The sequence below is a fragment of the Tolypothrix tenuis PCC 7101 genome (assembly GCF_963874875.1).
Lineage (GTDB): Bacteria > Cyanobacteriota > Cyanobacteriia > Cyanobacteriales > Nostocaceae > Aulosira > Aulosira tenue.
Map to the genome: position 1 here is coordinate 8,033,707 of NZ_CAWNJS010000001.1, position 44,225 is coordinate 8,077,931.

At 41.3% G+C, this 44,225-nt stretch carries 34 protein-coding genes and 3 pseudogenes; 17 read left to right on the forward strand and 20 right to left on the reverse strand.

Going from position 1 to position 44,225, the window contains the following annotated elements; genetic code table 11:
* Positions 1–224: 224 nt before the first annotated feature.
* Both AACU25_RS31675 and trpE read left to right on the forward strand, forming a co-directional pair.
* A complete protein-coding gene (locus AACU25_RS31675) occupies positions 225–644 on the forward strand; it encodes a photosystem I reaction center subunit II PsaD (RefSeq protein WP_096582487.1) in 420 nt (139 codons plus the stop codon).
* Positions 645–808: 164 nt separating this feature from the next.
* Positions 809–2,326 (forward strand): anthranilate synthase component I, encoded by a 1,518-nt coding sequence (gene trpE / locus AACU25_RS31680; protein ID WP_096582489.1) that lies wholly within the window; start codon positions 809–811, stop codon positions 2,324–2,326.
* Positions 2,327–2,389: 63 nt separating this feature from the next.
* On the opposite strand, the gene AACU25_RS31685 is transcribed toward trpE, so the two are convergent.
* From AACU25_RS31685 to AACU25_RS31700, 4 genes are all read right to left on the reverse strand, one after another.
* Positions 2,390–2,683, reverse strand: coding sequence for an antibiotic biosynthesis monooxygenase (locus AACU25_RS31685; RefSeq protein ID WP_096582491.1), 294 nt, complete (start codon positions 2,681–2,683; stop codon positions 2,390–2,392).
* Between the two features lie 67 nt (positions 2,684–2,750).
* Positions 2,751–3,401, reverse strand: coding sequence for a retron system putative HNH endonuclease (locus AACU25_RS31690; protein ID WP_096582493.1), 651 nt, complete (start codon positions 3,399–3,401; stop codon positions 2,751–2,753).
* A complete protein-coding gene (locus AACU25_RS31695; protein ID WP_096582495.1) occupies positions 3,398–4,768 on the reverse strand; it encodes an AAA family ATPase in 1,371 nt (456 codons plus the stop codon). Before AACU25_RS31695 ends, AACU25_RS31690 begins: the two co-directional genes overlap by 4 nt.
* Positions 4,769–4,840: 72 nt before the next feature.
* The gene (locus tag AACU25_RS31700) at positions 4,841–5,755 is read right to left on the reverse strand and encodes a metallophosphoesterase family protein (protein ID WP_096582497.1); all 915 of its coding nucleotides are present in this window, start codon (positions 5,753–5,755) and stop codon (positions 4,841–4,843) included.
* Between the two features lie 135 nt (positions 5,756–5,890).
* On the opposite strand from AACU25_RS31700, the gene AACU25_RS31705 reads away from it, so the two are divergent.
* The 3 genes from AACU25_RS31705 to AACU25_RS31710 are packed head-to-tail and all read left to right on the forward strand — an operon-like array spanning position 5,891 to position 7,219.
* Entirely contained in the window at positions 5,891–6,787 is an 897-nt protein-coding gene (locus tag AACU25_RS31705) for a hypothetical protein (RefSeq protein WP_096582499.1), read from the forward strand.
* 37 nt (positions 6,788–6,824) lie between these two features.
* Complete coding sequence (locus AACU25_RS37015; protein ID WP_096582501.1) at positions 6,825–7,013, forward strand: DUF6888 family protein; 189 nt, start codon at positions 6,825–6,827, stop codon at positions 7,011–7,013.
* Positions 7,010–7,219 carry a DUF6887 family protein gene (locus tag AACU25_RS31710; RefSeq protein ID WP_096582503.1) on the forward strand — a complete coding sequence of 70 codons (210 nt, stop codon included), beginning with the start codon at positions 7,010–7,012 and terminating at the stop codon, positions 7,217–7,219. Before AACU25_RS37015 ends, AACU25_RS31710 begins: the two co-directional genes overlap by 4 nt.
* Before the next feature lie 87 nt (positions 7,220–7,306).
* On the opposite strand, the gene AACU25_RS31715 is transcribed toward AACU25_RS31710, so the two are convergent.
* The 3 genes from AACU25_RS31715 to gap all read right to left on the reverse strand — a co-directional run bounded on the left by AACU25_RS31715 (position 7,307) and on the right by gap (position 11,366).
* The gene (locus tag AACU25_RS31715) at positions 7,307–8,314 is read right to left on the reverse strand and encodes a transaldolase (RefSeq protein WP_096582505.1); all 1,008 of its coding nucleotides are present in this window, start codon (positions 8,312–8,314) and stop codon (positions 7,307–7,309) included.
* Positions 8,315–8,593: 279 nt separating this feature from the next.
* The gene (gene pyk, locus AACU25_RS31720; RefSeq protein WP_096582507.1) at positions 8,594–10,024 is read right to left on the reverse strand and encodes a pyruvate kinase; all 1,431 of its coding nucleotides are present in this window, start codon (positions 10,022–10,024) and stop codon (positions 8,594–8,596) included.
* 310 nt (positions 10,025–10,334) lie between these two features.
* Entirely contained in the window at positions 10,335–11,366 is a 1,032-nt protein-coding gene (gap, locus tag AACU25_RS31725; protein WP_096582511.1) for a type I glyceraldehyde-3-phosphate dehydrogenase, read from the reverse strand.
* A gap of 775 nt (positions 11,367–12,141) precedes the next feature.
* On the opposite strand from gap, the gene AACU25_RS31730 reads away from it, so the two are divergent.
* Positions 12,142–12,402: a hypothetical protein gene (locus AACU25_RS31730; protein ID WP_096582513.1), complete on the forward strand. Its 261-nt coding sequence runs from the start codon at positions 12,142–12,144 to the stop codon at positions 12,400–12,402.
* A 52-nt stretch (positions 12,403–12,454) separates the two neighbouring features.
* Here AACU25_RS31730 and AACU25_RS31735 read toward each other — a convergent pair whose 3' ends face one another.
* The 3 genes from AACU25_RS31735 to AACU25_RS31745 all read right to left on the reverse strand — a co-directional run bounded on the left by AACU25_RS31735 (position 12,455) and on the right by AACU25_RS31745 (position 18,041).
* A complete protein-coding gene (locus AACU25_RS31735; RefSeq protein ID WP_096584335.1) occupies positions 12,455–14,836 on the reverse strand; it encodes a phosphoketolase family protein in 2,382 nt (793 codons plus the stop codon).
* Between the two features lie 1,085 nt (positions 14,837–15,921).
* The gene (rimM, locus tag AACU25_RS31740) at positions 15,922–16,548 is read right to left on the reverse strand and encodes a ribosome maturation factor RimM (protein WP_096582517.1); all 627 of its coding nucleotides are present in this window, start codon (positions 16,546–16,548) and stop codon (positions 15,922–15,924) included.
* Positions 16,549–16,757: 209 nt separating this feature from the next.
* Positions 16,758–18,041 carry a valine--pyruvate transaminase gene (locus tag AACU25_RS31745; protein WP_096582519.1) on the reverse strand — a complete coding sequence of 428 codons (1,284 nt, stop codon included), beginning with the start codon at positions 18,039–18,041 and terminating at the stop codon, positions 16,758–16,760.
* 335 nt (positions 18,042–18,376) lie between these two features.
* On the opposite strand from AACU25_RS31745, the gene AACU25_RS31750 reads away from it, so the two are divergent.
* Together AACU25_RS31750 and AACU25_RS31755 are read left to right on the forward strand one after the other, a co-directional pair.
* A complete protein-coding gene (locus AACU25_RS31750) occupies positions 18,377–19,486 on the forward strand; it encodes an S-(hydroxymethyl)glutathione dehydrogenase/class III alcohol dehydrogenase (protein WP_096582523.1) in 1,110 nt (369 codons plus the stop codon).
* A gap of 322 nt (positions 19,487–19,808) precedes the next feature.
* A complete protein-coding gene (locus AACU25_RS31755) occupies positions 19,809–20,471 on the forward strand; it encodes a Uma2 family endonuclease (protein WP_096582525.1) in 663 nt (220 codons plus the stop codon).
* Positions 20,472–20,477: 6 nt separating this feature from the next.
* On the opposite strand, the gene AACU25_RS31760 is transcribed toward AACU25_RS31755, so the two are convergent.
* The 3 genes from AACU25_RS31760 to AACU25_RS31770 form a co-directional block, all read right to left on the reverse strand.
* Positions 20,478–21,959 carry a DUF5009 domain-containing protein gene (locus AACU25_RS31760; protein ID WP_096582527.1) on the reverse strand — a complete coding sequence of 494 codons (1,482 nt, stop codon included), beginning with the start codon at positions 21,957–21,959 and terminating at the stop codon, positions 20,478–20,480.
* A gap of 305 nt (positions 21,960–22,264) precedes the next feature.
* Entirely contained in the window at positions 22,265–22,957 is a 693-nt protein-coding gene (locus AACU25_RS31765; protein WP_190446114.1) for a polysaccharide deacetylase family protein, read from the reverse strand.
* Positions 22,958–24,785: 1,828 nt separating this feature from the next.
* The gene (locus AACU25_RS31770) at positions 24,786–25,214 is read right to left on the reverse strand and encodes a hypothetical protein (RefSeq protein ID WP_096582531.1); all 429 of its coding nucleotides are present in this window, start codon (positions 25,212–25,214) and stop codon (positions 24,786–24,788) included.
* 499 nt (positions 25,215–25,713) lie between these two features.
* Between AACU25_RS31770 and psbQ the strand changes: the two are divergent.
* From psbQ to ung, 6 genes and pseudogenes are all read left to right on the forward strand, one after another.
* A pseudogene (gene psbQ / locus AACU25_RS31775) lies at positions 25,714–26,202 on the forward strand (photosystem II protein PsbQ); the annotation flags it as partial.
* 179 nt (positions 26,203–26,381) lie between these two features.
* Entirely contained in the window at positions 26,382–27,503 is a 1,122-nt protein-coding gene (locus tag AACU25_RS31780) for an NAD(P)/FAD-dependent oxidoreductase (RefSeq protein WP_096582533.1), read from the forward strand.
* 325 nt (positions 27,504–27,828) lie between these two features.
* Positions 27,829–28,680 carry an alpha/beta fold hydrolase gene (locus AACU25_RS31785; protein ID WP_096582535.1) on the forward strand — a complete coding sequence of 284 codons (852 nt, stop codon included), beginning with the start codon at positions 27,829–27,831 and terminating at the stop codon, positions 28,678–28,680.
* 245 nt (positions 28,681–28,925) lie between these two features.
* A complete protein-coding gene (gene hemJ / locus AACU25_RS31790; protein WP_096582537.1) occupies positions 28,926–29,510 on the forward strand; it encodes a protoporphyrinogen oxidase HemJ in 585 nt (194 codons plus the stop codon).
* A 124-nt stretch (positions 29,511–29,634) separates the two neighbouring features.
* Positions 29,635–30,495, forward strand: coding sequence for a DUF6671 family protein (locus tag AACU25_RS31795; RefSeq protein WP_096582539.1), 861 nt, complete (start codon positions 29,635–29,637; stop codon positions 30,493–30,495).
* 476 nt (positions 30,496–30,971) lie between these two features.
* Complete coding sequence (ung, locus tag AACU25_RS31800; protein WP_096582541.1) at positions 30,972–31,652, forward strand: uracil-DNA glycosylase; 681 nt, start codon at positions 30,972–30,974, stop codon at positions 31,650–31,652.
* 274 nt (positions 31,653–31,926) lie between these two features.
* On the opposite strand, the pseudogene AACU25_RS37020 reads toward ung, so the two are convergent.
* The 3 genes and pseudogenes from AACU25_RS37020 to AACU25_RS31820 form a co-directional block, all read right to left on the reverse strand.
* Positions 31,927–32,987: pseudogene (locus tag AACU25_RS37020) on the reverse strand (ISAs1 family transposase); the annotation flags it as partial.
* A gap of 197 nt (positions 32,988–33,184) precedes the next feature.
* Positions 33,185–33,568, reverse strand: a complete 384-nt coding sequence (locus AACU25_RS31815; RefSeq protein WP_096732363.1) for a hypothetical protein — start codon at positions 33,566–33,568, stop codon at positions 33,185–33,187.
* Positions 33,569–33,928: 360 nt separating this feature from the next.
* Entirely contained in the window at positions 33,929–36,691 is a 2,763-nt protein-coding gene (locus AACU25_RS31820) for a M16 family metallopeptidase (protein ID WP_321206700.1), read from the reverse strand.
* A gap of 252 nt (positions 36,692–36,943) precedes the next feature.
* Here AACU25_RS31820 and AACU25_RS31825 point away from each other — a divergent pair, with 252 nt between their 5' ends.
* A complete protein-coding gene (locus AACU25_RS31825; RefSeq protein ID WP_096582547.1) occupies positions 36,944–37,510 on the forward strand; it encodes a Uma2 family endonuclease in 567 nt (188 codons plus the stop codon).
* A gap of 66 nt (positions 37,511–37,576) precedes the next feature.
* Complete coding sequence (locus AACU25_RS31830; RefSeq protein WP_096582549.1) at positions 37,577–38,047, forward strand: GNAT family N-acetyltransferase; 471 nt, start codon at positions 37,577–37,579, stop codon at positions 38,045–38,047.
* A gap of 87 nt (positions 38,048–38,134) precedes the next feature.
* Here the strand turns inward: AACU25_RS31830 and AACU25_RS31835 are convergent, their stop codons facing one another.
* On the reverse strand, positions 38,135–38,470 hold the full coding sequence (locus AACU25_RS31835; protein ID WP_096582551.1) for a XisI protein: 336 nt from the start codon (positions 38,468–38,470) through the stop codon (positions 38,135–38,137).
* Positions 38,458–38,688, reverse strand: a pseudogene (locus AACU25_RS31840) (element excision factor XisH family protein); the annotation flags it as partial. The pseudogene AACU25_RS31840 and the gene AACU25_RS31835, both read right to left, overlap by 13 nt.
* Before the next feature lie 18 nt (positions 38,689–38,706).
* Here AACU25_RS31840 and AACU25_RS31845 point away from each other — a divergent pair.
* Entirely contained in the window at positions 38,707–39,027 is a 321-nt protein-coding gene (locus AACU25_RS31845; RefSeq protein WP_096582555.1) for a hypothetical protein, read from the forward strand.
* Between the two features lie 122 nt (positions 39,028–39,149).
* Here AACU25_RS31845 and AACU25_RS31850 read toward each other — a convergent pair whose 3' ends face one another.
* Positions 39,150–41,225, reverse strand: a complete 2,076-nt coding sequence (locus AACU25_RS31850; protein ID WP_096584338.1) for a prolyl oligopeptidase family serine peptidase — start codon at positions 41,223–41,225, stop codon at positions 39,150–39,152.
* A 242-nt stretch (positions 41,226–41,467) separates the two neighbouring features.
* Positions 41,468–44,225, reverse strand: a 2,758-nt coding sequence (locus AACU25_RS31855; RefSeq protein ID WP_339382090.1) for a hybrid sensor histidine kinase/response regulator, incomplete at its 5' end; no start/stop codon positions are given.

The following is a 44,225-nucleotide window of genomic DNA, read 5'->3' on the forward strand; positions in this document are numbered from 1 at the left end:
CTGGGGACTGGGGATTGGGGACTGGGGACTGGGGACTGGGGACTGGGGACTGGGAATGAGGGGGAAATAACTAATCTCCATTACCCATTACCCAATGCCCAATGCCCAATGCCCCATTCCCAATGCCCCATTCCCAATTAAAAACTGTTACAGTCTATAACGCGATCGCAATATGATCCGGTCGGCGGTGTTAGGATGCCCTAAAAACGTTGAGAGACTACTTTATGGCAGAAACACTTTCTGGACAAACTCCACTGTTTGCTGGCAGCACTGGCGGCCTCCTCAAAAAAGCAGAAGTGGAAGAAAAGTACGCTATCACCTGGACTAGCCCTAAGGCGCAAGTTTTTGAACTACCAACAGGTGGTGCAGCCACTATGCAACAAGGTCAAAACCTGCTGTACTTGGCTCGGAAAGAATATGGTATAGCTTTGGGTGGTCAACTCCGGAAATTTAAAATCACAGACTACAAAATTTACCGGATTTTACCCGGCGGAGAAACCTCTTTGATTCACCCAGCTGATGGCGTATTCCCTGAAAAGGTGAATGCAGGCCGTGAAAAAGTACGTTTTGTACCACGCAGAATTGGCGAAAATCCCAATCCATCAGCGATCAAGTTCAGTGGTAAATATACCTATGATGCATAGGTACTAGGTACTGGGGACTGGGAATTAGGGACTAGGGATTAGGGACTAGGGACTGGGGAATGGAGAAGAGAAAAACTTTGATCCAATCTCAATACCTGATACCCTATGCCCTATGCTCTATAACCCAATCCCCAATACCCTATACCCAATCCCTTACTGTGTTTATGATTTTTCCCGATTTTTCTGATTTTTCTCAATTAGCTTCACAAGGTAACTTCGTTCCCGTATATCAGGAATGGGTGGCAGATCTGGATACGCCAGTATCAGCTTGGTATAAGGTCTGTGCTGGTCAACCCTACAGCTTTTTGTTGGAATCTGTGGAAGGCGGGGAAAAGCTAGGTCGTTATAGTTTATTGGGTTGCGATCCGCTGTGGATATTAGAAGCTAGGGGTGATAGTACAACCCAAACACACCGTGATGGTTCGCAAGTGGTGTTTGCTGGCGACCCTTTTACAGCTTTAGCCAATTGTTTAGAACCTTATAAACCAGTTAAGTTACCACAACTGCCACCAGGAATAGGTGGGTTGTTTGGCTTTTGGGGTTATGAATTGATTAACTGGATAGAACCCCGGGTGCCAATTTATCCACAGGATGAAAGAAATATTCCCGATGGGTTGTGGATGCAGGTAGACCACCTGTTAATTTTTGACCAAGTCAAGCGGAAAATTTGGGCGATCGCCTATGCTGATTTACGCGATCCAAATGTGGATTTACAGGCAGCTTATCAACAAGCTTGCGATCGCGTCTCCCAAATGGTCAGTAAGTTATCTTTGCCGTTGTCACCAGAGAAAACTATCTTTGAATGGACACCTCCAGCTAGTAGAAGTAAAGTTTCTTCCATAGAGGAATATACGAGTAACTTTACGCGTCAAGACTTCTGCGCCAGTGTTGAAAAAGCCAAACAATACATCAAAGCTGGAGATATTTTTCAAGTCGTTATCTCTCAGCGATTGTCAACAGAATATACAGGCGATCCTTTTGCCCTTTATCGTTCGTTGCGGCAAATTAATCCATCGCCTTACATGGCGTATTTTAACTTTCAGGATTGGCAAATTATTGGCTCCAGCCCCGAAGTGATGGTAAAAGCAGAACGCGATCGCGATGGTGATATTATCGCCACAGTCCGTCCGATTGCGGGAACGCGCCCAAGGGGTAAAACTAGCAAGGAAGATGCAGCCTATGCCGAAGATTTGCTGCAAGACCCCAAAGAAATTGCCGAACACGTGATGCTGGTAGATTTAGGAAGAAACGATTTAGGACGTGTTTGTCAAAGTGGTAGTGTCAGGGTTGATGAATTAATGGTAGTGGAACGTTACTCTCATGTGATGCACATTGTGAGTAATGTTGTGGGTAAGTTAGCAGATGATAAAACCGCATGGGATTTACTCAAAGCTTGCTTCCCGGCTGGTACAGTTAGCGGTGCACCGAAAATTCGTGCTATGGAAATTATTCACGAATTAGAACCCAGCCGTCGCGGTGTTTACTCTGGTGTTTATGGTTATTACGATTTTGAAGGACAATTAAATAGTGCGATCGCAATTCGCACAATGGTATTTAATAACCATCAAGTTACTGTGCAAGCTGGTGCTGGTTTAGTAGCTGATTCTGAACCAGAAAAAGAATATGAAGAGACACTCAATAAAGCCAGAGGTTTGTTAGAAGCAATTCGTTGTTTAAGATAAATTAATTAACACCAAGGCGCAAAATTGAAGTAGGATGCGTTACGCTAACGCTAACGCATCCTACTAAATTTCCACTGCTTCAAAATGTTCAACAGTGGGAAAAGGCTCATAAAAATGATGTAGTAACTTTTTCCACTCTTGATAATCAGCAGAACTTCTAAATTCTACAGTATGAGATTCTAAGGTTTCCCATCTGACGAGTAAGAGATATTTACCATTAACTTCAATGCAGCGATGGAGTTCATGAGATAAATATCCCTTAATGGAAGAGATAATCTTGGAAGCTGTTTTAAAAGAAGATTCAAATTCTGATTCCATCCCGGGTTTGACATGAAGCATAACTGCCTCAAGAATCATAAACTATCCCTTGAAAACTGAAGATGATGCCGTTTAGTATAATGCGATCGCATAGACTATAGGCAAATCAAAAATAATTCTTGAGTAAATAAATAATAGCAGCACAAAACGGAGTATATTGTCCGTTCTCATCGACTTGATTATAACCTTCAGCAAGCTGCTGTATTTCTTCATCAGTTAAATCTTCAATACCCATTAACGCCGCATCAATTGCTACTTTTCGCATATTTTGTAGCTTGTTAATATCGAGTGCTAGCTTCTCTATAGTCGTTTTAGCAGCAGCCTGTTTAGCTGGATCATCTGTTGGTTGGATTTCTCCCGAAGCAGGATATTTAAAGAAATCGGTGCAGTTTATTTCTAGAGGTGAAACCATCAGAAGCTCATCATACCAATACTTTTTATGATGTCCACAATGTACGGGAACAGGAGGAGGTTCTTCACTTTCTCCTTGACATGAAGCGATGAGATTTGTATATTCCAGTGCTAAATGTTGGTAATGACTACGAGGCTTGAGATGTTCTATATGGCTTGTTTCTCTGGTGATTCGCATTCCGCAATAACAGCAGATATATCCCTGTTCTTGTAATAGGGAATCATGCACAATTGCTTTTTCAGGTTTTTGAAAATTATCATCCCAATTAGGTTTCCAATCGTCGTTTTCTAAAGCCTTCCAATTGCTAAATTTTCCTGGTTCAGAATTCTTTTTGATGTACTTCATCGATTGAGAATTTCCTTTCGGCGGATGAGTACATCGGCGCGTACAAACTCAGGTTCATCTGCGCCTATTTCGGCTGCTAACTGTTGACGTAGTTTTCTTGCATCTTCTAGATTACCTGCATCAATCAATCTAAACAATTCTAAAAGACTTGTCTTAATTTCTTGTGGACGTTCTGGAACATCCATTAAGTCTTCTAAAATACGATTGCTATCTCTACCAAAGGAACTTTCTGGACGTTTTGCTATAACACCATTATCAGTCTTTTCTAATATATAAATTCCTTCAGGTTTAACTTGACTAATTACCTGTGGGGAATGTGTAGTAACAATAAATTGACAATTAGGGAATGTTCTTGTTAAAGCTGGGATAATTTCTCTTTGCCATTTTGGGTGTAGATGTAGTTCAATTTCATCAATTAAAACCACGCCAGCGCCTTGGAGTGGTTCTGATAAACCTGGGTTAGCTATTGCTAATCTTCTTGCTAAATCTCCTACCATCGCTAGCAAGCATTTTTCGCCGTCAGATAGTTGATTAACAATGAGTTCTTCACCTTGTTTTCTCACAGTCATTCGCAAGGGAGAACGCTCAACGCGTAAGTCGGAAAAATCTGGTATTAATGAAGAAATAGCTTGTCTTACTGCTTCTAACTGTTTATCTCGATAAGCTGAGTTATCCCGTCTTCTCTCATTTTCTAAATCTTCTCGATTTCTAAACCATTCAAAAAAGCTTTTGAAGTCTATTATTCCTCCCATCAGTGCCCGCTCATAAGCGTCTACTTGTTTACATGAATATGCTTCTGAAATTTCAAGAGGCATATCAATGACAGCACGATTAACAGGATAGTAGACTGCTAAAGGAATATTAGCTTCAGTAAAGGTTTCTAACTTACTATTTAAATAACTAACTGCTATTTTTAAATCTTCAACTAAATGGCTACGTATCTCATTCTCTAATGATGTACGTAGATTTTCTAATTTTACCCTAATATTGTCTATATTTTTAGTAAATTTAAAAGTATCTTTTAGCTTTTTTTCTAATTTAAAAATCTCTTGAATCTGATTTTGTAAATCAAAATCCTCAGCAGCTAATGACCATGTTAATTCTTGTGATTCAAGCAAAATAGTAATTGTATTTTGCGTTTTTATACCTCCATTAGCAATATCTTGTTTATTAAAAAATCGTAAAGAATCAATCGAGCCTTGAATCTGCCCTGTAACTTGTGATAGTAGAATAGCTAAACATTCAAGAATACTTGATTTACCAACGCCGTTGATACCAATTAGGATAGTTGGTTCTTTTTCATTTAAATCTAGCGTGAAATCACCGATTCCACGGAATGATCGCATTATCAAGCGCTTGACTTTCATAGTTTTAATTACGCTGTATGTAATTCATTGGGTGAGAAATTCCCACCCTACATATAATTATAAAGCCAGGTATTAAGCTGATTTTAACTGAATTACTCCCCTATCAAACACTTGGTTATCAGTGCCAATACCGCTGATTTCTATTCTATCGTCATAGACTTCATAGGCGGCAAAACTTAAATTGCTAGTCGAGTATTCTGTCCACTCATTTTTACCTACCGGACGATTACCTGCGCCTGCGCCACATATTAAATAAGTTGTGCCATTAATTGAGCGGGTACGTTCATAATGGTGTTCATGACCATTGATATAAAGTTGTACGCCGTATTTTTGAAATAAAGGCGTGAAAGTTTTAATAAAATCGGGATTACTACCATAGGCTCCCGATGCATAAATAGGATGATGTCCAAATACTACTTTCCATGCAGCTTTGCTGAGGCTTAATTGTTTTTCTAACCAAGTTAGCTGGTTTTTCCAGTCAGCGTTACCGTTAGTATCTAGCGCAAAAAATTGTACATTTCCTTGGCTAAAGGTATAGTAGCGTCCCTTCATATTAAAGCCGGGATATTTAACTTGTGGATCGCCATTTGCAGTGCGAATATCATGATTGCCTAAACAAGCTTGAAATTTCACACCTTGCTTGAGTAAATCTTTATAAGGAAGCTCAAATACATCTGCAATTTTTTCAATTTCACCGTTGTTATAAATATTATCACCAGCTAAAACGACTAAGTTATAAGGATTTTTTTTGTGATAATTAGTCATTGCTCTAGCTACAGCATATTGTCCTTTTGCACCTGTACCTGTATCTGCAACTGAGACAAAACGCAGTAGTAAGTCTTTTTTGGGTGGATTAGCTGCGATCGCTGTTTCTGCTTGAGCTAAATCAGCACTTTGACTATTTTGCCGAGTTAATATCCAGGTTAATCCTGTACCAACAAAACCAAGGCTACTTAAAAATAAAAATTGGCGGCGTTTTAGGTTCATAAATGATTCAATTCCACAACTAGTCAGTTTAGCCAGAGCAATGGACAATGAAGTGATACATTAAGGCAGAAGAAGCTGCATTGCTCAATAATGTATTTGATTTTTATTTGATTCGTTGCTCTTGGTGAAAGTTCCATGTCGCAAGACAATCCGAAATCACAACGTCCCCAAAGACCTTATCAGAGAAACCAGCCAGTTTGGAAGTCTGCTATTATCCAATTTCTCAGGGGGACAATTAGGCTGTTAGAGTCGGCGGTGGTGAAGCTAGAAACAGCACCGCCACCGGGAACTGCGGAAACTCCTGGTTTTTGGGGTGGATTGCTGGCTAAAGTTCGCAATTTTTTACCAGCGAATTTGTCTGCAAAGTTGTCTGATACAGCTTTGACAGGGATTATTGCTAGTATTGCTGTGGTTTTAGTGTGGACAACTACTAGCTTGTTTACGAATAAGCCTGCTGAAGTTGCGATCGCACCTCCTGCTGAAGAAGTGACAACGCCAACGCCAACGATCACTACTCCGCCTTCGCCAGAGTCTACCACCCCAGAAACTCCAGCACCGGAAGAAGTAACACCGTCGCCATCAGCAGAAGTTTCGCCACCGGAACCAGAAATAGAACCAACACCGACACCGGAAGTAATTCCAACACCAGAAGCAACGCCAACACCGGAAGCAACATCAACACCGGAACCGACACCAGAACCAACGCCAACGCCAGCTGTGCAATTAACACCAGAACAAGTTTTAATTGCAGCTATCGAAAATCGAGTAGCGGAGATTAGCGATCGCGTTGCTTCTGGACTTATAAAATCAATTCAAGCCAATTTTCGGACTAGTAATTTAACGGTAAAAATTAGCGATGATTGGTATACCCTCAGCGAAACTCAACAGGATACACTCGCAGCCGATATCTTACAACGCTCTCAAGAACTCGATTTTACTCATTTAGAGGTGGTTGATTTTCAAGATAGATTGATAGCGCGGAATCCTGTTGTTGGAAATGAGATGATTATTTTTAAACGGCGTGTGAGTTAGTAGAGAAATAAAGAAATGAGGCGAGGAGGAGACGTGATTGTCTGAAAAATTCATCCCAACCCAAGAACAAATGCGAACTTGTTTTATTCTTGGCTATTGGGCAACTAAGATGTATCTACCAATATATTTAATTCGGATAGATGAGCGTACAAGGGATGTTGTCATTTTAGCTGGAGAGGAAACCGAAATTTTAATTTACCCAAACGGGAAATGGAGATATTTATGAGCAAACCGGATTTTATATCAATGAACCGTGCTGAATTGCGGAAATATATCCTAGAACACAGGGAAGATGAGGAAGCTTTTCAAGTTTATATAGATAGATTTAAATCGGAAAGTAGTGAAATATTTCCAGCACCACAAACCATAGACGATTTAAGCAACTTTCCAGAACTACAGCGTCTGCGTCAACAACAACGCAATTCCGGTTAACTCCGCAGTTAACGAAAAACCCGGCTTTTTTAAACCGGGTTTGAGAGTCAACTATTAAGTTCCGAAATACCTATTAATTGGGAATCTCTAAGCTACAGGAGTTGCAGATTTAGCTTCTAAAGTAGCCAGTCTGTCAGCTAACAGTTTTTCTAGGTCTTCTAAGGCTTTGGTGAAACCTTGAATACCTTCTGCTAGTTTGTCAGTAGCCATGCGATCGCTAGCGTGCATTTTGTCAAAGGTGGCTTTGTCGATGGAGATTTTTTCAATTTCCAAGCCGGCTGCATTAGCGGGGTCGAGTTTGCGTGGTAGTTCGCCAATGGTTGCTTGCAGTTCAGCTAGCAATGATGGGGAGATGGTGAGCAAATCGCTACCAGCTAATTCAGTGATTTCGCCAATGTTACGGAAGCTAGCTCCCATAACTTCGGTTTTGTAGCCGAATTTCTTGTAGTAGTTGTAAATCTTGGTTACTGATAATACACCTGGGTCTTCTGCTGGTGCATAGCTATCCCGTCCAGAATCTTTCTTGTACCAGTCGAGGATGCGACCGACGAAGGGAGAAATGAGGGTAACGCCAGCTTCAGCACAGGCGATCGCTTGGTGCAATCCAAACAATAGTGTTAAGTTACAATGAATGCCTTCTTTTTCCAGGATTTCCGCAGCCCGGATACCTTCCCAGGTGGTGGCAATTTTAATCAACACGCGATCGCGAGAAACACCCGCAGCTTTGTATTGAGCAATTAATTCTCTGGCTTTGGTAACAGTAGCTTCGGTATCGAAGGATAAGCGCGCATCTACTTCTGTAGACACCCGACCGGGGATAATTTGTAAAATCTTCAGCCCAAAAGCTACCGCCAAACGGTCAAAAGCAATGGTGACAATTTGCGCTTGGCTAGCACCTGCGCCAGCATCTTTCTTAGCTTGGAGTAGAGTTTGATCGACAATTTCCTGATACTCAGGCATTTTCGCCGCAGCAGTAATCAGTGAAGGATTGGTAGTTGCGTCTTGGGGTTTAAACTTTTCAATCGCTTGGATATCACCTGTATCCGCAACCACTACAGTCATAGTGCGTAACTGTTCGAGTAGGTTTTTAGACATAAATTGCTCCGTTTTGTTTGCTTATTTAGGATTTACTGCATAAAGGCATCAAGTGCTGAGTTGGAGAGACGCGATGAATCGCGTCTGTACAAGAGTGCTGAGTGCTGAGTCAAAATATTAGTCCCTAATCCCCAGTCCCTAATCCCCAGTCCCCAATCTTTATCGATTACCCTCTTATTTACACTTATTGCTGTTCCTTCTATTCTGATTCTGGCAACTTTTCTTAATTGTTGCCCAAGTATACTGATCACCTTAAGCTTCAGCCCTATTTTAGAGACCTTATGCCAAGATTGGCTGTCCAATAGAATGCACTTTAATTAAGCTAGTTGTTCCTGATTTACCAATTGGTACGCCGGAGGTAATCACGACTTTATCGCCGTCTTTGGCTAAACCCATGTCTACGACGCTGTTGACTACGTTCAAAAACATTTCTTCGGCGCTGTGGACTGGGGGAATTAATAAAGCTTCTACACCCCAGGAAAGTGCTAGCTGACGGTAGGAGACTTCATCAGAGGTGAGGGCAATAATTGGCGTTGATGGACGATATTTAGAAACTAACTGCGCTGTACTTCCCGAAGAAGTATTACAAAGAATTGCCCTTGCGCCTGTTTCATAAGCAATTCGACAAACTGCTTCAGCTACAGATTCGGTGACACTCAAAGTCCCAGCTTCACGACACCAAGAATGTTTGCTGCCTTCATGCAAAGACTGTTCTGTGCGAATGGCAATATTGTGCATCATTTCCACTGCGGCAATCGGATATTGACCTACAGCCGTTTCCCCAGAAAGCATGACAGCATCTGTACCATCCCAAATCGAGTTAGCAACGTCTGTGGCTTCGGCGCGGGTGGGATCAGGCGCGCTGATCATCGATTCCAGCATTTGAGTGGCAGTAATCACAGGTTTACCCGCCTGATTACAACGGCGAATAATATCTTTTTGAATTAGGGGGACTTCGTGAATCGGCATTTCCACCCCTAAATCACCACGGGCAATCATAATCCCGTCAGCAGCTTCGAGAATGCTGTCAAAATCCTTAACTGCTTCTGGGCGTTCAATTTTGGCAATTACCCGAATTTTGCCCCCAGCAGATTCAATCATCCGTTGAGCTGGTTCTAAATCTCGGGGTGATTGTACAAAAGAAACTGCTACCCAATCCACACCCAACTGGATGCCAAACCGCAAATCCTGCAAGTCCTTTTCGGTGATGGAACTCATGGGTAAACGAGTTTGTGGTAGGTTTACCCCCTTATGAGTGGAAATTAAACCGCCAATTTTCACATAAGCCCGAATGCGATCGGCATCGCGATCGCTCACAACCAATTTTACACGACCGTCATTAATCGAAATCGGTTCACCAGGTCGTACCATTGCAAACAAAGTTGGCAATGGCAAAGGCAGTTCATCAACACTTTCGCCCTTTTCTTGTAAAACAAAGGTGACTTCGCTACCAGCCTCAACCATTAGCCCTTCTGGTGGTAAAGTCCCCAAGCGGATTTTTGGGCCACACAAGTCTTGCATAATTGCTATTGACTTGTGCTGTCTGCTACTAATTTGTCTAATGTAGTGAGCAGTTTGACCGTGGGCTTCATAAGCCCCATGAGAAAAATTCAGCCGTGCCATATTCATCCCCGCATCAATCAAAGCTTCTAGGCGCTCAGGAGAAGATGTAGCAGGCCCTACAGTACAGATAATTTTGGTTCGACGCATAAAAATTGGGTGTTTAGGAATATCCTGGGTTTCATCCCAGAACCTACAACATAGATAGCTAAACTATCCGAAATTGCAAGTGCTTCATATAACTTTTATGCCCGTAAAAATACTTTCTATTTTCTTTTGTTGTCAAGGTAGGGATTGGGGGAATTTGGGGATTGGGGATTGGGGATTGGGGACTGGGGACTGGGGATTGGGTACTGGGGATTGGGGACTGGGGATGAGGGGAAAAATTCCAATTACCAATTACCAATTACCAATTACCCATTACCCATTACCCCATGCCCAATGCCCAATGCCCCATGCCCTATACAAGCGCCAATTGTTCTTTCTGCGCCATTGATAACATGAGGTCAACTACACGATTTGAGTAGCCCCATTCGTTGTCATACCAAGCGACTACTTTAAAGAAGTTGGCGTTGAGTTCAATGCCAGCACCCGCATCAAAGATACTGGAGTGGATATCGCCCTGAAAATCGGTGGAAACGACTTCTTCGTCACTGTAGCCAAGGATTCCTTTGAGTTCTCCTTCAGAAGCAGCTTTCATGGCTGCACAAATTTCTTTGTAACTAGTGGCTTTGGCTGTCTTGAAAGTTAAGTCAACTACAGAAACATCGGGAGTAGGAACCCGGAACGCCATCCCAGTTAACTTACCCTTCAATTCTGGTAAAACTAGTGCTACAGCTTTAGCTGCACCAGTGGAAGAAGGAATGATATTTTGGGCTGCACCTCTACCACCGCGCCAGTCTTTTTTGCTAGGGCCATCTACTGTTGGTTGAGTAGCGGTCATGGCGTGAACTGTGGTCATCAAACCTTCGGTCAAGCCGAAATTATCATTGATTACCTTAGCTACGGGAGCCAAACAGTTGGTGGTACAGCTAGCATTAGAAACAATTGTATGCTTACTGGGATCAAATAGCTGATGATTAACACCCATCAGCAAAGTAGGAACTAGGTCAGGATCTTTAGTAGGAGCAGAGATTACTACACGCTTGGCACCAGCTTTGAGGTGATTTGTGGCTCCCTCTTGTCCGGTAAACAGCCCTGTAGCTTCCACAACGTAATCTACACCTAATTTTCCCCAAGGTAACTCAGCCGGATTACGAACTGATACACAGGGAATAAAATGCCCATCAATAACGATGCCATCTTCCCTTGCTTCTACCTTACCTTTAAATTTACCGTGGGTTGAATCATATTTAAATAGATAAGCCAGGTTATCTGATGGTACTAGATCGTTGATCCCCACAAATTCAATATTGGGGTTATTAATGCCAGCGCGAAGCACAAGCCGCCCGATCCGACCAAATCCATTAATACCTACTTTTAACTTAGCCAAAATGAAACCTCCCGTTTCGACAATTGCAATTTAGGGCTATTACCCTATCTTCAACGCTGCATTCAGCTTGCATGATTTGGGTCTGACTTAGCTGATCGTTACAGTCAAAAGTTGTGAAGAGCCTATTTTCTTGGCATATTTTAAGGTTTTGGGCATGGGGAATGGGGACTGGGGATTGGGGATTGGGTAATGGGGATTGGGGATTGGGGACTGGGGATTGGGGATTGGGGAAGGGGTAATGGGTAATTGGTAATTGGTAATGGGAAGATAAAGGATTATTGAGCTTTGTTAGGGACTTCCAAATAAAAAATATCACAGTATTTATTGTGGGGTGGACATCTTGTCAATGGTGTCAACTTAAGGTGAAACCCGTTTGGTTGCGAGGTTTTACCCTCACCCCCAGCCCCTCTCCCACAGGGCTACGGTGTACACACAAATCGGAGTTATTTTGAGATCCGGGTTTTACCCCCCTTAATCCCCCCTTGACAAGGGGGGAAACAAGAAAATCAAGTTCCCTCACGCCACTTGCTACAACGGGGGGAACCCCCGCAACGCAGTGGCTCCCCTTTGCAAGGGGAGGGTTAGGGTGGGGTAATTCTAGGACTGGTAGTGATTCGATAACTTGTGTGTACACCGTAGCTCCCTGTGGGAGAGGGGAGCAAGAGATTTAGTTCCCCTTCTCCCGGGGGAGAAGGGGTTAGGGGATGAGGGCGCGAGGTATTTGTACAAAGCCTGCCCTATATAGCTTTTGGCATAAGTTGACACGTATGGCATCTTGCCCGCCCCACCAGATGGAATAATTTATTTCTTAGAAATCCCTTATAACCAATGTGATGATGTTGGTCACCAACGTGATGAGGTTGGTCACCAACGCGATGATGTTGGTCACCAACGCGATGATGTTGGTCACCAACGCGATGATGTTGGTCACCAACGCGATGATGTTGGTCACCAATGTAATGAGGTTGGTCACCAATGTGATGATGTTGGTCACCAACGTGATGAGGTTGGTCACCAACGTGATGATTTTTGTTAAGTTATGGAATTTTCATCTCCTCATCTTCCTGCCCCCTGCCTATTAGCAGTCCCTAGTAGGGCCATTGCCAATCGCGAATTTCTGGCATATCTTCGCCATAGCGCCGAATGTAGTGTTTATGCTCAATGAGCTTATCTTGCACCATTTGCTTGACGTAAGCTGCCTTATATCCTAGTTGCGGTACGCGATCGCATACGTCCATGACTAAGTGGAAGCGATCGAGATCGTTGAGGACAACCATATCAAAGGGTGTGGTGGTGGTTCCTTCTTCTTTGTAGCCGCGGACGTGGATGTTGTTATGGTTTGTATGGCGATAGGTTAAGCGATGAATTAGCCAAGGATAGCCATGAAAAGCAAAGATTACTGGTTTGTTGGTAGTAAAAATGGTATCGAAATCTTTGGGGCTTAAACCGTGAGGATGTTCGCTTTTTGGCTGTAGTGTCATTAAATCGACTACGTTGACTACCCGGACTTTTAAGTCGGGGAAATGCTGACGCAATATATCCACCGCCGCTAAGGTTTCTAAGGTGGGAATATCCCCAGCACAAGCCATAACTACATCTGGTTCGCTGTTTTGGTCGTTACTAGCCCATTCCCAAATGCCAATACCTTTGGTGCAGTGTTTGATAGCGGCATCCATATCTAAATATTGTAGGGCTGGTTGCTTACCAGCAACAATCACGTTGACATAGTTGCGGCTTCTCAGACAATGGTCGGTTACCGACAACAAAGTATTGGCATCGGGGGGAAGATAAACGCGAATGATTTCTGATTTTTTGTTAATCACATGGTCGATAAAACCAGGGTCTTGGTGAGAGAAACCGTTATGGTCTTGTCGCCACACATGGGAGGTTAGCAGATAATTCAGTGATGCAATAGGTCTACGCCAGGGGATGTGACGGGTAGTTTTTAGCCACTTGGCGTGTTGGTTAAACATCGAATCAATGATGTGGATGAAGGCTTCATAGCAGGAGAAGAATCCATGACGACCTGTAAGCAAGTAGCCTTCTAACCAACCTTGGCAGGTAGTTTCACTGAGAATTTCCATCACCCGCCCATCAGGAGAAAGGTGTTCATCCTCTGGGAGAGTTTTAGCAATCCATGTCCGGTCTGTAACTTCAAATACCGCATCTAGGCGATTTGATTGGGTTTCATCTGGCCCAACAATGCGGAAGTTGCGGCTTTCCTGGTTCAGTTTAAGGACATCGCGTAGAAACTGACCGGAAACTTTCGTAGCTTCACCAATGACCTTTCCTGGTTGCGGAACATCAACAGCGTAGTTTTCAAAATCGGGTAACTTTAAGTCACGCAGTAGAATACCGCCGTTAGCGTGGGGATTATCGCCCATGCGCCGATGTCCCTGAGGTGCTAGTTCTGCTAGTTCGGGAATTAAGCTACCGTTAGCGTCGAAGAGTTCTTCGGGTTTGTAACTCTTCATCCAGTCTTCGAGTAATCTCAAGTGTTCTGGCTTGTTGGCGATTTCCCCAAAGGGAACTTGATGCGATCGCCAAAAATCTTCAGTCTTTTTCCCATCTACCTCTTTCGGCCCTGTCCAGCCTTTAGGCGTTCTTAAAATAATCATCGGCCACTGCGGACGGTCTTTAAAACCATGTACGCGGGCTTCTCTTTGAATACTTTGAATTTCCGTGACTATTGTATCCAGCGTAGCGGCAAATAACTGATGTACGGTTGCTGGGTCGGAACCTTCGACAAAGTAAGGCTTATAGCCATAGCCTAAAAATAGGTTCTCAATTTCTTCGTGGCTTAACCGTGATAGCAATGTGGGGTTAGCAATTTTATAGCCATTGAGGTGCAAAATCGGCAATACAGCGCCATCATTGACAGGGTTAAGAAACTTATTTGAATGCCAACTCGCTGCTAAGGCTGCGGTTTCAGCTTCTCCATCACCAATTACACAAGCAACCAGCAAATCGGGGTTGTCAAAAGCAGCACCGTAGGCGTGAGATAAAGCATAGCCTAATTCCCCACCTTCATGAATTGAACCGGGGGTTTCTGGTGCAACGTGGCTAGGAATCCCGCCAGGAAAAGAAAATTGCTTAAACAGGCGCTTCATCCCATCTGCATCTTGGGAGATGTTCGGGTAGAACTTGCTATATGTGCCTTCTAGGTAAGTATTAGCCACCAATCCCGGGCCACCATGACCGGGGCCAGCAATGTAGATGGTGTTGAGGTCGTATTTTGCGATCGCGCGATTGAGATGAACGTAAATAAAGTTCAGTCCCGGTGTTGTTCCCCAGTGACCCAACAGTCTGGGTTTGACATGTTCTAGCTTCAGTGGTTCTCTTAGCAGCGGATTGTCCAGAAGATATATTTGTCCTACTGAAAGATAATTAGCGGCGCGCCAGTAGGCGTTTATCTTCCGCAATTCTTCATCCCTTAAAGGCTTGGATTGAATCGGACTTGCTAAAGTCATATCAAACTCCATTTACATGAGGATTTTGACGAATTCATTACAGTCAGTATGCAAGTTTACTAATCTAGAGGCTGTGTGTCATCCTACCCATGACAAAGTTTTCCAGTATTTATCTGGAAATGTAGCAAGTAATCCTTGTCACATACAGTTATTCGGTCAAATCTAAAATAAATCTGAAGAAATACAAAGGAAAAATCCTTTGTCAGCGTAACCAATTTAGCAGGTTACCTAGATATTTTTAAGCTTATTTTAAAATTAAATTAATGTTTTATTTAAAAGCTTAAGACATTATGAATTAGTGTTTTAAGAGACATTTATTGCTTTTTTGATGGCATTAATAGATAAAAAAGCAAAATATTAACGGGGATCAAAAATATGACCTCTGTTCAATTGCTTATACCAAATCAAATAATGTTTGCGACACATCAATATATTCTAGAGGACAAGGCACTGCCCAGTTGTGTCAACTTAAAGGCGTTGTACAAATACCTCGCGCCCTCATCCCCTAACCCCTTCTCCCCCGGGAGAAGGGGAACGAAATCTCTTGCTCCCCTCTCCTGGTGGGAGAGGGGTTGGGGGTGAGGGCAGAACCTTGTCGCCAAGCGGATTTCACGTTAAGTTGACACGAATGGGCAGTGCCTTACCCTTACAATCTGTCGCGTTCTTTTTTCAACTTGGTATTAGGGACTTCCAAATAAAAAAATATCCCAGTATTTATTGTGGGGTGGACATCTTGTCCGCCCAGTTTATGTGGCGGGCAAGATGCCATTGGTGTCAACTTAAGTTAAAAGGCTTGCCCCACAAGCATTTTACCCCTCCCCTAACCCCTCCCCTTGGCAAGGGGAGGGGACGTTTTGGCTTTAGACAAAACTGGGGAGGGGTAACGCGGATCTTGATGGTAGGCGATTTGATGCAAAATTAAGTCTTGATGAGGGTTTCACGTTAAGTTGACACCGATAGCAAGATGCCCGCCCCACAAGATGGAATAATTTATTTCTTGGAAATCCCTTAGATGCAAATTTTGAACAATTACGAATTACAAATTACGAATTACGAATTACGAATTACGAATTACAAATTCATCATTAGATTTCCAATAACCCAGGCGGGGGCGTAATTTCTATTCTGCGCGCTGGTATATCTACAAAAGGTGCGATCGCTTCTACAAAGGGAATTAAAACAGTCTTTTGTTTTTTATCTGGTGCAAATGTGGGATCTAACTCTACTTCTAATAAATCATTACCAGCCGGAATGATATCTACAACTTTACCTACCAGTTCACCCGATGCTTGCAAAAACACTTCTAAGCCAAGCAAATCGGGAACATAAAATTCATCTTCAGCCAATTGCGGGCGATCGCTTTCTGGCACCATAATCTTACAACCACGTAATTCCTCTACTTGGTTGCGATTTTCCACACCAGCTAATTTAATTACATACAAATTTTTGCCTTCGATGTAACGCCCAGCGATTAATTCTATCGGTTGCGGTTCCGTATCACCAGGACGCAATAACCAGCGTTTCCCCGGTACCTCAAACCGTTCGGGAAAGTCGGTATTCGGATACACCCGCATTTCCCCAGCCAAACCTTGAGGTGCAACAATCTTCCCAATCTCTAGCCAATCATCCAATTTTGGATTTGGGATTTGGGATTTGGGATTATTCTCTTTTTTCTTTTCTGGCTTCGTGTTCTTTGCGCCTTCTCGGTTCATTCTCAATATTTAATTTAAAAAACCAAAAATCTTGGATGGTGCGTTAGCCTACGGCATAACACACCCTACCGGACTGACAAGACTAAAATGTGGCAACATAATTTTCTTTTGTGGGGTGGACATCTTGTCCGCCCCGGACGGGCAAGATGCCCATCCCACAAGAGTTTGAATAATGCATATTTTAGTCTAGACATACCCTACCGAATATATTAAGCACTTACAGCCGCGCCTTGATAGGCTTGTTCTGCTACCTTCGCCAGTCGTCGCATTCCGGTAACTAATTCCTCATCGCTACCAGTGAGACTGATGCGGAGACATTGCTGCTTGTGGGGCCATTCTTCTTTTAAGCCAGGGAAGAACGTACTACCGGGAACAACAATTACACCTACTTTCTTCAACTCTTGGTAGAATTCCCAATCGGTAATTGGTAAATCTTTTAACCACAACCAAGCAAAGATAGCACCTTCACCACGATGTAGGAACCAAGGTAAATCCTTGGGCATTGATGCATCTAGTGTATTTTCTAACACGCTGAACTTGTTTTGATAGAATGGGCGGATCACTTGTTCGGCAATTTCAGCTAACGCACCTGAATTGATAGCACGGGCTGCGATCGCTTGTCCATAACGCGAAGAATGCAAGCTAGCATTTGTTTGGAATGACTCTAAAACTTGAATAGTCCTTTCATTCCCAATCGCAATTCCAATTCTTTCCCCAGGTAAACCCGCTTTGGATAAGCTAGTGCAATGAATGATATTTTCCTCAAATATTAAGGACATATCTGTAAAATTCAGCGCTGGGAAGGGAGGCGCATAAGCGGAGTCAATTAATACTGGCACATCGTAAGGCGCAGCGAGGGCGGCAATTTTTCTCACTTCCTCATCGGTCAGCACATTCCCTGTAGGATTACAAGGACGGGAGAAAATCACGCAACCCGTAGTTTCAGAAATTGATAGCTGGCTAAAATCAGGGCGATATTTAAATCTGTGGGCAGACTCATCAATATCTAAAGCTGGTTTATAAGCAATTAAAGCTTCTGGAACCAAGCAAATTCCACCATAACCAGTGTAGTCGGGGCTGAGAGGTAAGACAATTTGCTTCAGTTCGCCAGTAGTAGTGTAACCACCAAAAGCATTAGCAGCGTAAAAATAGAGAGTTTGGCTACCGGGAGTAATTAAAATATTGCGATCGCTTAACTTTAACCCATAGCGGCGATTAAAATCATTGGCGATCGCTTCAATTAATGGTGCATAACCTTGGCTAGAACCATATCGGCAAACCACCTCACCATATTCCGAACTAGCGAGTAAATCTGCCGTACAATCCCGCCATAATCGTTCTACTGCAGGCAAAATCAACGGATTACCCGCACTCAAATTAATTAATTCCTGCCCTGCATTAGCTTTTAACGTTTCCACAATATCTTTCATAATTGCGCGAACGCCAGTCAGGTTGGACATTTGAGCGCCAATTTTCGTAAGGGCAGGATTCATAGGCTGTAAAGAAAATAGATTTATTGAGAAAGTGACAAAATTCTTATGAGGGGATTGCTGCTATCACAAATTTTACGCTGTTGCTCCAACAGCTATTTCCACCTTTAATTAATCTAACTAGAGAATGACATTTTAACAAAGTCACAATATTTTTATAATTTTTTTGTGTTGGGTGTTTGGTAATTGGTAATTGGTAATGGGTAATTGGTAATTGGTAATTGGAATTAACTATTTCCCCCTGCTCCCTGCTCCCTGCCCCCCTGCCTTCCCAATCCCCATTCCCCATTCCCCCAAACTTTCTGTACACTCAGATCAGCATACAGGAGGGCTGAAGTTTGGAAGTTAAAGCCGCAGTCGCTTACGGCGCGGGTAAGCCGTTAACTATTGAAACTGTTCAATTATCCGGGCCTCAAGCTGGGGAAGTATTGGTGGAGATTAAAGCTAGTGGTGTTTGTCATACTGATGCTTACACTCTTTCTGGTAAAGATCCAGAAGGCTTGTTTCCCGCAATTTTGGGACATGAAGGTGCGGGTGTAGTTGTGGAAGTAGGCGCTGGGGTAACTAGCGTCAAGCCTGGGGATCATGTAATTCCCCTTTACACTCCAGAATGTCGCCAGTGTGAATATTGTCTCAGCCAGAAAACAAATCTCTGTCAAGCTATTCGCAGCACCCAAGGACGGGGTTTAATGCCGGATGGCACAAGTCGCTTTAGTATTGGTGGAGAAATGATTCACCATTACATGGGTACATCCACCTTTGCGAACTATACAGTGTTACCAGAAATTGCTGTAGCTAAAATTCGTGAAGATGCCCCATTTGATAAGGTTTGTTATATCGGCTGCGGTGTCACCACAGGAATTGGCGCAGTGATTTATACAGCCAAGGTAGAAGCAGGCGCAAAGGTAATAGTTTTCGGCTTAGGTGGTATTGGTTTAAATGTCATCCAAGGCGCGCGGATGGTAGGAGCCGATATGATTGTTGGGGTGGATTTAAATCCCAAAAAACGCGCTTTAGCTGAAAAATTTGGCATGACGCACTTTGTTAATCCCCAGGAAGTTGAGGGTGATTTAGTTCCTTATTTAGTTGACTTAACCAAAGGCGGCGCTGATTACACTTTTGAATGTATTGGTAATGTTAATGTCATGCGCCAAGCATTAGAATGCTGTCATAAAGGTTGGGGTGTGAGTGTCATTATTGGTGTTGCTGGTGCAGGACAAGAAATTAGCACTCGTCCATTTCAATTAGTAACTGGACGTGTTTGGAAAGGTTCTGCATTTGGTGGTGCTAGAGGACGTACAGACGTACCGAAAATTGTTGATTGGTACATGGATGGCAAGATAAATATTGATGATTTAATTACTCATGTCATGCCAATTGAACAGATAAATCATGCTTTAGAATTAATGCATGAAGGTGAATCAATTCGTAGCGTTGTCACATTTTAATTGTTAGATTTTAATTAAGGTGTCTATTGCTTTTATATAAAGCATATTCGTAGGTAGGGTGTGTTACGCCGTAGGCTAACGCACCTCATACCAATTTCAAACAAGAACGCGACAGATACACATTCCCAAACCCCCGTTATATCTGGATTTTGAATAGTATTAGATTGTTGGTGGTGCGTTGCGCTACGCGACAACACACCCTACACAAATTTATATATAGATTTTCATAATTACCAATTACCAATTACCAATTACCAATTACCAATTACCAATTACCAATTACCAATTACCAATTACCAATTCACCAAATTAGGAGAGTTACATGGTTACTACCAATGAAGCGATAAACATCACTCCTAAAGAAAAACCATTTGCAGAAAAGCGCGTCACCTTAAATAATATCAGTTGGAATGCTTATGAGCAGATTCTTGATGCTTTAGGTGATAATCGAGCCGCTCTAATCACATATTATCAAGGTGTTTTGGAGATTATGACTCCATTAGAAGAACATGAAACTAGTAGTGAAAATATTGGGATGTTGATTCAAATTCTGACAGAGGAACTCAATCTCAATATTAAAAGCATGGCTTCTACAACATTAAAAATACCAAATTCAAAAATTGGTGCAGAACCAGATAAATGTTATTACATTCAAAATGAACCTGCTGTCAGAGGTAAAACAGTAGATTTAGCAGTAGATCCACCTCCTGATTTAATTTTAGAAGTAGATATCACTCATACAGATATTAATAAAAAGCAACTCTATCAGGAAATGAAAGTTCCTGAATTTTGGTGTTATAACGGTAGCAAATTAACTATTTATGTTTTGACGCAAGGTGAATATCAAGAATCAGCAACTAGCGCCATATTCCCGATATTAACCAAGTCAATGGTGTATGATTTCCTAGCACAATGCAAAATTCAGGGTGAAACCCAAACTAAGCGCGCTTTCCGTAAAATGTTGCGTGAACAAATCCAGCAGTAATTGATTTTAAGTTTTCCAGAACAGCTTTAGACGAGTACATAAGCTTGTAAACAAAGCAATTGGTAAAGTGTAGACTATTCCTTTAATTACTCCCATCACAGGTGTAGTAGTATTGGCTATAATCCAATCTTCTATCCCCGTAAGTTGTAAGATTGGCCAGAGAAGATTTGCAAAGGCTACATAAGCAATCATGGGATTCTGCCCATTATCAATTAAAAATTGCAGCCATTTTTTCTTGCCAAAGATGTCAATTACTATAGTAAAAACTATCAATAAAAAAATGGCGATCGCACTTGTGACAAAATAATAGCTATAGGTAGAGGGGTCTTTATGAATTCCTCCCTGGAAAGGCTCGAAAAATAAGCCTAGCAATAACCAGTAAATCCCCCATTGATAAAATTGCTTGAGTAGATAATCTATCTCTGTTTCTGGTTGCTTAAATAATAGCCAGCTTGCGCCACAAATCGCAGCACTTACTAGAGTTGTTTGCCAAATCCAACGTGCTTGCAAGCCTACTAATAATACTAAGCAAATCATCAGCATAGATACAATAATCAAGCATAAACGCTGACTATAGCGAGAGCCTAAACTTTGCTGATTCGCTGATATTTCTTGAGATTGACTACTTTTTTGTATCCATTTTAATATCAAATCACCAACAATAGTTCCAGGAATGATGATGAACAAATACTTCCAATAATAAAACTGAAAAATCCAAGAAAATTTTAAATCATTTCCTAAAATTGGTATAGCTGAAGCTGTCCATAATTCTTTGATCCATCCATTTGTATCGGCAGATAATTGCAAAGCAATCAAATATCCTAGTAATCCCAACCGTAAAAGCAAATTAGAGCTTGTCAATAACCAAATTAGCGAACCAAAAACTGCCATATTTGCTAGTACCATTAATATTGGATCGCTACGTTCCAGTAAAAAGCCTTTACCACCATATTGCAGTTGAGAAATAAGAGCGATCGCAGCGATAAAACCTGCTATATTTAGCCACACACCATATTTACTCCACCTCCCTAAAATCGACCAACTCCCAAACATTAAAAACAGCAACACAAAACCCAGCATTGCTACATACCATGTTTCATCAGTTGGGTTATTATTGATAGTAAAGGGGCGGAGATGTTGCAGAATAATTGCAAAGGCTCCTAGCATGAAGCCGCGCTTTAAAATATATAAAATAATTCTAGAAATACTCCATCCTTGAGCAATACGGCGAGATAGTGCTAAAGGTATAGCAGCACCCATTGCAAATAAAAATAAGGGGAAGACGACATCTACCCAAGTTAAGCCAGCAATCTGAGAATTAAAGGCATGAGTTGGGGGTGGCTCTTGAGCATGATACATCCAAGCAGGCAAAATTTTATAGCGAATTGTGCCAGAAAACACCATCGCTAGGATTGCCAATCCCCGCAGTGCATCTAACGCATCGGCGCGTTTTATATTTGTGGTAGTAATGTTACTTTCCTGAGTCAATGGGATTACCTGAATTCAGGAAACTTAGTATAGCAGTCTTAAATTAATTGTGAAAGTAACTTACCGTAAAAATAAACTATATTTTACTCTCTCCAAAATGAATGCTTAAGAGTAGTAGGATGCGTTAGCGATAGCGTAACGCATCAGTTTCAACTTTTCATGCGTTACATCTTACGCCTAACGCACGCTTAATTTAAGCAAAGAACAAACAACAAATTACAAATGATTATTTAGTAGGATGCGTTAGCGACAGCGTAACGCATCCATGTCAAATCTAATTGAAACAAATGAAAAATAACAAATGACTATTTAGAGATAGTAAAAGACCGAGTAGCCATTTGAATCAATCGTTCAGGTGATTTTGCACGATTTACTGTGAGGCGTGAAATCCGATATTTATCCTGTAACCAACGGAAGCGCAAAATTGCGCTGTTATACAGATAACCTGATTGATAATACTTTGCTGCATAGGTTTCTACTTGTTGATTCATAGAACCATAGGGATATGCAATATGCCTAGCAATCTCTTGCGGTGCTGCTAATCCTGCTAGACATTCTCTAAGTTCAATTTGAGCTTGAGCCAATTCTTGATTTAACTCAGAAACAGTAATTTTAGCTAAATTTTTGTGGTTTTCTCCATGAGATTGAATATCATAAAATCCCTTAGCAAATCCTGTTCTTAAATCCTCACAACTCAGGTATGTTGTTGAGGGATGATGAATTTTAGCTAACGTACCAGGATTGACAAATAAAACTATTTTGATTTTTTGCTTAAATTCTTTTTCTAACCTTTCTAAAACTGGAACAATATTAGTATATACAGTTTTATAACTGTCATCAAAGCTTAACATTATGGGTTTTTTACCTACATATTCTTGCGGAATATCTCGGTTGCGGTCAATAAAATAATCATATAATTCTTGAGTTGATAAAAACCAGTAATTATTACGAGCTAAGTATTCTAAAAACTTTTCTAAATCTTGCATTGTATAAGACATTTTTGCAGCTATTGGATTCTGAATAAGCCCGAAATTAGGATTATTCATATCAACAATGCCGTGAAATCCCAAAAGTGGAATTCTGGGAGCATTTATATAAGCAAGAAGTAGTGTAATTGTCAAAAAGAATACAATAATATATAAAGAAACAAATTGTAAATTAGATTTATTTTTTAGCTTAAATTTATGCCTTCTAGATATCAAAACCATTGTTCTGTAATGTAAATAATAATAGATTCGCTTTACTCAAGTAATGATGTGGAAGCTGAGTAGTGGAAGTGAGGGTATTACCCCTACCACCAGTAAGTGAGTTTTTAGATTACGCAAATAGAATGTCTTGAGGTTTCCTGATCGTCTGATTGCCAATTTCTCTATATCTCATGGCATTCAGAACTCTTGGGGTTCCATCCGAGACAAAACTATTTAGATATTTTTTGCAGGTTATTTAGTCTGCTATCCAACTAAAGACTAAACTGGTGCAAATGGTATTTGGCAAACCTAGCAAGGATTCTGGCTCAAGAAATCCATTTTGTCAAATTCATAGGACTTAAGCAAAAATGCTTTGGTGCATTACTTAGGCTAAGACATACTAAAAATATAATTGAATAAGTTATACCAATTCAAATAATATTTGCGACAGATAAATTCTTTGTAAGGGCACGGCATCCTCAATCTTTTGCCATATCAGATATCTTACTGGTGCCGTGCCCCTACTCATCTGTCGCGTTCTTTTTTCAAATTGCTATAAGAGGTTGTTTGAAAAGTTTTTCCCTGTGATTTTAATTGCACTGTTACCCCCCTTAATCCCCCCTTGTCAAGGGGGGAGACCGGAAAATCCAGTTCCCTCCCCTTTCTAAGGGGAGGGCTAGGGTGGGGTAAAAAATATTTGATACACTACTACAGACTTTTCAAACATCCTCTAAATTGGTATTCAAACATTAAGCCTTAAACCTTGAGCATTAAGCCTTAAACCTTGAGCATTAAGCCTTAAACCTTGAGCATTAAGCCTTAAACCTTGAACATTAAGCCTTAAACCTTGAACATTAAGCCTTAAACCTTGAGCATTAAGCCTTAAACCTTGAACATTAAGCCTTAAACCTTGAACATTAAGCCTTAAACCTTGAACATTAAGCCTTAAACCTTGAGGATTAAGCCTTAAACCTTGAGGATTAAGCCTTAAACCTTGAGCATTAAGCCTTAAACCTTGAACATTAAGGGTTAAAGTTTAAGCGATCGCCTATGCAGGCAATGTTATTGTATACAGCAGATTGCAAGTTGGTGAGTTACAGATAATTGTCAGGGCAAGGCACAGTGGTTTCAACTTAAGCTAAAAGCTATAGAGGGCGGGCGTTGTATAAATACCTCGCGCCCTCATCCCCTAACCCCTTCTCCCTCAAGGAGAAGGGGAATTGAATCTCTTGCTCCCCTCTCCCTGTGGGATACAGCTGGCGAATGGTAGGTGACACCCCTCACCACCACGATTTTATAGGGTTTAAGACGCAATCCTCATAATGCGATCGCCTTTTGAAAGCCTTGTTTTATCGTTTATTTGAGGGGTCTTACCCCCTATTCGCCAGCTGCATCCTCAAGGAGAAGGGGAATTGAATCTCTTGCTCCCCTCTCCCACAGGGAGAGGGGCTGGGGGTGAGGGCGAAACCTTGCAACCAAGAGGGTTTCACGTTAAGTTGACACAACTGGGCAAGGCATTGCCTCTACAATCTGTCGCATTCTTTTTCAAACTGGTATAACTTATTGCGGGGAATGTATCTTTTATTAACTCCAAAAATGCAGACAACAAAGAGAAAGAAGTTCCATTTTAAAATTAGGTTTAATCTGCTGGTTTATTAAATACATCTAGGATTTGACGACAAATTTGTTTTAGCTTGTCTTCGATATGAGGGGAAGGAATAGAAGTACCAACAATACTCCATTTATCTATTGTTGAAAGTCGCCATGCTTCACCTCGATGATCGAATGCAGCGATTTCTATACCGATCGCACGGCGTGAATTATTGACTGGGTCTTGATAAAATCGGATTTGAATTAAGACGCTGCGACTTCGCCAAGATTTGCTGATTCCAGGAAAGTGAAAACCGATGTCTATAGAGTCTGGATCGACTAACTCCCGTGTCTCTGGATCGTTCTTCCAAGGTTTAAGATCCGATTTGGCATCAGGAAACTCAAACTTAAACAAATTAACTACTGTAGCAATCTTGCTGGCGAGTTCAAGGTTAGTTGCTTGTTCAGATGCGTTCACGAAAAAACACTCCTATATTGCATCGGCTTAAGGTAAATCTGAAGTTAAAAACCGCCAGAAGGTCTATGTTATTAGTGTTTCAGCTTATCAATGTCTTTTGGTGTTTCGCAACTCTAAATTATGTTTTCCTAACAATCATTGTGCATAAAAGCTGTCAAAAAGTGCTGATTGAAGTTTAGAGGTAAACAGAAATTACGCAACTGGTACAGCCATCTTCTAATTTAAGAGTCAAGTGTCAAGAGTCAAGGGTCAAAAATTCAGGTTTTTTGGACTTTGGACTCTTGACCCTGGACAGCCTAAACGAAAAAAATGTGACGCTTGCGTAAGTCTTAGTAAATCAAGATATCTTGAGTAATTATACTTAAATTTCCCAAAAATTACCCAGTCAATTGGTAATTTTTAGAAAATCAAAGTTGGTATGAAAAATTTTGGCAAAATCCTTTTATGGTAAGAACTATAACTGACACTTGCGATCTAAAATTACACTGTTAGTCGGCAAACAAACAGCAAATTATTTCAGTATATGTCGCGTCAACGCTCTCTTTTGTCATTGGTTTTCGTATTATTGGCAACCCTACTGATCAGTTGTGGCAGTCCTACTGTCGCCAAAGCACCACCTACTTATACAACAGCACAACTGACGAAAATTCAGACATATGTGCCAGAGATTCAGGCTGTGCGCGATCGCTTAGACGAACTCAAAGACCTCATCCAACGCAAAGATTGGATATTTGTGGGTAATTTTATACATGGGCCTCTGGCAGAAGCTCGGTTAGACATGACTTATGTAATTCCTAACCTCTTACCCCAGGATGAAGCTGTAGCACGTCAAACAGCACGTGATTTGTTTAACCACTTGGTGAAAATCGACCAAGCTGCAACATCTGGCAATAGTATACTTGCTTTAAATAATACTCAAGCAGTAGTTGCAGATCTAGATAAATTCCTCAATCTGCTTCCCAAAACCAGCGCTGAAGCTGAGTCATAAGTACGGAGTTTTAAGGACTTCCAAGTAAAAATATTCCACTATGATTGTTGACGGTTGATGGTTAACTGTGAACCGTCAACAACCTTAAGGGGGATAATTGATTTTTTGGAGTTCCTTTAAGCTATGAGTTAGGAGTTAGGAACCAAAAATTTCTAACTCCTAACTTTTTGGATCAAGTCATGAGTCATGTAGTTATTATCGGTTGCGGTGTAGTTGGGGCAGCGATCGCCTATGAACTAAGTCAAGTTAAAGGTCTGAGTATCACTGTTTTAGATAGCCAGCCACCCGCCCAAGCATCCACTGGCGCTGCACTTGGCGTTTTAATGGGTATCATTAGCCAAAAACTTAAAGGTAAAGCTTGGCAGTTACGACAAACTAGCGTCCAACGCTATGAAACTTTGATTCCCGAATTAGAAGCAATCACAGGGCGAAAAATCCCTTTTAACCGCCAGGGAATCGTCAGCCTTTGCTTAGAAGGGGAAGATTTAGCAGACAAACAAAAATTACTAGAAATTCGCCAATCCCAAGGCTGGGAATTAGAAATTTGGGACAAAGCTAAACTGCAAAATCTCTGTCCGCAGATAGTTAACGAACAAGTTACTGGTGCTGTCTATTCGCCGCAAGACCGCCAACTTGACCCCACAGCTTTAACATTAGCTTTAGTTGCAGCTGCTCAACACAACGGCGTTACCTGTAAATTTGGCGTGACGGTATTAAACGCCCAATCTTCACCGCAGTTAACACCAAGCGAAAACTCTCCCCAAGTTTGTCACCAACTAGAAACCACAGCTGGAACAATTACGGCTGACTGGGTTGTTGTCGCTGCTGGTTTAGGTTCCACACCCTTAACATCGCAACTCCATCAAAAAATTGACATCCGTCCTGTATTGGGACAAGCATTACAAGTTAGTTTAGGGCATCCATTAGGAAATCCTGACTTCCAGCCAGCCATCACGGGGAATGATGTGCATATTGTTCCTATTGGTGGTGGCGATTACTGGATTGGTGCAACCGTAGAATTTCCTGGCGATCGCAATGAAATTCCCCCCAATCAAGAACTACTAGAATCTGTCAAACAACAAGCGATCGCATTTTGCCCAGAATTAGCCAGCGCAACAATTGTCCGGACTTGGTCAGGTTTACGCCCCCGCCCCGAAGGTCGCCCAGCCCCAGTTATCGGTAAATTACCAGGGTTTAGTAATGTCCTCCTAGCCACCGGACATTATCGCAACGGCGTTTTACTCGCACCCGCCACAGCTTATGCAATTCGTGAGATGATTATTCCTAGTAATTCTCAATAAAAACCGACTTTTTTATCATTTTGCTTTGGCATTTCATGCCAAATTTTTTTGCCTGAAAAATTGATACTTGGTCATTAGTCATCAACAAACAAATGATACCAATTCAAATAATGTTTGCGACAGATCAATTCCATGTAGGGGCACGGCATCCACAATCTTTTGGTATATTCAAATATCTTACAGGTGCCGTGCCCCCACCCATCTGTCACGTTCTTTTTTCAAAATGGTATGACTAATGACAAAGCGCAAAGTCTGAGCGGAGGAAACCTCCGATCAGAACTTTGTAAGAATAACAAATGACAAATTGATTTAATAGGAACCTAGCGTGTCAATATCAGAAAATAAAATCACCGTTAATTCATTAGATTGGTTCTATCGCGAAGCTGTTCCAGTGGGTAGAACTGACTTAATACCTGTAGTATTACTACATGGCATCGTTGCACAAAGTTACAGTTGGCGCAACATTTTACCAGCTTTAGCCAGCCAAGGAACAAGAGCGATCGCCCCCGATTGGATCGGTTATGGCTTCTCCTCAACTCCCGAAAAACGAGATTTTGCCTACACTCCAGAAGCTTTTATTACAGCTTTAGCAGGATTTATTAAAGCCTTAGAAATTGAAAAATTTTCTTTAGTTGTCCAGGGTTTTTTAGGTTCTGTGGGATTACAATATGCCTTACGCCACCCAGAACAAATTGCTAACTTAGCTATTTTAAATGCCCCCATTTCCACTGCTGCCAAATTGCCTTGGAAAATTAAACAAATGGGCTTACCTTTAGCAGGTGAGATGATGACCCAAGACCCCCTTTTAGTTGATAGAACCTTAGAAGGTGGGAGTCGTTATCGCATAGGAGATAAAGATTTAGATGTTTATCGTCGTCCATTTTTGAAAAGTTCTGCACCTGGGCGGAGTCTGCTGTCAACCATCCGCAATTTGCAACTAGATTCAGCCATGCAAGAAGTTGAATCTGGTTTTAAACAATGGCAACAACCAATTTTAATTCAATGGGGAGTGATTGATCCTTGGTTATCTGTAGACATAGCACAAAGTTTTGCCGATTCCGTACCCAATGCAGAATTAGTCAAACTAAATAACGTTGGACATTACCCACAAGAACATTATCACGAAACGATTCTCGAAGACCTTTTGCCCTTTATGCGGCGTGCGGAATCTCAATGAGCAGTTTTCAAAAATAACAAGGGTTTGGGGTTTGGCGTTGGGTTTTGGTATTTGTTCCCCTGACTCTCTTCCTCTGTGCTTTCCCCATTACCCCTAATCCCCAATCCGTTACACTTCTTAATTGATTATGCTCGTGAGCAATCAGCCTTCGCATAAGGTTTTACCGTAACCTGATAAAGGGAGTACTTGCGGCCATTCAGGCGATCGCTACTCTACAACAACTTGAGAAAGGCAGGTTACAATTCATGGCTTATTCTTGGTTTAAAGCTTTTCATATTATTGGCTTCGTAGTTTGGTTTGCTGGGTTATTTTACCTAGTGCGTCTTTTTATCTATCACGTTGAAGCGAACCAAGAACCAGAACCAGCACGCACGATACTGAAAAATCAGTATCAAATTATGGAAAAACGCCTCTACAATATCATCACTACCCCAGGAATGTTAGTGACGGTAGCAATGGCAATTGGTTTAGTCTCTACCGAACCAGATGTATTAAAAGAGAGTTGGTTACATATCAAACTATTGTTTGTTACTCTCTTAATTGGCTATCATCATTACTGCTCTCGCCTCATGAAAAAATTAGCAGTAGATGAATGCCGTTGGAATAGTCAACAGTTACGTGCTTTAAATGAAGCGCCTACAGTGATGTTGATGGTGATTGTATTACTGGCTGTGTTCAAAAATAATCTGCCTACTGATATCACCGCTTGGGTTATTTTTGCATCGATTATTTTAATGGCAGTGACTATTCAGCTTTACGCTAAAAAACGCAAACGCGATAAAGAAAAGCTAGAAGCACAAATAGGCCAGGTTGTACAAGAACAAAGCTAATACAGCCCAGTATATAATCCCCAATCCCCAGTCCCTAATCCCCAATCCCTTTGATCATTGGCAGGTTTAGTTTGTTAGATAAAATAAACTAAACTTGCCAAAATTTATAGGAAGTAAATCCCCAATGAATTATCAGCAATTTTTTCACAATCGTGTGGCAATACTAGCAACCATGCATCATAAAGAGAAAGCTATTGCCCCTATATTGGAAGAATTAAATATTCAAATTATAGTGCCGCAGGATTTTAATACTGATATTTTTGGGACATTTACAAGAGAAATAGAACGCCCTGGAACTCAAATTGAGGCAGCTAGATTAAAAGCAGAAAAAGCACTAGAATTGACAGGTGAAAATTTAGCGATCGCGAGTGAAGGTAGCTTTGCACCTCATCCTTATATACCTTATCTTTACTCTAATCGTGAAATCGTCATTTTACTAGATAAAGAAAACGACTTAGAAATTATTGGCGAAGAATTATCATTAGAAACTAATTTTAATCATCAGATAGCAGAGAATTTTACCGAAGCCTATGATTTTGCCTTAAAAGTTGGGTTTCCTGAACATGGTTTAGTTGTGAGTTGTCAGGAATCACCCAAAGATAGCAGTGAGATAATTAAAGGTATTACTAATAAAGAAAAACTTCTAGAAGCGGTGAATTGGGCATTAAATAATTCTCCCGATGGTAAAGTGCATCTGGAAACCGATATGCGCGCACTTTATAACCCCACCCGGATGAAGAATATTGCCAAAGCCACTCAAAACTTAGTAAACAAGATAAAAAGCCAATGTCCACAATGTTCTACGCCTGGATTTGAGATTACAGAACGCATCCAAGGCTTACCCTGTGAAATTTGCGCTACACCCACAAATTTGTTACTTTGTGTTGTTTATCAATGCAAAAAATGTGGTTTCAGCCAAGAAAAATTGTTCCCTGAAGATAGAGAGTTTGCAGATCCGGCGCAATGTATGTATTGCAACCCCTAGCTGAGATTTCACCTCATAATTTTACTCAATGGAAAGGTTAGAGGTCTTTTTCCCTTTCCCCCTTCCCCTTTTTCCCCTTAACCCACAAATATTTGTATATTTCGTCCCTAAAATAAAAAGAAAAAACCCCCTTGCCATTGACAAACAAGAGGGTAACGGTATGGTGTGAGGAGCAAACTCAATGTTTGCTTAAAACTAGTGTAACAACTATATAGGGAAATTACATAAACCTCGTATGAAAATCATGCGAACTATGTATGAAGATAGGTAAATTTCATGAGTTTTTACTTAATGTACTTTTACTAAATTTCATAGATAAGTAGGTAACAAAATTGCAAATGCTTTTTCTATTTACCTGCGGTTTTACTCAAAGCAGCTTAAGAATAGTAACTATAAGACTCTCAGTAAGTCCATTCAGTCATCAAACCATATTCATATATAATTCAAGTTTACTGATTTAAGTAAAGGCAAAAATTGTGACGCACATCAGATTGTCACCCTCTTGGCAAACAGTACTAGCTGAGGAGTTTGAGAAACCATATTTCAGTAAGCTACAAAATTTTTTATTAGCGGAACGCCAATCTTATACTATTTACCCACCAGAAGAGCAGATTTTTTCAGCTTTTGAATTGACACATTATGAGAACGTGAATGTGTTTTTATTAGGTCAAGATCCTTACCATGACCAAAATCAGGCACATGGATTATGCTTTTCTGTACAACCTGGTATCAAGCCACCACCATCGCTAATTAATATATTTAAAGAACTCAAAGATGATGTAGGTTTTGAAATTCCCAATCATGGGTATTTAGTATCATGGGCGAAACAAGGTATTTTGATGCTGAATGCAGTATTAACAGTCAGGGCGCATACACCAAATTCTCACAAAAATCAGGGTTGGGAAACTTTCACAGATGCAGTCATCAGCAAAGTTAACCAAAAGCTAGATCCGGTTGTGTTTGTGTTGTGGGGTGGATACGCCCAAAAAAAGCTGAAATTAATAGATACAACGCGACATACAGTGATTCAATCTGCTCACCCTTCACCTCTTTCTGCGCGTAATGGCTTTTTTGGTAGCAAACCTTTCTCAGCTATTAATTCAGCTTTGCGTTCCTTTGGTAAGCCAGAGATTGATTGGCAAATTCAGGATTTATAGATTAGCGGCTAGAGGCTAGATACTTTTTTCAAGCCCAAATTATACTAATTCAAATAATGTTTGCAACAGATAAATTCCCTGTAAGGGCACGGCATACACAATCTTTTGGTATATTCAATTATCCTACTGGTGCCGTGCCCCTACTCATCTGTGGCATTCTTTTTCAAAATGGTATTAGTTAGAAGTCCCTTAGAGGTTGTTTGAAAAGTTTTTCCCTGTGATTTTAATTGCACTGTTACCCCCCTTAATCCCCCCTTGTCAAGGCAGGGCTGTTTCATTCCACAAGATGAAGGAGTTTGTCAATATCATGAGAGAGAAATCTGTGAGCAATTGTGATGGAATGATAACCATTGCGACGAAGAATATTGAGTGCGATCGCTCTGATAATGGAAAGATTAGCAGGAGCGTTGCCAAGACGGATTGTAGAACAATCCTCTTTGAAAACAACGTCTTTCACCCAGTGAAGGCAGTTTTCGATACCCCAATGACCACGAATACCGAGAGCAAATTCCTTGGCGCTGGCGATCAGACTGCTAATATAACAAACAATTTCATGATATTTCTTACCCTTTCTCGTACCAATTCTTTCGACCCTGACTAAAGATTTTATTCCAGTCCATAACGGGTCAATTCCATTGATATCATGAAAGACTTCTACAGTACGTGTTGTACATCTATCTCTAGTTTTTTCGGTCTCAACTATACGAGAAGTAGGTTTTTTTGTAGCAGCAATACGTTGAATATGACTATGTAGTTTGGGCTGATTATCTTTAACAGCAATGACATAATCATTACCGCCCTCGATAATTATTTGACAAGTTTTTTTTGACAATGTAAGGAATCAAAGCTCAAGACCACACCTTCTAGACCCAATGCTGTGACTAACTCTTGTACAACTTGAATTTCGCTTTTATGCTGGTTCTCAAATTTCTCCATCCCGATAACCAGCCCTTTTTTTCCAGCAAATACTGATACTATGCTCACAAAATTCTGATGAGATGAACTATAGTTTTGTACTGTACCCTTAATACTTTTGCCGTCTATAGCACACCATTGTGATACCTCTAAATCCACATAATTTTTTGCCCATTCATTAAATTTATGAGCCAGTTTATCGAAATCCACTCCCATGACTATACGTCGGATTGTTGAATATGAGGGAACCCCATGTTTTTGAATGCCAAATTTATTTATTAATACTCGACTATGCCTTTTGACGAAATCCCCCCATCCCCGATATCCCACGTATCCATTCATTGTTCCCATTATGACAAATAGCAACACCAGCCACAGTGGATGTCTTCGTCCATCAGTCGTTCTAAAATCTTCCACTTGCTTTAATTGTTCAATCAGATCTGCACCCATATTTTTTCCCCTCAACACTTGCTATTTTACGTGTTTTAGGGAATGAAACAGCCCTGCCTTGTCAAGGGGGGAGACCGGAAAATCCAGTTCCCTCCCCTTTCTAAGGGGAGGGCTAGGGTGGGGTAAAAAATATTTGATACACTACTACAGACTTTTCAAACATCCTCTTAGCCGCCTTCGCTAAATTCACCAGTAACTAATAGCCAAATTCTTGAGGGAAAATAGCCCTGCACAGGATTTTTTTGCAATGATTTCGCCAAAATAGCACCTAATAATCCCCTGCGTACTTCTGAATCTGTTACCCCTGATATTGCTTGCGCCCTAGAAAAATTGATAAATGCTGTATCGTAATCATCTTTATTAGCCGCCGCTTTGATAGCAATACGCATTAACCGCCCATATTCTGTACCATAGCTGGGGTTGATCCAAAGTCCATTAGGTATGCACTCTCCTGAGAAGAGATTACCCGCTTTCCCGGTAATTTGGCTGATGCATTTGGTCTTATCCTGGGCAGATACACCTGGTATGTTGATTGCTGTAACAGTAGTCATAGCAATCACTACTCCCAGCAAACCCTGATTAACTACTTGTCTCACTGACGTTTATCGAATATAGATTTACTATTTCTAATTTTTATTAGTTGTTTTACTGCTATTTTCTAGCTTTTAGAGCGTATTTTTTATTTTCAAGGCAATTTGTCACAAAAAGCAAGTGAATACTTGTCGGTTAAGGGCAAAAGGGGAAAGGAAAAAGGGCAAGAAAAACCTTTAACCCTTACCCTTTCCCCCGCCTGTCAAAACAACTTTGGCAGACTACTACTAAGTTGGTGCGGCGCTTGGCGACAACACAACGCCAGTTCGCTCAAGTCGGGAAACCCGCCCACGCGACTGGCTCCCCTACATCTCAAATAATTAGTCGCCTTTAGATACAGTAGGCGGTGAACCAGCTGTGACAATGACTACATTCTCTGGTTTAATTAGCTCCTGAATTACCTCCTGCACATCTGACATTTTGACTGACTCAATGCGCTGAGGATACTCGCGAATTTCTTTTGGTGAAAGTCCAAAGACGGAATTGCTCAAAATTGTAGATGCTAAATCGCTGGGATTAGCTAACTCTACAGGGTAGCTGTTGGTAAGAGAACGTTTGGCGGTGTTAAATTCTGCTTCAGTCACGCCTTGTTCTCGTACCTGTTTAAGTAACGCCAAAGTGCTGGCGATCGCTTTGTCAGCATCTTGCGGAGCTGTCTGCATCTGGATAAAGAAGGGGCCAGGATTAATTCCCGCAGTAAAGTAGCTATAAATCCCGTAGGTTAAACCTTGGCGATCGCGCACTTCTGTACCCAGGCGGCTAGATAAGGTATCGCCACCTAAAATTTGATTTAGCACCATTGCTGCGTAAAAACGCGGGTCTTTACGGGAGATGCTGTTGTAACCGATATAAGTAATGGCTTCGGCTTTACCAGGAATTGCCTTGTTCAAGCGAGTCAAAGTCGTAGGTAAATCTACTTTGGGTAGATTGAGAGTTGGCGGCTTACCTTTGACTTGCCATTTGCCAAAAGTCTTATTGAGTAACGCTTTTACTTGAGTGGGGTTAAAGTCACCCACCAGTGCGATCGTTGTGGTGTCTGGTCGGTAATGTTCTTGGTAGAAGCGAACCAAATCATCACGAGTAATACTCTTGAAAGTATCAGCCGTAGGGAAGCTGTGGAAGGGATGATTGTCTGGATAAATTGCTTGCTGGAATACTCTTCTAGCCAGAGTTTGAGGGTCATCAAGTTGCACTTTCAAACTCGTCAGCGCCCGTTGTCGTGTCAGTTCTAACTGGTCGGCGGGGAAGGTAGCATTTTGTACTACATCACCCAAAGTTTGAATTAAGACGGGCAGATTTGTTGAGATTCCTTGACCGCTAATAATCACTCCTTCACGACTAGCACTAAAATCTAACTCGGCTCCTCTATCTTCTAAGGTTTTCGCCAAAGCCAGAGCATTTTGAGTTTTTGTGCCATTCATTAAGTTTCTAGCAGTTAAATTCGCTAGTCCAGATTTTTGATTACCATCAAACTCAGTACCAGCATCAATTTGTCCGTTGAGATTAATTGTGGGGACACTGTGGTCAGGTAACAGCAGCACCCGCAAGCCATTTGCCAAGGTAAATTGCTCTGGTAACGCTTGCTTGCTGGAACTGGTAGCAGAGGTAGCAGGAGGTAAGTATTTCGCCAGTTCTGCTGGATCTACAGGTTTTCCAGGGCTAAAGTTTTCTACAGTACGTCCAGAACCACCACCAGCAGCTTGTTGACCATCTGCTTGAGTTGGTTCAAAGAAACCAATGGTTTGTTTATCCAGATTGAGGTAAGTTTTCGCCACCCGTTGCACATCTTGTGGCGTAACTTTAGCGATCGCAGCTAAATATTTTTCAACAAAATGGTAATCTCCAGCAATAGTTTGGTTATATCCCAGTTGGTTGGCTTGGCTGGTGATGTCTTGGTTACTAAGAATAAATGAAGCTTGTAGTTGAGTTTTGGCGCGGTTTAGTTCTTCGGTAGTAACTGGTTGCTGTTGCAGTTTTGCCAAAGATTGTTGCAATACTTGGGAAATTTTCGTTAACTCTTTACCAGGAGCAGCTGTAGCATTAATTTCATACCATCCCGGCTCGAGCAGTTCGGCGGCGCTACCACTAACTGAACTAGCAAGTCCAGATTCTACTAAAGCCTGATAAAGCCGAGAACTACGTCCACCTGTGAGGATAGCATCCATCACATCAATTGCTGGCACATCAGGATGCTTGATATCTGGTAAAGGATACACAGCTTCTAGCAATGCTGCACTTCCTGGTTGCTTTAAAACAATCGGTGCTTTGTTTGCAACAGGGGTATTAGCAGGATTCTCTACCTGCTTTGCTTCTGGTGAACTTGTAGCTTGTTTTGGTCGTGGCGCAACCTTACCAAAAGTTTCTTTTACAGCCTTAAGCGTCGGTTCTGTGGCAAAATCCCCTGTAATTACCAAGGTGGCATTTTCTGGGCTGTAATATCTTTGGTAATAATTTCGTACCTGATCTACAGTAAACTGCTCCACATCGGCTTTTGTTCCTCCCACAGATAAACCATAAGCACGATTGGGAAATGCAGCTTGCATCACTGCTTTACTCAAACGATAGCCAGGAGAATTTTCATATCCTTGCAACTCGGATATTACCACCCGTTTCTCACTCGTGAGTTGCTCAGGCCCAACTAACGCATTTTCCATGCGATCGGCTTCTAAAGTCAGCAGTGCTTCTAGCTTGTCTCGCTGTACCGTGCCAAAATACACTGTTTCGTCATAGCTAGTATAAGCATTAAACTGACTACCTAAAGCACTAAATAACCGTCCAAACTGCACGGGGCGTTCTTTAGTACCTTTAAACATCAAATGCTCTAATTGGTGGGAGATCCCATTTTCGCCTTTACCTTCATTGCGAGAGCCGACTTTATACCATACCTGCACGCTGACCACAGGTGCAGTATGCACTTCTTTAGTAAGTACTGTTAAACCATTGTCCAACACAGTTTTTTGCACACCCTGGGAAAGTGCAAGACCAGATACAGGTGTGACAGTTGTGGGTGTTGCTGCATTAGTCAGATTGCCAGAAATCGGCGCAGTACTAAGCAGCAAACTCAGTAATAAACCTATAAGCATGTATGAGCGTAACTTCATAAACAGTTCAAAATGGAAATTCTCAATTTAACTGAGAGTAAAAATAAATGGTAGCAATCTTGAGATAGGGGTTTGGGGATTGGGAAAAAAAGGCGATCGCGAGAATAATGACTCTTCTTCCTAGTCTAATGAGCGATCGCTTTTTTCGAGGGGTAATCGCTCACATTACCTCACCACTAAATCTATGACAGAATAATTTTGTTGTCCTACAAGTAATGCGATCGCCTACGACTTATGATTTCTACCGAGCGCCGCTACACTTTGGATGAATATCGCACCATCGAAGAAAAAGCAGAAGGACGCAGCGAATATCGAGATGGAGAAATTATACCCATGCCTGGAGGAACGCTCAAACACAGCCGCATCAGCGGTAACATTTTTGCTTTTCTCAAGTCCCTACTACGCGATACTCAATTTGAGCCAATAAACAGCGATTTGCGGCTGTGGATTCCAGAATATAGACGTGGTGTATATCCAGACGTAATGCTTTTTGATGGTGAACCGCAATTAAATGATGGCCGCTTAGATGAAGTCTTGAATCCTTTGGTGATTGTTGAAGTACTATCTCCTTCCACCGCAGATTACGACCGCCAAAATAAATTCCGTATATATCGCTCAATTGTGAGTTTTAGCGAATATTTATTAGTTGAGCAAGATGAACCATTTATTGAACGCTATAGTAAGCAAACTCAAGGTTGGTTGCTCAGTGAATTTAATGGCTTAGAAGTATCAGTTTCTCTTGATTCAGTTGGTATTGAATTACCAATGGCGGAAATTTATCGCGGTGTTACTTTTGAATAAAACGGATTTGTGGAAAAAGGCGATCGCTTCTAATTTAAAAAGTAATAAGCAATCAATTATCGGTTTATGGAAATACGATTATTTCAACAGCAAGATGCTGAACAAATAGCACAATTATTCCACGAAACAGTACGTGAAGTGAATCTTGGTGACTATTCAGAAACTCAAGTTAAAGCTTGGGCTCCAGATAATCTTAATTTTAGGAACTGGGCAATAATCTGTGCAGCAAGATTCACTTACGTTGCTGATGACCGAGGTGTAATTGCAGGTTTTGGCGAGTTAGAAACCAACGGACATATAGATTGCTTTTACTGCCATAAAAATTACCAAAAGATGGGTGTGGGTAGTAAAATTTATGCGGCAATTGAAGACAAAGCCTATGAATTAGGAATTAATCGCTTATACGTTGAAGCTAGTATTACCGCCAAACCTTTTTTCCTGCGTATGGGGTTTTCCACCATCACTGAACAACAGGTAGAACGTCGGGGAGAAATTTTTGTGAATTATGCAATGGAGAAATTTTTAATTTCTCGCTGATTGATTGCCATTTTACTGATTGGATTATAGGTGATCGCTAAATATTTTAATCCTATCAAACTCCAAATTTTATCTACGGCTAATTTTCTAAGCAACGCCATAATCCGTATACTGCCTTTTATATGGAGGCTGCAATCCTAAAACGATATCTTCTTTAGGAATCCCCATCTTAACTAACTCCTCAGCAGGATTCTGATCTGTTAAATTCTGCTGCAGCCATATTTTGCCATTTTTAATATCAAAATGAATTACACATCGATAAATGCGATCAAATTCTTGCCATCCGACATTCATCCATTGATAATGATCTCGTTCCGTATCAAATATAAGTAGGGTTTCTATATCTTTATCATCAACATCATCATGAGCATAACAAGTGAGTAATTTCTGAATAGATTCTCGATACTTTGCTATTTTATCCATTGCACAATCACCTCATTCACAGGGTCATATACAACTAACAACATTTGATATTTTTGTACTGCTGTCTGTTTAAACTCCAGTTGAAAGAAAGTTCGATAGGCATCTACTGGAATTGCTAAATATAATAATCTATCTGGCTCTGTTTTTTCCAGCGCTAGGCGATAACTCAGGAATTGACCCAAAGCAGCGTAAAAATCGGTGATTGCAGAAGGATTCAGGAGGAAATTAAGAAAAAATTGTTACGAAAAGAAAATGATGCAAGTAAAGCCGAGCAAGGCGATCGCATCCTTTTATGTCAAAATAATCATGAACATGGTCATCGCGTCACTCATGTGGTAGAAACTGTAACTGCTACTGCTGAAGAACAAGATGGAATGTGGATACGCCAAGTTAAAGTAGTATGGGTGGCTCAAGATCCTTGGGAAAATGCACCGCAGACAGAAGATGTAATTGGTAATGAATTTTCATTCAGAGGTGGTAATTTAATTAGCGTTGATGCACCTTCAATTAAGCTTAATTTAGATAAGTTAACTACTGCCAAAGAAACGTCTCAATGATCAATTTATCAAGCACGTAATTTGTAGAGGCGAGGTTAACTCGCCTCTAGCATTTGGGGGAATTTATGTTTTGGTATTTTTTTAGTTTTGTGGTAGAAAGTTTTTCATACCTCTGCATCAGGCTAAACTTTGATATCCAAAGTCCGCACCAAAAACGCCCACTTATCTGTTAGTTCGTCAATAGTTTTAGTTGTAGGTTTACCTGCACCATGTCCGGCTTTCGTCTCAATTCTAATGAGTACAGGCGCATCACCAGCTTGAGCAGCTTGCATAGCCGCCGCAAACTTGAAACTATGAGCAGGAACCACGCGATCATCATGATCGGCTGTAGTAATCAATGTTGCTGGATAAGCTGTTCCTGGTTTAATGTTGTGCAATGGTGAATAGGCATATAGCGCTTTAAATTCTTCTGGGTTATCTGGCGAACCATATTCCGAAGTCCAAGCCCAACCGATGGTAAATTTGTGGAACCGCAACATATCCATGACCCCAACTGCTGCTAAAGCCGCACCAAACAAATCGGGACGCTGAGTCATACAAGCACCCACCAATAAACCGCCGTTACTACCACCTGCGATCGCTAGTTTTGCAGATTTGGTATAACCATTAGCAATTAGCCACTCAGCCGCAGCAATAAAGTCATCAAAGACATTTTGCTTTTTGAACTTCATTCCGGCTTCGTGCCATTCTTCACCATACTCGCCACCACCACGGATATTAGGCATTGCATGGATACCACCCATTTCCATCCAAACCAAAAGGCTTACAGAAAAACTGGGTGTCATTGAGGCATTAAAACCACCATAGCCATAAAGATAGGTGGGATTATTTCCGTCTAATTTAATGCCCTTTTTATGAGTGATAAACATTGGCACTTTGGTGCCATCTTTGCTTTGATAAAATACTTGTTTAGTTTCGTAATTTTCGGGATTAAAATCAACCTTTGGTTGCCGAAAAACTTCACTTTTTCCCGTCACCATATCATAGCGATAGATAGTGCCTGGTGTAGTAAAACTGGTGAAACTATAAAAAGTTTCAGTATCATAGCGCTTACCATAAAAGCCATCAACTGAGCCAATCCCAGGTAATTCTATTTCCCGAACTAATGCACCTTTCAAGTCAAAAATTTTAACTTGGCTGCGAGCATCTTTAAGATAATCAGCGATAAACTGATTATTTAAAATACTGACACCTTCTAAAGTTTCTGCTGACTGGGAAATGATTTCTTGCCAGTTTTTCTTTGCTGGCTTTTCAATATCAATCGCAACAACTCTGCCCCGGGGAGCGTTGAAATTGGTACGAAAATAAAAAACACTATCATCACGCTCAATAAAACTGTAATCTGCCTCAAATTTATTAATCAGTTCTACAACTGCAGATTTAGGATTAGTTAAATCTTTATAAAAAACCAAATTTTTGGAATCAGTCCCTAACCAAATCGATATGATTAAATACTTACCATCCTCTGTAACTCCACCATTAAAACCCCATTCTTTCTGGTCAGGACGTTGATAAATTAATATATCCTCTGATTGTGGAGTACCTAAGCGATGATAGTAAAGCTTTTGATAATAGTTGGTATCTTCTAACTTAGTTTTATTATTTGGTTCGTCATAGCGGCTATAAAAAAATCCTTGATTATCATTTGTCCAAGAAACATCAGAGAATTTGATCCATTTCAAATGGTCTGGTAAATCTTTACCTGTTTCAATATCACGAACTTTCCACTCTTGCCAATCAGAACCAGATGTAGATAAACTGTAAGCTAATAATTGACCATTGTTACTAATAGATAATCCTGACAACGCCACTGTCCCATCTTCGGAAAGTTTGTTGGGGTCAAGTAAAACCTTTGGCTCAGAATCAAGGGTTTTTAGAGTGTAGAGAACGCTTTGATTTTGCAGCCCATCATTTTTGAAATAAAAATAACGTTCAGTAGAATTATCTCCGAAAGATTTGCCTTCTTTAAATGGAATACTGTATCTTTCGTAATTCCATAATTTAGTGAGGCGCTGTCTAATTTTTTCTTTAGCAGGAACTTGATCGAGGTAGGCAGAAGTAACTTGATTTTGTGCCTCAATCCAACTTCTGGTTTCTGCCGAGTCGGGATTTTCTAACCAACGGTAAGGATCTGCTACTACAGTACCGTGATAGTTATCAACTTGATTGCTTTTGCGGCTAGGTGGGTAAGTCAGCATTTTTTTTGATGGAACTCGTTGCTGTGCATATTGTTTGAGGAAGTGACTCCTCTGCAAATTTTCCCCATCTGTGAATTTCTCAACTACTACTTGTGGAGAGAACTTGCTGGAAATTTTAGCATTAGCGACAGCAGCAGGTAGCAACCATTGGCAAATTATCACTGTTGCCAAAAAGGTTGCTAAAAGCCGAGTCCATTTGGCTTTTAGCATTGTGAATGATGAATGATGAATATTGGAATAGTTTAGGCAGTAGTATTCAGAATCAGTTTTTCTCCTTTAAGCATCCGTACTGCAGCTTCTAGTAAAGCTTCTTCTAGGTAAGGCTTGGTAAAGTAACCGCTAGCACCTAGTTGGATTGCCATTTGTCTGTGCTTATCTGCACCGCGCGAGGTGAGCATAGCGATGGGGAGGTGGTTGAGGTTGTGATCTTTCTGGATACGAGAGAGCAACTCCAGTCCGTCACAGCGAGGCATTTCAATATCGCAGAATACGATATCACAAGGCAACCCAGAGCGGAGTTTATCCCAAGCTTCTTGACCATCTCTTGCTTGTTCTACCCGGTAACCTGCCTTATTAAAGGTGAGAGAAAGTAATTCTCGTACTGTAATTGAGTCATCAACAATCAGCACTGTTGGATCAATTTTCTCAACTGCGACTTCCGGTAGAGTAGGAGTAGATTTTTGCTGCCAAAGGCCACCACTTTGTTTAGACATCCGTCCTTGGAAGATGTCCATAATTTCTAGCACGTCAGCAATCGGCATAATCCGACCATCTCCTAAGACGGTAGCACCTGCTACACCTAAAGGTTTGGGTGCTGGCCCTTCAAATTGCTTAATTACAATTTCTTGCTCACTCAGTACTAAATCTATTTGTAAGGCTAGGAGGTTATTTGCCGATCGCACTACGACCACAGAAACCATATCATCATCGCGAGTTCCACCGTAAACACTACCGCGACTGATTTGGCGATTGAAGGCTAACAGATCTTTCAGTGGACGGAATGGCAATATTGTGTCTCGCCAAGCAATAAATGTTTGGCCATCGGCATTCTGCTGAATACTCTTGACAGGGATATCTAAAGTATCTTCTACCCCGTCCATTGGGAAGGCAACTCTGGCTTTATCGGAAACACAGCAAAGGGCTTTACAAATACTCAGGGTAAGTGGGAGACGAATTGTAAAGGTAGTTCCTTTACTGATCACAGAATCAGTGCTAACTGTTCCGCGCACTTCGCTAATTTCCGAGCGTACGATGTCCATTCCCACACCACGCCCAGAAATCTCATCCGCTTCGTCTTTAATACTAAAGCCAGAGTGGAACAGCAAATTGTAGATTTCCATGCGCGTGATGGTTTTTGCTTCTTCTGCTGTCAGCATTCCCAACTTCAACGCTTTGGCTTTGATTTTTTCAGTATCGATACCTGCACCATCATCGCCCACAGAGATCACAGTTTGGTTACCTTGGTGGAAAGCGCGAATCTTGATTTCTCCCACAGGATTTTTACCTGCAGCTTGTCGCACATCTGGCGTTTCAATACCGTGAGCGATCGCATTATTGAGCATATGAGTTAGTGGATCGGTCAGGTGATCCAAAATCATTTTGTCAATTAAGGTATCTCCACCCTCAATCATTAACTCCACTTGCTTACCATATTTAATGGCATTATCCCGTACTCCTCGCCGCAAGCGATCGATCGCTTGAGAGAAAGGCACCATTCGGGCGCGTGTCAATCCCTCTTGCAGTTGAGTTGTGGCTTGGCGAAACTGTCGCGCGACTCTCTCGGTTTCTTCCGTCACAAAGTCAATGTCACTCGCTGACTCACGTACCCTGACGATCATTTCAATCATTTCTTGGGACAGTGTATGGAAAGGCGTAAACCGATCCATTTCCAATTCACTGAAACCCCTGTCAGAATTGGAATCACTTGATGAGCCACCAGATTCTCTATGTTTGCGAGTAGCTAACAAAGAAGCTTCCAAAAGCGATCGCTCGTATAATTCTTGCATCCGCGCGCCAACATCAGATAGCTGTTGTACCTGAATCAACAAGTTATCTAGCGACTGTCGCAGACGTTCGTGATCCTGCTCCAAAGTATTGCGATTTACTACCAGTTCCCCCACTAGATTGCTCATATCATCTAGTTGCTTCACTGGAACTTTCATCGTTTCTTCAAATCTTGCACCCCGACGGGTAGCGGGACGTGCGACTTTACCTGGGGTTGATTTGATTGATGGTGAATGAGATATTGTTTGATCTGCTTCCGCCAACAATTTTTCTAAGTCACCAAATTCATCTTCTAATTCTGGTGATGTAGCAGCAGTGCTGGCATTATTGTAAGCGTTAGGTGGTTGCGATTGTTGTGGGTAAACAGGTAAAGGTGCAGCTGATGGCTCTTCATTGAGATCTGTATCCAACAATGCTTCCAGAGCCGCAAAATCTTCTTCTTGTAACGGGGAAGCTAATTCCTCTTCTAGTAATGTTTCTAATTCAGCAAATTCATCTTCTGGAGTTGATGGTGGCACATCCAATTCTGCTTCTGCTGCGGTAATTGTTGCGACTTCATCTGTCTGGGTTATGTTCTCCAATGATGCAGACAAATCACTTGCAGCATCTAATTCAACTACATTGTTGGCGTAGGCGTAGCCCGTCGTAGACATCGCAGCATCAGTGTCTTGGGTATTCGCTGTGTCCTCCAGCGTTGCTTGGGCTTGCAGTAAAGTTTCTGTTGTTAATAAATCATCTAGTAAACTTAATTCTGCGCTATCAGCAATAGTCGTTTCTGCAGTATCTAAAATCTCTGAAGTTACTTCAGGCTGTTCTAATGCTGTTGCTTCGCCGAAATTCAATTCTAAATCTGCTGATGTTGCTAGTAACTCATTACCTAAATCTAATGTTGCAAATTCATCATTATTTGTTTCTGCTGTTTCAACATTTGCTAATAAATCTATATTATTTTCCGGCTGTGCTAATTCTGCTACTTCACCAAAATTCAGGTCTAAA

Coding starts and splice junctions, on each gene's coding strand:
- AACU25_RS31685 (WP_096582491.1), bottom strand. CDS start 2,683: ATGATTCTTGAGGCAGTTATGCTTCATGTCAAACCCGGGATGGAATCA.
- AACU25_RS31715 (WP_096582505.1), bottom strand. CDS start 8,314: ATGTCTAAAAACCTACTCGAACAGTTACGCACTATGACTGTAGTGGTT.
- AACU25_RS31690 (WP_096582493.1), bottom strand. CDS start 3,401: ATGAAGTACATCAAAAAGAATTCTGAACCAGGAAAATTTAGCAATTGG.
- AACU25_RS31755 (WP_096582525.1), top strand. CDS start 19,809: ATGGTTACTACCAATGAAGCGATAAACATCACTCCTAAAGAAAAACCA.
- AACU25_RS31830 (WP_096582549.1), top strand. CDS start 37,577: ATGGAAATACGATTATTTCAACAGCAAGATGCTGAACAAATAGCACAA.
- rimM (WP_096582517.1), bottom strand. CDS start 16,548: ATGAACCGAGAAGGCGCAAAGAACACGAAGCCAGAAAAGAAAAAAGAG.
- AACU25_RS31675 (WP_096582487.1), top strand. CDS start 225: ATGGCAGAAACACTTTCTGGACAAACTCCACTGTTTGCTGGCAGCACT.
- AACU25_RS31795 (WP_096582539.1), top strand. CDS start 29,635: ATGAATTATCAGCAATTTTTTCACAATCGTGTGGCAATACTAGCAACC.
- hemJ (WP_096582537.1), top strand. CDS start 28,926: ATGGCTTATTCTTGGTTTAAAGCTTTTCATATTATTGGCTTCGTAGTT.
- AACU25_RS31695 (WP_096582495.1), bottom strand. CDS start 4,768: ATGAAAGTCAAGCGCTTGATAATGCGATCATTCCGTGGAATCGGTGAT.
- AACU25_RS31700 (WP_096582497.1), bottom strand. CDS start 5,755: ATGAACCTAAAACGCCGCCAATTTTTATTTTTAAGTAGCCTTGGTTTT.
- AACU25_RS31815 (WP_096732363.1), bottom strand. CDS start 33,568: ATGACTACTGTTACAGCAATCAACATACCAGGTGTATCTGCCCAGGAT.
- AACU25_RS31705 (WP_096582499.1), top strand. CDS start 5,891: ATGTCGCAAGACAATCCGAAATCACAACGTCCCCAAAGACCTTATCAG.
- pyk (WP_096582507.1), bottom strand. CDS start 10,024: ATGCGTCGAACCAAAATTATCTGTACTGTAGGGCCTGCTACATCTTCT.
- AACU25_RS31745 (WP_096582519.1), bottom strand. CDS start 18,041: ATGAATCCTGCCCTTACGAAAATTGGCGCTCAAATGTCCAACCTGACT.
- AACU25_RS31850 (WP_096584338.1), bottom strand. CDS start 41,225: ATGCTGACTTACCCACCTAGCCGCAAAAGCAATCAAGTTGATAACTAT.
- AACU25_RS31780 (WP_096582533.1), top strand. CDS start 26,382: ATGAGTCATGTAGTTATTATCGGTTGCGGTGTAGTTGGGGCAGCGATC.
- AACU25_RS31820 (WP_321206700.1), bottom strand. CDS start 36,691: ATGCTTATAGGTTTATTACTGAGTTTGCTGCTTAGTACTGCGCCGATT.
- AACU25_RS31825 (WP_096582547.1), top strand. CDS start 36,944: ATGATTTCTACCGAGCGCCGCTACACTTTGGATGAATATCGCACCATC.
- AACU25_RS31735 (WP_096584335.1), bottom strand. CDS start 14,836: ATGACTTTAGCAAGTCCGATTCAATCCAAGCCTTTAAGGGATGAAGAA.
- trpE (WP_096582489.1), top strand. CDS start 809: ATGATTTTTCCCGATTTTTCTGATTTTTCTCAATTAGCTTCACAAGGT.
- AACU25_RS31765 (WP_190446114.1), bottom strand. CDS start 22,957: ATGTCTTATACAATGCAAGATTTAGAAAAGTTTTTAGAATACTTAGCT.
- AACU25_RS31710 (WP_096582503.1), top strand. CDS start 7,010: ATGAGCAAACCGGATTTTATATCAATGAACCGTGCTGAATTGCGGAAA.
- AACU25_RS31835 (WP_096582551.1), bottom strand. CDS start 38,470: ATGGATAAAATAGCAAAGTATCGAGAATCTATTCAGAAATTACTCACT.